This window comes from Brumicola pallidula DSM 14239 = ACAM 615 (genome assembly GCF_000428905.1).
Classification (GTDB): Bacteria; Pseudomonadota; Gammaproteobacteria; order Enterobacterales; family Alteromonadaceae; genus Glaciecola; species Glaciecola pallidula.
The window spans coordinates 1-57,671 of sequence record NZ_KE386817.1; the positions used below are offsets into that span (position 1 = coordinate 1).

Annotated in this window: 46 protein-coding genes and 4 pseudogenes (1 of these 50 running past the window's edge); 18 read left to right on the forward strand and 32 right to left on the reverse strand. The window is 37.8% G+C overall.

Annotated features, from left to right (window positions below):
* Nucleotides 1-225: 225 nt before the first annotated feature.
* The 4 genes from G399_RS0117805 to G399_RS0117820 all read right to left on the reverse strand — a co-directional run bounded on the left by G399_RS0117805 (nt 226) and on the right by G399_RS0117820 (nt 7,095).
* Nucleotides 226-738: a DUF2177 family protein gene (locus G399_RS0117805; protein ID WP_006011528.1), complete on the reverse strand. Its 513-nt coding sequence runs from the start codon at nt 736-738 to the stop codon at nt 226-228.
* A 29-nt stretch (nt 739-767) separates the two neighbouring features.
* Nucleotides 768-4,325, reverse strand: coding sequence for an ABC transporter permease/M1 family aminopeptidase (locus G399_RS0117810; protein WP_006011530.1), 3,558 nt, complete (start codon nt 4,323-4,325; stop codon nt 768-770).
* A gap of 9 nt (nt 4,326-4,334) precedes the next feature.
* Nucleotides 4,335-5,213, reverse strand: a complete 879-nt coding sequence (locus G399_RS0117815) for an ABC transporter ATP-binding protein (protein WP_006011532.1) — start codon at nt 5,211-5,213, stop codon at nt 4,335-4,337.
* Nucleotides 5,214-5,508: 295 nt separating this feature from the next.
* A complete protein-coding gene (locus tag G399_RS0117820; RefSeq protein WP_026843856.1) occupies nt 5,509-7,095 on the reverse strand; it encodes an ABC-F family ATPase in 1,587 nt (528 codons plus the stop codon).
* 212 nt (nt 7,096-7,307) lie between these two features.
* Here G399_RS0117820 and G399_RS0117825 point away from each other — a divergent pair, with 212 nt between their 5' ends.
* On the forward strand, nt 7,308-7,787 hold the full coding sequence (locus G399_RS0117825) for a YehS family protein (RefSeq protein ID WP_006011536.1): 480 nt from the start codon (nt 7,308-7,310) through the stop codon (nt 7,785-7,787).
* Nucleotides 7,788-7,813: 26 nt separating this feature from the next.
* On the opposite strand, the gene G399_RS0117830 is transcribed toward G399_RS0117825, so the two are convergent.
* From G399_RS0117830 to G399_RS0117840, 3 genes are all read right to left on the reverse strand, one after another.
* Complete coding sequence (locus G399_RS0117830; protein ID WP_006011537.1) at nt 7,814-8,947, reverse strand: SMP-30/gluconolactonase/LRE family protein; 1,134 nt, start codon at nt 8,945-8,947, stop codon at nt 7,814-7,816.
* Nucleotides 8,944-12,351: a S41 family peptidase gene (locus G399_RS0117835; protein ID WP_006011538.1), complete on the reverse strand. Its 3,408-nt coding sequence runs from the start codon at nt 12,349-12,351 to the stop codon at nt 8,944-8,946. Before G399_RS0117835 ends, G399_RS0117830 begins: the two co-directional genes overlap by 4 nt.
* 129 nt (nt 12,352-12,480) lie before the next feature.
* Complete coding sequence (locus tag G399_RS0117840; protein WP_034897669.1) at nt 12,481-13,746, reverse strand: multifunctional CCA addition/repair protein; 1,266 nt, start codon at nt 13,744-13,746, stop codon at nt 12,481-12,483.
* Between the two features lie 377 nt (nt 13,747-14,123).
* On the opposite strand from G399_RS0117840, the gene G399_RS0117845 reads away from it, so the two are divergent.
* The 6 genes and pseudogenes from G399_RS0117845 to G399_RS22655 all read left to right on the forward strand — a co-directional run.
* Nucleotides 14,124-15,479 (forward strand): DUF1800 domain-containing protein, encoded by a 1,356-nt coding sequence (locus tag G399_RS0117845; protein ID WP_006011542.1) that lies wholly within the window; start codon nt 14,124-14,126, stop codon nt 15,477-15,479.
* A gap of 4 nt (nt 15,480-15,483) precedes the next feature.
* On the forward strand, nt 15,484-16,722 hold the full coding sequence (locus G399_RS0117850; RefSeq protein WP_006011545.1) for a DUF1501 domain-containing protein: 1,239 nt from the start codon (nt 15,484-15,486) through the stop codon (nt 16,720-16,722).
* A gap of 471 nt (nt 16,723-17,193) precedes the next feature.
* Nucleotides 17,194-18,885, forward strand: coding sequence for a dipeptidyl-peptidase 3 family protein (locus G399_RS0117855; protein ID WP_006011547.1), 1,692 nt, complete (start codon nt 17,194-17,196; stop codon nt 18,883-18,885).
* A 523-nt stretch (nt 18,886-19,408) separates the two neighbouring features.
* On the forward strand, nt 19,409-22,069 hold the full coding sequence (locus G399_RS0117860; protein ID WP_006011550.1) for a TonB-dependent receptor plug domain-containing protein: 2,661 nt from the start codon (nt 19,409-19,411) through the stop codon (nt 22,067-22,069).
* A 127-nt stretch (nt 22,070-22,196) separates the two neighbouring features.
* Nucleotides 22,197-23,804: a tetratricopeptide repeat-containing sulfotransferase family protein gene (locus G399_RS0117865; RefSeq protein WP_006011551.1), complete on the forward strand. Its 1,608-nt coding sequence runs from the start codon at nt 22,197-22,199 to the stop codon at nt 23,802-23,804.
* A 247-nt stretch (nt 23,805-24,051) separates the two neighbouring features.
* A pseudogene (locus tag G399_RS22655) lies at nt 24,052-24,168 on the forward strand (ATP-binding protein); the annotation flags it as partial.
* Between the two features lie 124 nt (nt 24,169-24,292).
* On the opposite strand, the gene G399_RS0117870 reads toward G399_RS22655, so the two are convergent.
* The 5 genes from G399_RS0117870 to G399_RS0117885 form a co-directional block, all read right to left on the reverse strand.
* Nucleotides 24,293-25,303 (reverse strand): MDR family NADP-dependent oxidoreductase, encoded by a 1,011-nt coding sequence (locus tag G399_RS0117870; protein ID WP_006011553.1) that lies wholly within the window; start codon nt 25,301-25,303, stop codon nt 24,293-24,295.
* 249 nt (nt 25,304-25,552) lie between these two features.
* Nucleotides 25,553-25,741, reverse strand: a complete 189-nt coding sequence (locus G399_RS22125; protein ID WP_148277406.1) for a hypothetical protein — start codon at nt 25,739-25,741, stop codon at nt 25,553-25,555.
* A gap of 71 nt (nt 25,742-25,812) precedes the next feature.
* On the reverse strand, nt 25,813-26,364 hold the full coding sequence (locus tag G399_RS0117875; protein ID WP_006011557.1) for a VOC family protein: 552 nt from the start codon (nt 26,362-26,364) through the stop codon (nt 25,813-25,815).
* The gene (locus G399_RS0117880) at nt 26,346-27,101 is read right to left on the reverse strand and encodes a ThuA domain-containing protein (protein WP_006011559.1); all 756 of its coding nucleotides are present in this window, start codon (nt 27,099-27,101) and stop codon (nt 26,346-26,348) included. Before G399_RS0117880 ends, G399_RS0117875 begins: the two co-directional genes overlap by 19 nt.
* A gap of 12 nt (nt 27,102-27,113) precedes the next feature.
* Nucleotides 27,114-27,878 carry an SDR family NAD(P)-dependent oxidoreductase gene (locus tag G399_RS0117885; protein ID WP_006011561.1) on the reverse strand — a complete coding sequence of 255 codons (765 nt, stop codon included), beginning with the start codon at nt 27,876-27,878 and terminating at the stop codon, nt 27,114-27,116.
* A gap of 291 nt (nt 27,879-28,169) precedes the next feature.
* Here G399_RS0117885 and G399_RS21390 point away from each other — a divergent pair, with 291 nt between their 5' ends.
* Complete coding sequence (locus G399_RS21390) at nt 28,170-28,853, forward strand: lipoate--protein ligase family protein (RefSeq protein WP_006011562.1); 684 nt, start codon at nt 28,170-28,172, stop codon at nt 28,851-28,853.
* Between the two features lie 126 nt (nt 28,854-28,979).
* Here G399_RS21390 and G399_RS0117895 read toward each other — a convergent pair whose 3' ends face one another.
* From G399_RS0117895 to G399_RS23035, 7 genes and pseudogenes are all read right to left on the reverse strand, one after another.
* A complete protein-coding gene (locus G399_RS0117895) occupies nt 28,980-29,744 on the reverse strand; it encodes an enoyl-CoA hydratase/isomerase family protein (RefSeq protein WP_026843858.1) in 765 nt (254 codons plus the stop codon).
* Nucleotides 29,745-29,925: 181 nt separating this feature from the next.
* A pseudogene (locus G399_RS23030) lies at nt 29,926-30,087 on the reverse strand (NAD(P)(+) transhydrogenase (Re/Si-specific) subunit alpha); the annotation flags it as partial.
* Nucleotides 30,088-30,513: 426 nt separating this feature from the next.
* The gene (locus G399_RS0117905) at nt 30,514-31,278 is read right to left on the reverse strand and encodes an SDR family NAD(P)-dependent oxidoreductase (RefSeq protein WP_006011565.1); all 765 of its coding nucleotides are present in this window, start codon (nt 31,276-31,278) and stop codon (nt 30,514-30,516) included.
* A gap of 16 nt (nt 31,279-31,294) precedes the next feature.
* Entirely contained in the window at nt 31,295-32,062 is a 768-nt protein-coding gene (locus G399_RS0117910) for an SDR family NAD(P)-dependent oxidoreductase (RefSeq protein ID WP_006011566.1), read from the reverse strand.
* 15 nt (nt 32,063-32,077) lie between these two features.
* Nucleotides 32,078-33,094 carry a phosphotransferase gene (locus G399_RS0117915; RefSeq protein ID WP_006011568.1) on the reverse strand — a complete coding sequence of 339 codons (1,017 nt, stop codon included), beginning with the start codon at nt 33,092-33,094 and terminating at the stop codon, nt 32,078-32,080.
* 4 nt (nt 33,095-33,098) lie between these two features.
* Nucleotides 33,099-34,325 (reverse strand): acyl-CoA dehydrogenase family protein, encoded by a 1,227-nt coding sequence (locus G399_RS0117920; protein ID WP_006011570.1) that lies wholly within the window; start codon nt 34,323-34,325, stop codon nt 33,099-33,101.
* A 139-nt stretch (nt 34,326-34,464) separates the two neighbouring features.
* Nucleotides 34,465-34,686, reverse strand: coding sequence for a histidine phosphatase family protein (locus G399_RS23035; RefSeq protein WP_006011571.1), 222 nt, complete (start codon nt 34,684-34,686; stop codon nt 34,465-34,467).
* A 377-nt stretch (nt 34,687-35,063) separates the two neighbouring features.
* Here G399_RS23035 and G399_RS0117930 point away from each other — a divergent pair, with 377 nt between their 5' ends.
* The 3 genes from G399_RS0117930 (at nt 35,064) to G399_RS21395 (ending at nt 39,313) form a co-directional block, all read left to right on the forward strand.
* A complete protein-coding gene (locus tag G399_RS0117930; protein ID WP_026843859.1) occupies nt 35,064-37,205 on the forward strand; it encodes a 3-hydroxyacyl-CoA dehydrogenase NAD-binding domain-containing protein in 2,142 nt (713 codons plus the stop codon).
* A gap of 5 nt (nt 37,206-37,210) precedes the next feature.
* On the forward strand, nt 37,211-38,374 hold the full coding sequence (gene fadA / locus G399_RS0117935) for an acetyl-CoA C-acyltransferase FadA (protein ID WP_006011573.1): 1,164 nt from the start codon (nt 37,211-37,213) through the stop codon (nt 38,372-38,374).
* 270 nt (nt 38,375-38,644) lie between these two features.
* On the forward strand, nt 38,645-39,313 hold the full coding sequence (locus tag G399_RS21395) for a TetR/AcrR family transcriptional regulator (RefSeq protein WP_006011574.1): 669 nt from the start codon (nt 38,645-38,647) through the stop codon (nt 39,311-39,313).
* Between the two features lie 388 nt (nt 39,314-39,701).
* Here the strand turns inward: G399_RS21395 and G399_RS21815 are convergent.
* Nucleotides 39,702-39,995 (reverse strand): annotated as a pseudogene (locus G399_RS21815) (IS3 family transposase); the annotation flags it as partial.
* A 439-nt stretch (nt 39,996-40,434) separates the two neighbouring features.
* Between G399_RS21815 and G399_RS0117945 the strand changes: the two are divergent.
* The 6 genes from G399_RS0117945 (at nt 40,435) to G399_RS0117970 (ending at nt 47,128) form a co-directional block, all read left to right on the forward strand.
* A complete protein-coding gene (locus G399_RS0117945; protein ID WP_006011576.1) occupies nt 40,435-41,637 on the forward strand; it encodes an acyl-CoA dehydrogenase family protein in 1,203 nt (400 codons plus the stop codon).
* 7 nt (nt 41,638-41,644) lie between these two features.
* A complete protein-coding gene (locus tag G399_RS0117950) occupies nt 41,645-42,763 on the forward strand; it encodes an acyl-CoA dehydrogenase family protein (RefSeq protein ID WP_006011577.1) in 1,119 nt (372 codons plus the stop codon).
* A gap of 47 nt (nt 42,764-42,810) precedes the next feature.
* On the forward strand, nt 42,811-44,205 hold the full coding sequence (locus tag G399_RS0117955; protein ID WP_006011579.1) for an aromatic ring-hydroxylating oxygenase subunit alpha: 1,395 nt from the start codon (nt 42,811-42,813) through the stop codon (nt 44,203-44,205).
* 45 nt (nt 44,206-44,250) lie between these two features.
* Nucleotides 44,251-45,474, forward strand: coding sequence for an NAD(P)/FAD-dependent oxidoreductase (locus G399_RS0117960; protein WP_051288641.1), 1,224 nt, complete (start codon nt 44,251-44,253; stop codon nt 45,472-45,474).
* Nucleotides 45,462-45,773, forward strand: coding sequence for a 2Fe-2S iron-sulfur cluster-binding protein (locus G399_RS0117965; RefSeq protein WP_006011583.1), 312 nt, complete (start codon nt 45,462-45,464; stop codon nt 45,771-45,773). The genes G399_RS0117960 and G399_RS0117965 overlap by 13 nt, the downstream gene beginning before the upstream one ends.
* A gap of 356 nt (nt 45,774-46,129) precedes the next feature.
* Nucleotides 46,130-47,128 carry an MDR family NADP-dependent oxidoreductase gene (locus G399_RS0117970; RefSeq protein WP_006011510.1) on the forward strand — a complete coding sequence of 333 codons (999 nt, stop codon included), beginning with the start codon at nt 46,130-46,132 and terminating at the stop codon, nt 47,126-47,128.
* Nucleotides 47,129-47,492: 364 nt separating this feature from the next.
* On the opposite strand, the gene G399_RS0117975 is transcribed toward G399_RS0117970, so the two are convergent.
* The 12 genes and pseudogenes from G399_RS0117975 to G399_RS0118035 form a co-directional block, all read right to left on the reverse strand.
* Complete coding sequence (locus G399_RS0117975; protein ID WP_006011511.1) at nt 47,493-48,242, reverse strand: SDR family NAD(P)-dependent oxidoreductase; 750 nt, start codon at nt 48,240-48,242, stop codon at nt 47,493-47,495.
* Nucleotides 48,243-48,467: 225 nt separating this feature from the next.
* Nucleotides 48,468-48,722 carry a hypothetical protein gene (locus G399_RS0117985; protein ID WP_026843862.1) on the reverse strand — a complete coding sequence of 85 codons (255 nt, stop codon included), beginning with the start codon at nt 48,720-48,722 and terminating at the stop codon, nt 48,468-48,470.
* Between the two features lie 19 nt (nt 48,723-48,741).
* Nucleotides 48,742-49,431, reverse strand: a complete 690-nt coding sequence (locus tag G399_RS0117990) for a 2-oxo acid dehydrogenase subunit E2 (RefSeq protein WP_006011512.1) — start codon at nt 49,429-49,431, stop codon at nt 48,742-48,744.
* 12 nt (nt 49,432-49,443) lie between these two features.
* On the reverse strand, nt 49,444-49,674 hold the full coding sequence (locus G399_RS0117995) for a lipoyl domain-containing protein (protein WP_148277404.1): 231 nt from the start codon (nt 49,672-49,674) through the stop codon (nt 49,444-49,446).
* A gap of 5 nt (nt 49,675-49,679) precedes the next feature.
* Nucleotides 49,680-50,693 (reverse strand): alpha-ketoacid dehydrogenase subunit beta, encoded by a 1,014-nt coding sequence (locus tag G399_RS0118000; protein ID WP_006011514.1) that lies wholly within the window; start codon nt 50,691-50,693, stop codon nt 49,680-49,682.
* A 21-nt stretch (nt 50,694-50,714) separates the two neighbouring features.
* A complete protein-coding gene (locus G399_RS0118005) occupies nt 50,715-51,695 on the reverse strand; it encodes a thiamine pyrophosphate-dependent dehydrogenase E1 component subunit alpha (protein WP_026843864.1) in 981 nt (326 codons plus the stop codon).
* Between the two features lie 18 nt (nt 51,696-51,713).
* Nucleotides 51,714-53,312 (reverse strand): AMP-binding protein, encoded by a 1,599-nt coding sequence (locus G399_RS21030; RefSeq protein ID WP_006011516.1) that lies wholly within the window; start codon nt 53,310-53,312, stop codon nt 51,714-51,716.
* Nucleotides 53,313-53,328: 16 nt separating this feature from the next.
* Nucleotides 53,329-53,676: a nuclear transport factor 2 family protein gene (locus G399_RS0118015; protein ID WP_006011518.1), complete on the reverse strand. Its 348-nt coding sequence runs from the start codon at nt 53,674-53,676 to the stop codon at nt 53,329-53,331.
* Nucleotides 53,677-53,687: 11 nt separating this feature from the next.
* Nucleotides 53,688-54,575, reverse strand: coding sequence for an SDR family NAD(P)-dependent oxidoreductase (locus tag G399_RS0118020; protein ID WP_006011520.1), 888 nt, complete (start codon nt 54,573-54,575; stop codon nt 53,688-53,690).
* Between the two features lie 261 nt (nt 54,576-54,836).
* Nucleotides 54,837-55,175: pseudogene (locus G399_RS22665) on the reverse strand (DUF4277 domain-containing protein).
* A gap of 104 nt (nt 55,176-55,279) precedes the next feature.
* Nucleotides 55,280-56,434, reverse strand: a complete 1,155-nt coding sequence (locus tag G399_RS0118030) for a thiolase family protein (protein WP_006011524.1) — start codon at nt 56,432-56,434, stop codon at nt 55,280-55,282.
* Between the two features lie 11 nt (nt 56,435-56,445).
* Nucleotides 56,446-56,868 (reverse strand): Zn-ribbon domain-containing OB-fold protein, encoded by a 423-nt coding sequence (locus G399_RS0118035; RefSeq protein WP_006011525.1) that lies wholly within the window; start codon nt 56,866-56,868, stop codon nt 56,446-56,448.
* Between the two features lie 553 nt (nt 56,869-57,421).
* On the opposite strand from G399_RS0118035, the gene G399_RS0118040 reads away from it, so the two are divergent.
* Nucleotides 57,422-57,671: the 5' portion of a TonB-dependent receptor gene (locus G399_RS0118040; protein ID WP_006010923.1), read on the forward strand. 2,066 nt of this gene lie beyond the right edge of the window; only the first 250 of its 2,316 coding nucleotides appear in the window; the start codon lies at nt 57,422-57,424; its stop codon lies off the right edge, out of view.

Genomic DNA, 57,671 nt, shown 5'->3' on the forward strand with positions numbered 1-57,671 from the left:
GCAACAGCAAACGCCACACTAAAACAAATGGACGGCTTCGCCATCCGAGCTATCCATCCCCGCCCTGAACGACGAGGCTTTCCGCTCAATTCCGGTAATATATAAAGCTGTCATATGCAGAATAATAGATAGTCCGGCGGTCTCTACCTGTATGCATAGTCATACCGGTAGCGTTTGCGTTGCTTGTCATTGATAGCCTTGCCAAGTAGCGATTATTTATACCGGTTATTTTTGCTTAGCGAAAGTTGACACAGCTACTGCTGCTGCAGTTGCGCTGCAGGTAGTAATAAAACATCCCCAAGCCCAATCGATCAATGATATTTTTAACGACCAATTGGCTAGTATCGCATAATTCGTTAGGTTGTATGTACCATAGGCCGCCAAACCGAGTACAAAGCCTCTAAAGGCAACAACAGGTACGACCTTAGGTGCGACTTTAGGTATGAATTTAGGTATGAATTTAGGTATGAATTTAGGTATGAATTTAGGTATAACTTTCGAACCTTCAGGTGTTGCCATTACTAAGTGATTAAAACTTGGCTGTACGGCCAAAATAGTGATGCTCAAAGCGTAAATGAGGTAAAAGCTAAGCCATGGCCAAACTGGATACGCCACCCTTAACATACCTTGCATTTCTTGCTGATAAATTTCATCTGCAATCAGCCCCAACCAAATAGCGTCCATTAAGCCAAAACATAGGATAATGGATACCAGTGAGATAAGTATCGCTTTTAACATCCCGTTAATCCTTCTTATAAAGTCGGATATTATAGCTTTCTTACGTTATCACCGCTATCCCTGTCAATAAAGCGAACAAAGGGGTCTATGCCGACATAAGAAAATGACGATTTAGTCTTAATGGTAATGGTATTGGTATTTTCACCTGACGTTAAACGGTGTTTTTGACGATAAACCATCTTATTTTCACTGCTAAAATCATTAGGATCTTGACTGAATAAAATAATGTCAACAAACTCATCAAATGGCTGTTCTGTTTCTTCACCTTTACCATCTGCTTCAAATTGTGTTGCCGACACCGTTAAGGTTACACTGAATTCATCGTCTTTTTGTTTATTTACGACTGTATCGACTATCTTCAAGTCATAAATACTGATTTGATTGAACTGAGTATCGATAAATGCATGGTCCTCTTGCAAAGCAACAGACTTTAGCGCGGCAACTAAATCAAGCGTGGTAGGATGCACCGTATCACTAAACTTATACTCGGCAATAAGTGCTTTTAAGGCTTTATTCATATTCTGCTCGCCTATTCTGTCACGCAAAGCCATCATAACAATCGAGCCTTTGCGATAGTGAATATACTGCTGATTTTCTGCCCGCAGCAGAGGCATTTCCTCTAGATTTTCGTTGGCTCTCCCACGTAAATAACTGTCTAGCTCGAAAGTTAAGAATTTACGTATTTTTTCTTCCCCATATTGCTTCTCCATGACCATTAAAGCGGCATATTGTGAAAGTGATTCAGATAGCACGGCACTACCTTGCACATTTGCTCCATTCAGTTGATGACCAAACCATTGGTGCGCAACCTCATGGGCGGTTATATAGTAGACAGGATCGATTTCTTTCTTGTCACGCAGGTCCGTAATAAAACCGATATTTTCCGAATAAGGCACTGTATTGGCAAAACTTTGTGCAAAGCTTCGATAGCCCGGATACTCAATGATACGCAGTTGCTTATGTTGATAGGGACCAAATGCTTGAGTGAAATAGTCGAGCGAATCTTTGCTTGAATCAATCATACGCTGAACATTCCAAAAATGTTCGCGGTGATAATAAACGGCAATTTCAACACCGTTATGCATTTCTGTCTTAACCTCAAGCTTGGCTGACATTATATTAAAGAAATTCACCATAGGGCTGTCCATTGCATATTCGAAATAACGACGCCCGTCTTGCTCCCATTCCTTCTTCAAGTACCCTGGTACGATCGCAAATTGGTCGGCACTGGTCGACAAGGTGGCTTTAAAGTCTATTAGCGTTGTTTGTGGCCCGAAGAAACTTTCATTGTAACGAGTCGAATCTTCAAGCAGATAAGCTCTTCGAGGAGGCCCCAATTCACGTTTTCTGCGTTCGTGTTGATCGCCAATATAAAAGCCTTGATTTACCCCAAATGAAGGGTATAAGCTGAAGTTAGAAATAAAAGTACCATTGCTAACCACTTCTGTATCCTCGCCCCTGTCTTTAAATCCCTTATGCTCTCGCACAACTTTAATAGTTCCGTTGCGCTTTTCACCCGGTTGCATCGGTTTATCAAAAGTAAACCAAGCAACGTCAACCATCTCTCTTTTACCCAGACTACCGCCTTCAATTTGCACCTCTGAAACAGGACTGAAATTTGGGTGGTTGACTAAAAATTTTTCGATGGATTTATTGGTTCTATTTTCGACTATGATTTTGGTGATGGTTTCGACTCTGCGTGCACTTGGGAAAATAGCGATTTCAGCATCTACTGAAATAATAATCGGCGTGGGATCGTCTTCAAATTTAGCGAATTCTTTTTCATAAAGCTCTCTATCGTCGAGTGCTTCATTTTGAGTAGTAAATTTATTCAGTACTTTTGTGTTGTAATGAATAATTGAACCAGAGCCAAGAAATAAGAGCAAACAAACAGAGATAGCAGTAAAGCCACCTCTACCAATTTGATAGGGCAGCATCTTAAATCTAGCCCGCAATCCGCTATGCGGACCGCGGTGCCATAAGCTGAAACTCACTATACTAAATACCACCGCGAGTGACGACCAATATAATAAGTACCAATTTTGGGTTGTTAACGTCCAACCATAACCATTCATGTCGGAATATTGTAAAATGGGTGCTAGGCTGTATTGGAACATATTATGTTCAATGCCTATTTGACTGAACACGATGGAAACAAAGAAATAGCCAACAAATAACAACATGCCTATGTACTTACTCGGGCTCATTGTTTGTAACAAAAACGAAAGTACGATTAGCAGAATCAAACTACTTGCCGCGTAGTAAAATAAGGATACAACATATTGAATTATATCTAGGTTGCTATAACCTAAAATTAGTTGATTAAAGATTGACGCCAGTATGCCGATCAAAAATATGCTAATAATCACTAAGCAAACCGCAATAAACTTAGAAAGCCAAAAGGTTATGTTAGCCACTGGCATACTATCAGTAATATCGCCCATACCAACTGTACGTTCACGCCAAACAACTTCAGCACTGTAATAAGTAATGACAATAATATTGACCAATCCAAAGGCATTCTGAATAAGCTGCACCATCGTTTGCGTCAAAGGCCAATTGGACGCTCCGTAAAGACCTATTGGGTCAAGAAACTGAGCAATTAAATTGAAAGCACAAAACAACATAAGAATAGGAAATGCAGGACTAAATAAGATTTGTTTTATTTCAAATTTAGTTCTTGTCACAAATTGCTGAATACCTGAGCCTGGTTGATATTTTACTTTGCTTAGCGTTGTAGTTGGTGTTTCAACAAACGTGTTATCTTTATTCTTCTTCTCTTTAGTCGACTTCATTGTTAACGGCGAAAATATTTTGCCAAAGCCCAACAAGCTAGCGACACCAAGCGTAATCCAAAGCGCTCTATTAGTAATCACTTCTGCGGTCAACTGCACCGTCATTGTGTTTTTATCAAATGGGGTCCAATAACTCGTCACTTCGCTGAACGTATTGATGCCGAACGGATCTATAATTGCGAGGATCTGACGTTGATTTGGTTCATCGAAAATTGCCGATGATACAACGTAAATGATCAACAATCCTAACGCAGTAAGATACACCGCCATAATACTTCGAAAACGTAATGCTACAGCGTAAAACAAAGTGGATAGAACAAAAATACTGGTGACTGAATAAATAAAAAAAGGAGCAAGGTAAGACACTAAGTTGAATTCTCCCAACCTCTCTTGATCCAACCATGGCATTAGAGAACCGATAAGCAGGGCAAGTGGCACCATCGAAGACACGCTCACGCACACAAGAAACGCACCAAAAAAGCGCCCAAGTTGATAAGACATTGGCGGGATCGGTTTTGTACAAATAATTTCTGACATCATGGAGGTGTCATTTCGACTGGCTGTATTGGCAACGAAATTGACCACCACAAACATGGCAAAGAGGCCAAAGGTGAGCATTGTATTGGCAATTACATAAGGGCTATTTAAATTAGTATTACCGCCGGCCCCAGCAGTAACTTCTTCGATAGTCATGATTAAAAAAGGCAGTAAGAAAAACACCAAACAGGTGACAATAAAAGAAGGTTGTTTGATGTAATAACGCCATTCAAACGCGAGCATCTTTAAAAACATGATAGTCCCTTAGATCGCGTTAGTGCGTTGTTGATGTAAGGTAGAAAAGTAAACATCTTCTAAATTTGTTGGCGCAGACTCAAAGCCTTCAGGTGGTATGTCGGCCATGACATGAACGACAGTTCTGCCGGCAAACAAGCGTTTAGATATTAATGCCATATTTGCTTCAATTTCTTTTGCTTCATCCATGCTGACAATTTTTCGCCAAATTTTTCCTTCGAGGTTATTGGTTACTTCAATCGGATTCCCTTGCAATAGTATTTCGCCGGCACCTAATACCGCCATATCAGCACACAATTCAGATACGTCATCCACTATATGGGTGGACAAGATAATGACTTTGTCCTCCCCCAGTGTCACCAATAAGTTATGAAAACGATTGCGCTCTTCTGGATCTAGCCCCGCAGTTGGCTCATCCACAATAAGCAGGTCCGGATTTCCCAGCAAGGCTTGAGCAATCCCAAAGCGTTGCCGCATTCCGCCTGAAAAACCACTCACTGCATTTCTACGATGTTGAAAAAGATTAACATGAGCTAGCAAACCGTTAACTGCCTCTTGGCGTTCGGCCTTATTCGCAATACCTTTTAAAATAGCCAGATGATCAAGTAAATCATAAGCACTAATACGCGGATAAACGCCAAAATCCTGAGGCAAATAACCTAAACGTTGACGCAGCTCATTAGGTTGCAACAACACATCAATACCATCAAAGGTAATAGTGCCTGCATCAGCCGGTTGCAGTGTTGCTATGGTTCTCATTAACGACGACTTACCTGCACCATTGGGGCCTAACAAACCAAACAGACCATTAGGAATAGTAATGTTCACATCATTTAATGCGTTCACCCCATTGTCGTAGGTTTTTGTAATACCGGAGATACTTAACATAGCGTCCTCTTCAACCGTTTATTATTATTTTATAGCGCACTTTATAGAGCACTTGACACATCACTTTATGATCGCTTTTATGGCAAAATCAGACAAATAACCACAAGCTAATCCGTAACATGACTGTTTTCAACTTATCTAAACTAACAGCGTCAGAATGAAAATTGAACAACTGATGGATAAATTAGCGGTTTAATTAGTATCTAAATGTTACCAACAATAAAAACGGTCATTTCGATGTCGAAATGACCGTTTTTAAATACAACATAAATAGTCTGTGGGGAGCTAGTCGGAACTAGCGAGAAAGACTCGTATACTCATCGTAAGTCCCTTTGAAGTAGTTAAGTTTTTCGTCTTTAACTTCAATGATGCTGGTTGCCAATGTTGAAACAAACTCTCTGTCGTGGCTAACAAAAATGAGTGTACCGTCGAAGTTTTTCAACGCTTTATTGAGTGCTTCAATCGCTTCCATGTCCATGTGGTTAGTAGGTTCATCCATAATAAGCACATTAATATCTAACATCATCAACTTACCAAACATGAGTCTGTTTTTTTCACCACCTGAACATACATTCACTTTTTTGTTAACGTCATCAGAAGTAAATAGTAAGCGACCTAATATTGCTCTTACGGCCAAGTCATCATGTTTTGGCGTTCGCCATTTAGACATCCAATCAAACAAAGTAATGTCAGCCGAAAAGTCCTCAGTGGTGTCTTGCGGGCAGTAACCGATAGTCGCATTTTCCGACCATTTCACAATGCCGCCATTGACTTTTAATTCTTCCATTAAACAACGCAAAAACGTCGTTTTACCCGCTCCATTTTCACCGATGACGGCTAATTTTGAACCCGCTTCTAGGAGAATTTCATTACTTTTAAATAACGTTTCGCCATCAAAACCATGCGTTATATTAGTTAGTTCAAGTGCTAAACGATGCAGTTTTCTATGCTGTTTGTAATTAATAAACGGTGTTTGACGGCTTGAGGAAATAACTTCAGTTAATTCTATTTTTTCTAATTTTTTGGCGCGAGATGAAGCCTGCTTGGCTTTTGAGGCATTTGCAGAGAAACGTGCAACGAACCCTTGAAGCTCCTCAATTTCAATAGATTTTTTATCATTTTCACGATGTATTTGTTCTTGCGCTAATGCAGCTGCTGCCATATACGACTCATAGTTTCCTGGGTAAATGCGCAATTCACCAAAGTCGATATCGGCCATGTGTGTGCAAACTGAGTTTAAGAAGTGGCGATCGTGGGACACGATAACCATGGTACATTTACGTTGGTTCAAAACGTCTTCTAACCACTTAATGGTGTAAATATCCAAGTTGTTAGTTGGTTCGTCTAAAAGTAAAATATCTGGGTTTGAAAATAACGCTTGGGCGATAAGTACTCTTAACTTCAAACCTGGCGCAACTTCAGACATTAGGCCAAAGTGGTACTTTTGATGAATACCAGCTTCGACTAACAGTTCAATTGCTCTTGCTTCGGCAGTATAACCATCCATTTCAGCAAATTCTGACTCTAAGTCTGCTACCTTCATACCGTCATCTTCAGACATTTCTGGTAGAGAGTAAATTCGGTCTCTTTCTTGTTTCACTTCCCAAAGATTAGCATCACCCATGATAACTGCGTCAACCACTGAGAACTTCTCAAAGGCATATTGGTCTTGACTTAAGGTTCCTAATCTTTCACCTGGGGTGATAGATATGTTGCCTGAAGTCGGTTGCAGCTCGCCTGTCATAATTTTCATGAAGGTAGATTTACCACAGCCATTTGCACCGATTAGTCCGTAACGATTGCCGTTACCGAATTTAGCTGATATGTTTTCAAAAAGTGGCTTCGCGCCAAACTGCATGGTAATATTTGCTGTAGTAATCAAAGAAACGTCCGAATATAAAAAATTATTAACGTGGCAAAAAGCGTTGCGCACGATTGTTGAAAATCGCGCGCACTATACATGATTATTGCTGTTTATTAAACCAAGAATAGCGCATGAATGGCTTTCATTTGGGCCGCTTGCAATTGATAAGCGGTATAAAGTTGCTAACCCTTAGTATATACTCGCCTTTTTTATTCCGTGACAAGTAAATTATGATCCACAATGACGTTCTACGCCGCTTACGTTTCGCCCTGAAACTTAACGATGGTTCTGCTATCGACCTATTTAAGTTGGCCAATTACGACATGGAAACCGAATACTTACAGCGAATAATGAAAAAAGAAGAGGAACCTGGCTTTATTCTTTGTCGTGACAAAATCATTTCTCTGTTTTTAGACGGCTTGATTATTAAAAGACGCGGCAAGCAAGAAGGGATTGAGCCTCAATTGCTAAAAGGCGAAGAGCGTTTAAGTAACAACGAAATACTACGTAAAATTAGAATTGCGATGTCTTATCGTGATGACGATATGATTGAAGTCCTTAAATACGCCAACTTTCGATTTAGTAAAGGTGAGCTATCGGCGCTGTTTCGCAAACCTGATCACCGCAGCTACAAGGCTTGTGGCGATCAGCTTCTAAGAAACTTTCTACAAGGCATGGTTAAAAAATACCGTCCCGACGCCAAAAAATAAGACGCCAAGCTTAATCTACAAAGGTGTCAGTCTATTTTGATAACCGCTATACTGCTGTTGTCTAGAGAACCTAAAAACAAATGACCTTGAAATTCTATTGCCGTAGTGATGCTTTGATAACCTTTTGCAGATTGCAGGTTTTGGATGACGTCGCCTTCAGGTGTAACACCAATCACAAAGCCATAATGAGAACTGGCTTTTAATAGGCTCTTGGGTACACCGCCGATAAGCCTGCGTAGAAACGGGTTTTGCGCTAAGCCTTCAACCAAAGGGTCGCGCAAGGTAACGAGTGAAACCCAAAAGATACCATCTTTAAAGTATAAATTGTCCGGCATTGCTGGAAGTTGCTCAATGAAAATATCACGGCTGCCGGCTTTATCCCCTTGCAACCATAAACGATGAATTTTGGCTTTACCCGTTTCATTTATTAGCACAAATTCATCATTGGGGCCAACGGCAACGCCATTGGCAAAAAACAGATTGTCCATTCTTAAGCGTGTTTCGCCCGTTGTAGGATTGTAGCTCAGTAATCTGCCTGTTGAGCTTGCTTCCAAAAAATCATAAACAAAATTAAGCATATCGAACCTAGTCGATGCATCACTAAACCAAATAGTCCCGTCGTTAGCAATGTCGAGATGGTCAACAAAAAGTAGTTTTTTACCCTCATATTCATCTACTAAAACACGTATATTACGCTGTTTATCAATGGATAAAATACCCTTGACTGCATCGGCAACAATTAAGTTGCCTGCAGCATCAAAGCGCAAACCTAAAGGTCGCCCTTGTGTATTAGCAAACTCCTCAAAAGCGATACCACCAGAGAGTGAATTTTGCGCGTTAGAAGTTATGCTCGAGTTGCTATATGCTGCTAGTAAGTCCGCCACCAGCGCCCTTACAATTCGGCCATCATCATAGCCCGTATACAAATAGCCATCTTCACCAATAACAATATCTTCAGGGCCTTTGCCGACATCGACCAAGAACTGCTGTTGTATGCCAACACTATCTCGCTCGAAGAGTCCATCGTTTGGCGTATAGACACCAGTTAAGCCGTTATCCGGATCGGGTGACCACGCCACCGGCCTAACGGGTGAGATTAGCCACATAATCAGTATTACTGAGCCTAAAACGAGAAATATAGCTAACAAGGTTTTTTTCATTTAATGTCGTCCGCTGTCGCATCTATTGGAGGAAATGGTTTCGCTTTGTATTCAGGAATAGGTTGTTCTTTAATTTTTTCTTGTAAATAAGCAATGCCTTTATTTAACTGCGCATCAATGCCTTTATATGTAGCGTGTGGCATATTGTTGACTTCAATGTCTGGCGAAATACCACGCCCTTCTGTGATCCAGCGCCCGTCCATCGCAAATACTGGGAATTCAGCTACCCTTGCCATACCGCCATCAACAACCGAGTTACCGCCACTGAGCCAAACACCAGCACCTGCGGTTTGTTTTCCAATTACAGTGCCTAAATCTAAGGCTTTAATTCCGGCAGTAAATGTTTCACCATCTGAATAAGTGAACTCATCCGCTAACACCACCAAATGGCCTCTAAAGGCTTGCTGCATATTGGTCGAACGTTGGCCATTGGTGCTTTGCCAAAATGACCATGCGCGTCTTAATAGTTTTTCAATAATAATACTATCGATATTACCTCCTCTATTGCGGCGTACATCAATAATCAAACCCTGTTTTTTATATTGAGCGTAAAATTCCTTTGCGAAGGTGGACAGATCGCTTCCTGTCATTGCATACAGATGCAAATAACCGATATCTTGGTCTTGCTCAGCAACTTTACTTGCATTCGAATAGACCCAATTGCGGTATCTATAGCGCCCTTCATTTCCACTCGATTCAGGTTTAACAATGGTATTAATTTGTTCACCATTACGTTCCAAAGTTAATAAAACCTGCTTGCCTGACTGAAACTTCAGTTGTTTAACTAAATCAGCAACGGTTGTGATGGCCGTATTGTTGATTGCTTTCACAATGTCGCCGTTCATCGCATTGACGCCGGGACTGGCCAAGGGCGAGGCTTCATCTGGTAATTCAGGATCGTGCAGGTAAATATGCGAAACCAAGACGCCATCGACAGAGTCGAGAAATGCAGCACCTAACGAAGACGAGGAAGCGGTCTCATCATTGTCGATAATGTCACCACCTCTTACTTGCGAGTGCAAGGCATTCAATTCACCCATCATTTGCTTAAAAATATCGTTTAGCTCGCGCCTGTCTGTCAATCTTTTTAATAAAGGTTCATACTTCGCTTTAGTAGCCAACCAATCGACACCACGCATATCCGTTTCGAACAACGAATCTCTGTGCATAAGCCAAGCATCTTTAAATATTTGACGCCATTCATTACGAGGCTCAATTCTGATTTTCCAGCCTTGAGTCTGCACCATATTGTCTCGCGCATTACTAGGGAAGATCGAGCCCGCAGACACTACATACATTGAAGTAGCAGCGCGACGACCTTTCTGTATGAGGATTGATTCACCGTCTTTAGACAGTTCGTAAGCACTAATTGCTGATGTATAGGTTTTTAAAGAGGGGTCATATTTAATCCCAATTGACTTTAAATCAGGTCTTGAATTAGGTTCATTCACTTGGTCAATAACGTATAAGAAACGAGAATTCGCGGACAGCTGTGAATAATTACCCGCACTTACCGGTACTTTCCAAAGCCGTTTCTGAATACCTTGCCACGTAATCTCGATTGATGTTTTTTGATCTGCGTCAGCGTTTTTCTTAGATGACATTTGGTCTTGTAACTTATCGCTTTCATCTTGCTCGTCACTTGGGAACGCATCATCCTCATTTTCTTCAATTTTATCAACGTCTTCATCGTCAGTTTTAGATAATAATCCGATGCGTTCCTGAGGTTGTGCAAATGGAAACTTTGAGGCTGCGTTTAATGCAATAGCATAGATTTCTGCCTTACGATCAAACGCAGGCCCCATATTTCTATCACCCCATGGACTGTTCGGGTTTGCATTAAAGTTTCGGTCTGATAAAAAATACAACCACTTACCGTCGGCACTAAATGTAGGTGAGTATGATTCATACTTCTGACTGGTTAGCGTTTCTGACTTTTCTTGTGATAATGAATGCAGTATCACTGACGTACGCTCGTTACCCGCCTTAACGTAAGCAAGCGCAATGGTATCGTTATCTTTGAACCAGTTAAAACTGCTAACGCCAGAAGCAATGTTATTCAATAATAGGGTATTTTCACCCGATGCAATATCTAACAGGAACAACTCCCCCTGTTTTGTATCATGCGCGAGTTTTGAGCCATCGGGCGACAACCACATATTTAAGCGTGATGTCTTGCCATCATTAGTCAATTTTTTTGGCGGTGTTTGACCATCTAACCAAAACTGCCAAACTTCACTTTCACCACTGTCGTCATTGAATGTAAAAACCGATTTATTATCGATATTGAGGATTGCATTTCTGCTGCGAGACGTCGGCTTTGTATTGATTTCTACCAGTCTTTTAGTGTCTGTCCCGGCGACGGCAATTCTGCCCCTGGCGGTTACAACGACTTTATTGCCTTTTGGCGATAATGAGACGTGCGATAGGCGCTCGAGTGGCTTTTCAATCCAGCGTTCACGCAAATGCGGAAAATCTGACGTGAGTGCAATACTTACTTTTTCACTGCTATTTTGCACTAGATCTAAGATAATAATATCTGCACCAAGTTGATAGGCAATTGTGCCATTGTGCATAGAGGCACTGCGAACTCCCCATTCAATATATTTGGTGACGGGTTCAGCGTTTTCGCCATTTAATGACATACGCCATAAATTGTCGATACCGCTTTGGTTGCTAATGAAGTAGAGGTGTTGATTAAATAGCATCGGATTTTTTACCGACCCAGTGTGCGCCTCGGTTAATTTTGTCGCTTCCTCTACATTATCCAAGTTATACTGCCACAGCTCACCCGTTGCTCCACCTTTATATTGGTTAGCATTATCCGTTGATATTTGCAGGCCATGCTGCACAAAATAAAGCGTATTGGTTTTATCATCAATAACGCCTTCTACCGCATCTGAGACTTGAATATTATTAACAACTAAGGTCTTAGGATCGACTGTTTTAAGCACCCAACTGTTCGCGGGGCCCGTAATCGTTGTCGATGTTGCATATACAATGTCTCCGCTTTGGGTCCACCCTTTAACCATTGCTCGGCTATTTTCAAACGTAATACGTTTTGGTGCACCGCCTGTTACAGAGGTTAAATACACCTCAATAGTACCTTCATAATTTGCAGAAAAAGCCACCTGTTGACCACTTGGTGAAATGAAGGGCGTTATTTCTTCAGCAGAATGCGTGGTTAGTCTCACCGCTTCATTTTTTACCAATCCACTTTGATGATTGACTCTCCATAAGTCGCCTTCAGCAGCAAATACAATTGTATTATCGTGAATACTAGGGGTTCTAAAATAACCCGCATTAGATACGTCTATTGATGCAATTGCTTGACTTGATAAAATACTAAGTCCGATTGAAAAAAGAGCTAGCTTCGAAAGTGAATATCGACATATTGGTATCATGACTTACCTTGCATTTATTTATAACAGCGGAGGTGACGTCAACCTCAAGCTATGTTTACTTTTAATGGGGTCGTTAGATTTGTATTAACGACAAAGGTTACTGTGAGACGAAATCATCTATTTCGCTCATTACTGCCCCATGCTCATTTGATGGACACGAATATTCTCTATTTCAGCAATGCGCAGCTGATCGCTAATTTGCTCGCCTACGCAGCCATTCAGTATGGCCTGTTTAACTATCTTTTTTGTATCAAGCTTTTTTAAAGATAACAAATACGACTTTGCAATGTCAGACTGCGGATAAGGTTTATTAACCAATGTAGGCCCTCTTCCTTGAGCGTCACACCGACAAGCATCTAAGAATTGAAAGAATCGAAGCTCATTTTTCAGTACGTTCATATTATCAATTAAAAAGACATGTAGTTTTTTAGGTGTTAACTCTCTAATTCTGTGACATTGAGTGTGGTTATCACTCGTCAGCTTGGCTATTTCTGTGAGTTTCTTAGGTATTTTTAAGCGCTGACAAAAGCGCTCAATGACCTCAATTCCGAGCTGTTCATGTTGGTACAATTTTGCATATCTTGCAAACGCTACGGGCTTACCAAAATCATGAGTTAACGCCGCAAATCTGGTCGGTAAGTCAAAGTGTAAATCCGCTGCACGCTGCAAAACTAGCATCGTATGCACAAACACGTCACCCTCAGGATGATGTTTAAAGGGTTGAGGAACCCCTCGCATATTTGCCAGCTCTGGGAAAAGGCCAAAATCTATCAGTGTTTCGAAAAACAAATACGGGTAAGGCTCCATCAATGCCCGCTCCGTTTCTTTGTATACCCGCTCTGCTACCAAGTGTGTTAGTTCACCATTATTAAACATATCAGACATGAGCTGTTTTGTTGACTTATGGATTTGCCATTGTGGTCCTAAACGCGCATAAAAACGAGCCACTCTCAATACTCTAACAGGATCCTCAGCAAACGATTCAGTAGTATGTTTTAACACTTTATTGATAAGATCTTCTTGACCATTGTAAGGGTCAAAAATGCGTCCATATTTATCCATCGCCATTGAGTTAATGGTTAGATCACGGCGCGCTAAGTCATATTCCAACGTGATATTTTTATTCGCATCTGCAGCAAACCCCCGATATCCATTACCTGTTTTACGTTCAGTTCGTGCCAGCGCATATTCTTCTTTTGTTTTGGGGTGAAGATAAACTGGAAAATCATCACCTACTGATTGAAAGCCGAGACCTTCCATATTTTCTGTGCTTTCACCTACCACCACAAAATCTCTATCGTTGCACGCAACGCCTAACAGTTTATCGCGCACAGCCCCACCTACAAGATAAACGTGTTGGAGTTCTTTTGGTGCATCAAATTCAATAGTAGGCATAGTAATTAGCGGTTTCCTAGCAGTAACGATAACTGTGTTGTAATAGCTGTGTTGTAATAGCTGTGTTGTAATAGCTGTTTGCGATAACTGTTTGGTATAATAACCCAAATTTGAATCAGGTTGTTAACGTGACACGCTATAGCGACTTAATTATCCCCTTAATTACTGTAAAGGTCACTACAACCGCCAAATGTTAGGCGAAAACCTGCGATAAAAGTAAAGTGTAAAGATAGTGTAATGTAGATTGTCGTTTACAGCAGCTAGCAGTATGCTGAATCGGTAACTATTTTGAGTCTAGTGGGCTGGTCTATAAGCAGTCCGTAGTGGGCTGGTCTATAAGCAGTCCGTATAAGAACATTAAATTTTTTGAGTAGAATATGCAAAAAAGTTCCCTGTACATCGCGTTTAACCGCTTTGGTTATGGTGCGACACCTGCCTTAGCGAAGTTGAATATTCAAGATCCAAAAAAATGGTTATTAGATCAGCTCCGCGATTATTCTATTCAAAACCCTAAATGGACAAGTGAACAGGCCCTCAAACAAATATTCGCCTACCGACATGATAGAAAAATGATACAGCAATCTGCGGAAAATAATAAAGCGATAACGTCGCTCAAAGACAAACGTCGAGAAATGATCAACAGCAGCAAAAAGCTCAGTGCACAAATCATACTACAAGCGATCCAAACCGAACAACCATTGCAAGCACGGCTACAAGACTTTTTTGCTAACCACTTTAGCCTTAGTAATACCAATGCGAACATGCGAACAATCGCCCCCACATTAGAATCTGAAGCGATAGCGCCGCATCTAAATGGTTATTTTGCCGACATGTTAGTATCAGTTACTCGGCATCCAGCGATGTTATATTACTTGAATAATGAGAGTTCAATTGGGCCTAACTCAGCACTCGGCCTGAAGCGCCAAAAACGTGGATTGAATGAAAACTTAGGTCGCGAAATTTTAGAGTTGCATACATTGGGGGTTAATGGGGGTTATACACAAAGCGACGTGCAGGCCCTTTCAAAATCCTTAACCGGTTGGAGTATTGGGGGTAAGAAAAAGCGCGAAGCACTGGGTTTTGTGTTTAAAGCATATGCACACGAACCTGGAGAAAAAATATTATTAGGCAAACGTTACGCTGCTGCAACGCGTAATAGTGATCAACAAGCTGTTGATATGCTTAACAGTCTTGCAACTCATGATCAAACTGCACAGCATCTATCGTATAAGATCGCGAAACACTTTATAGCTGATTCACCACCGCAAACGCTGGTTCAGCAAATGGCAAAACGTTGGGTAGATACCAGAGGTCATATCCCAAGTGTCGTGACAATCATGATTGGACATCCATTGAGTTGGTTGCCAAAGTCAAGCAAGTTCAAAACACCCAGAGAATACGTCATTTCACTGCAGCGAGCTTGCCAACTTAGAAACACCAAACCAGATATTCTTAAAACCTTAGAAATATTGGGACAAGCACCCTACTCATCCGGCTCGCCCGCTGGCTTTTCTGATAACGCACAAGATTGGGCAAGTGCATCTGCGCTTATGGATCGCATTGAATGGGCTGAGCATATCGCGGGGCAAGTTAAAATGTCGCCAATTGAGGTTGCAATGGTAGCGTTGGGCGATTTATTGAGTCCCTCAACAGCCCAACATATAATGCGTGCAGAGAGTAAACAACAGGGCTTAGCGATATTATTTATGAGTCCAGAATTTTTGAGGAGATAACGCGATGACCAATATAAAGAATCCACGCAGAGAATTCATACGCTCAACAATTGCTGGGTGTGTGTTTTTATCCACTCCGACAATAGGTGCAGCGATCGCACATGCTACTGACAAGCAAGCGACTGACACTAAAAATAAAAAAGTGGTTTGGATAATGTTACGCGGTGCGATGGATTCACTGCATGCGGTTATTCCGGCTTTTGATCCTGACTACTTCGCTTATCGTGCGAATATTCTCAATGACATTAAAGGGTCTCTGCTGCCTCTAGACAATGGTTTTGCTTTGCACCCCGCATTTAAGCATTTGCACCAATTATACAAAAACAAACAATTTTCCCCAGTAATTGCAGTCGCTAGTGGCTACAGGGAACGATCACATTTTGACGCGCAAGACCAGATGGAAAGTGGCCTAAACGACATTGATCACGAAAATGGTTGGATGGCAAGAGCCCTACAACAATACCATGGCCAAGGTCTGGCTATTTCTCGCACCGTCCCTATCGCGTTGCGCACGAGTAAAGAGCCCTCAGCGAGTAAAGAGCCCTCAGCGAATAAAGAGCCCTCAGCAAATAAAGAGCCCTCAGCGAATAAGAATAAAGAGCCCTTAACAATTACATGGTATCCATCCAGTTTTAAAGCCGCCGACGATGATCTGCTCGACCAACTAGAACTGCTGTATGAGAACGACGAGGAATTAGCAACGTTATTGCAGCAAGCAAAGGAACAACGCGATAAGCCAAATATGATGTCGACAGGTAAAACACGACCAAAGTTTACGCTGCTAGCGAATAGATGCGGTGAAATACTACAAAATGACGACAACATTAATTGCGCTATGCTTGAGGTCGGTGGCTGGGATACTCACAATAACCAAGCTGGCCGCCTACATCGGCAATTTACTATGCTTGATGAAGGCATACAGTCTTTACAAGAAGGACTCGGAGAATCGTTTAAGGATACATTAGTGATAGTAACAACGGAATTTGGCAGAACCGTTGCATTAAATGGCACGGCCGGAACAGATCATGGCACGGCAAGCTGTTTATTCATGCTTGGCGGTAATATTCCGCAAGGGGGTCAAGTCTTAGGTAAGTGGCCCGGACTTTCCCAGAATCACTTATTTGAAGCTAGAGATTTAATGCCTACATCCGATGTGAGACAGTGGATTGCCAGAGGGTTACAACATCACTGGGGACTAAAACAGGTGCAAATTAATACAATATTTCCAGATCTCTCGGCTTAACAGAAACCAAAACAGCATTTTGGAAGGCGTTTTCACTATAAGTATTAAAAGTAACGGAATATACAAATAAGGCTTAATATGCTCATTATAAAAGCATGACGACATCTATCGACAATGTAGATTACCCACAAATACTGACCGTGGACAACTCAATAATTGACCCACACATCTGACTGGAAATACATTGCTGCAATTATCAAACAATCGCAACAACTTCTGCGGCAGATGCTTTTAAGGCTCCTCGCCGCGAGTATCCATCTAAACTCATTTTAATGCTTGTGAGTTTGCCATATATGGACGGATATGGCGCCTACCATCGCTCTTAATATTTGCGTAAATAACAAAAGTTACATTTGCAATCAGATGACGTTGTGTCTTAAAATTTAGTTAAGGCAGTGTTCATACATGCATGCTACAAACCTGCCTAAAATAGTACAAATCAGTTAAAATAATAATAAAATAGGGTAAATCATGCATAAATATAAAATTACTGTCCTCAGCGCAATCGCCGTTGTTGTTATTGCTTCATTGGCAGGATGTTCAAAACCAGCAACTGAAACGCAAGAAAACACATCTGAACAAACACCCGTTGCTGCGCAATCAACGCTACTTGTCGATGAGTCAAGACTCGACATCTATTATCCGGTTGAATTAACCGCCGATTTATCAAGCTATTCCCCGAATCAAAAGAAGATGTTGAGTGTGCTTATTGATGCATCTAAAATTATGGATGACTTGTTTTGGAAACAAGCGTTTGGTCAAGACAAATCTGGCTTTTTAGCAAGCATTGAGGATCCGAAAATTAGAGCCTTTGCTGATATTAACTATGGTCCATGGGATAGATTAAACGGTGACACTGCGTTTTTATCCGGAATGGAAGAGAAATCAAAAGGCGCACAATTTTATCCGGCGGATATGAGTAAAGAAGAATTCGAAGCCGCTAATTTTGAAGATAAACAAGGCCTTTACTCTATTGTCGTTCGTGACAAAAACGGAAATTTGAGCACACAAAAATATTCACAAGTGTACAAGTCCGAACTAACCGCCGCTGCTGAGCTGTTAGAGCAAGCAGCCACATTAGCTGAAAACAAGTCCTTTGCCAGCTATTTGAATATGCGAGCAAAAGCCTTATTAACTGATAACTATCAAGCATCCGACTTCGCTTGGATGGACATGAAAACCAATCCTATTGATGTGGTTATTGGGCCAATTGAAGTTTATGAAGACCAGTTATACGGCTACAGAGCAGCCTTTGAATCATACGTGTTATTAAAAGACCTATCTTGGAGTGAAAAACTAGCGAAGTACGCCGCTTACCTTCCTGAATTACAAAAAGGCTTACCCGTTGATGAAGCTTACAAAGCCCAAATGCCTGGCACAGATGCGGATTTAAATGCCTATGACGTTATCTATTATGCGGGGCATTCAAATGCCGGTAGCAAAACGATTGCAATAAATTTGCCAAACGACGAAGAAGTACAATTGCAAAAAGGCACACGCAGATTACAACTGAAAAATGCCATGCGTGCCAAATTCGACTTCATCATGTTACCCATTGCACAGCAATTAATTGTTGAACAGCAACGCAAACACGTCACGTTTGACGCGTTTTTTGGCAACACCATGTTTCATGAAGTCGCTCATGGATTAGGTATCAAAAACCTGTTAAGTGGTGAAGGCACTGTTAGACAAGCATTAAAAGAGCACTCTTCGGCCTTAGAGGAAGGTAAAGCAGATATATTAGGCCTTTATATGGTGCGTCAGTTACTTGAAAAGGGCGCAATAACTGAAGGGGTTTTGGAAGACTACTATGTGACATTCATGGCTGGGATCTTCCGTTCAATTCGTTTCGGAGCCTCAAGTGCGCATGGCAAAGCAAACATGGTTAGGTTTAACTTTTTCAAACAAGAAGGTGCGTTCAAACGCAATGAAGAAGGCTTGTATTTAGTTGACATCGAAAAAATGGGTAATGCAATAGACGCACTCTCAAACAAAATTCTTGTGCTACAGGGAGATGGAAACTATGCAGGCGTATCTGACATGGTTGCAACGATGGGTGTCATTAAACCTGATTTAGCCGCCGATTTGCAGAAACTGTCAGATGCACAAATTCCAGTTGATATTACCTTTAAACAAGGTAAAAAAATATTGGGCTTAAACTAAGAACTACATTTCGCTTTACCGTAAAGATACCTGATAGTTTTGGATTTGTAGCCAACTGAGGCGTAAAATTCAGTTTGAAAGTACTAACGAAATTCGACTTGAATATTACATAGATAGGAAACGCCATGGACTTTGGTGTTTCCTAAGCTGGTTAATGTCATTTATTACTTTTAGCCTTATTTAGTTCAATTTAATATTAGTTAACCTTATGTTAAAAATTAGTTCGCTATGTTTAACAAGTGTCCTTCCGAAAACCCCAGCTACACTGGTATCCACTCGACACAACGAATACTAAAACACAAAAAAAAAGCGTATTCCGTTTGCAAAAAATCAATATATTATAGACTTTGAGCTAATTGTAATTTAAATTTAGGCAAGGTAATTTGCGCGCTTCAACGTTTAAATCTTAAGCACGTTGAAACGTCGGATTAAAGGGAACTATATCTTGAAGATTGCGAATAATAAAAACAGAAAACGCAACTTATTAAAAATTTATAATTAACATTTATAAACGGAATAACACATGAAAAACAACCTCACATTATTAACCAGAAGTGTGCGTATTGGTTTAGCCGTTAGTGCTGCCGCATCCCTCACTTTTGCAATACCTGCACTAGCACAACAAGAAGACGACAAGAAAGCATCCATGGTTGAAAAAATCGCGGTTGTAGGTAGTCGTGCAGCACCCCGCTCAATCGCTGATTCACCCGTCGCAATCGATATTATCGGTGGTGATGAACTTGGCAAAGGCGGCAACACAGACATGCTTGAATTATTGAAAGGTACAATCCCTTCATTAAACGTACATGCAAACCCGATCAGTGATGCAGCAACACTAGTGCGTCCAGCTAACTTGCGCGGTTTATCTTCAGATAGCACACTAATTTTGGTCAACGGCAAACGCCGTCACCGTTCCTCTGTTATCGCCTTCTTAGGTGGTGGTATTAACGATGGTGCTCAAGGCCCAGATATCAGTGTTATTCCTAGCGTTGCATTGAAGCAAGTTGAAGTACTTCGTGACGGCGCTGCAGCGCAATACGGTTCTGACGCAATCGCTGGTGTAATTAACTTCGTCCTAAAGGACAGTGCTGAAGGCGGTTCATTGTCGCTTCGTCAAGGTTCGTATTACGAAGGCGATGGCGATACAAGTCAACTATCAGGAAACGTGGGTTTACCGTTTACAGCGGATGGTTTCGCTAACCTGAGTTTCCAGTATAAAAATTCTGATGCCACCAGTCGAAGTGTTCAGCGTGCCGATGCTACTGCATTCGAACAAGCCGGTTTAAATGTTGCAAACCCAGCGCAAATCTGGGGTTCACCTGAAGTAAAAGACGACATAACCATTTTTGGTAACATTGGTCTTGATTTAGGCGATGATAAAGAGTTCTACATGTTCGGAAACTATTCTGAACGCGATGTACGCGGTGGTTTTTACTACCGCAACCCGACTACACGCCCTGGTGTGTATGGCGGTATCGTGCGTAATGTTGGTGGCACTGCTGGTTACCGTCCGGGTGATGACGATGAAGCAGGTCAGACAGCATGGGATGCTGCTCCAGCAACTATCTTAGTGGGTTCGTTAGATGGTTTGTCACAACAATTAAACTGCCCAGTTGTTGAAATTGCAGCAAATGGTTTGCCTGATCCAACCGCATTAGGTCAGCTATCTGGCGCAAACTGTTTTGCCCATAACCAAGACATTGCTGAAGGTTTCACACCAAACTTTGGTGGTAACATTACCGATACATCCTTAGTTATTGGTACCAAGGGTGAAATCAAAAGCGGTGTTGCTGAAGGTTGGTTCTATGATGTCAGCGGTTCAGTGGGTCGCAGTGAATCAGCGTTTCTCATCTTTAATACCTTGAACTCTTCGTTAGGTCCAGATACTCCTCGCGATTTCGCTCCAGGTAAATATATTCAACTTGAAAAGAGCTTCAACCTAGACCTGGTGAAGCAATTTGATTTCGATTTATATAGCGAAGTGAACATTGCTGGTGGTTTAGAATGGCGTGAAGAAAGCTTTGAAGTTATTGCCGGTGACGTTGCTTCGTTTGAAAACGGACCTTTGTTTGACCAAGGTTTCAGCGTTGGTTCAAACGGTTTCCCTGGTTTCAAACCGTCTGATCAAGGTGTGTCAACTCGTCGTAACTATGCGGTTTATCTAGATACAGAAATTCCATTCACCGAAGCGTTTTTACTAGGTGTTGCTGTTCGCTACGAAGACTATGACACTTTTGGTTCTACTGCTAACTTCAAGTTAGCTGGCCAGTACCATGTAAACGATGATTTTTCTTTGAGAAGTTCATATAGCACAGGCTTTAGAGCACCTACCGTTGGCCAAGCTAACGTAAGTAACGTGCAAACCAACTTAAGCAGTGGTGTATTGGTTGATTCTGCGTTACTTCCTCCAACTAATCCAATTTCGGTTGAATTAGGTGGTACTGAGCTAACGCCGGAAGACTCAAAGAGTTACACATTAGGCGCTGTATATAGCTTAGGTGATGTTTTTGTTACGCTTGATTATTACAACATCGAAGTTGAAGACCGTATCAGTCAATCTGAGAAAATCAACTTAAGCGACGCAAACAAAGCAACACTTATCGCGGCAGGGGTGCCGAATGTTGCAGGGTTGGCACAGGTAAGTTTCTTCACTAACGATTTTGATACCACAACACAGGGTATCGATTTAGTTGCTAACTACGCTACTGAGTTTATGGGTGGAAACTCTACCTTCAGCATGGCGTATAACTGGAACGAAACTAAAGTTGATAGATTTAGTGCTATCACTGGTGCTTTTAAAGTTAAGCGTTTAGAAGAAGACCTTCCTAACCATCGTGCCACGGCAACATGGGCACAAAGCATGGATGAGTTCTCATTTTTTACACGTGTTAATTACTATGGCGAATACCAAGGTGTCCACGTAGATTATGATGCGACTGCTATTACAGCCGATGCCGCGGTTACTGTTGACTTTGAATTTAGTTATTTCCTAACCGAAGAATTCACTCTCACTGCAGGTGCACAAAACATCTTTGACCAAGATGCTCAACGCATAGACATACCGGCAAGCCTTCAGGCTTCTGAAGGCATCAGCAATAACACATGGGGTGGTGTTTTCTATGAAACCTCTCCATTTGGTATCAATGGTGGTTTCTACTACTTACAAGCAACTTATAGCTTCTAAGCAGTAAACACGCTAAAAAAGCCTTGGTCTAAACGACAAGGCTTTTTTCTAGCATTAATTTTTCTTTATTTACACTCTCTTATATGGCATTTTTACTTGCACTCGTTAATTGTGGATACGTATTATTTTGACTTTGCAGGACTCACATGCTTCTTTTGAAAAACGCCTCAACGTAGCGCAAGGTGCGGTTGCAAATGGTGATTTCAAACGTGCCTTTAGGCTATTCTCAGAGTTACAAAAATCGGCACCGAAGCGCGGTGATGTCTGTTATTATTTTGGATCTGCACTACTCAGCGTGGAAGAGTTTGACTCAGCAATTGCACAACTCTCTAACGCTTGCCAATTATTGCCAACACAATATGAGCCTCTTTTTAAATTAGCTGACGCGTTTGAAATGGTTAATTCCGTCAGTGATGTTGAAACCGTAATCAACTTTGCCCTAACTCAATTTCCTAAAAACGCTGTGGTTATCTATCGAGCGGCTAATTTTTACAGAGAAGTAGGTCAACTGATTAAAGCGGACAAGTTGGCCTCTGACTGTATAAGCTATTCAAATGACAACTTACTCAGTAGTTATGCATGGTTACTCAAACTCAACCTGGGTCAAACGCAAGATATAGACCAAGCGCATACTGCTCTCAGCGCAATAAATAATACATTACCTAACATTGACGACTTATCTGACAACATCTCTCCTAATGCGCCTAACAGCGACAAGGTCGACAATAACTCGGCCAGCGATAACAAATTGCAAATGATTGTTAGCTACGCGCTTGGTCGCTACTTCGAATTAGGAAAACAAAGTACACAAGCATTTGCACACTGGAAAGTTGCTAACCAGCTTCAATTATCTATGTGCGATTATCGAGTGAACGATTTGCGCGATCTTTTTGCAGCGATCCAAACAAATTCAAATGCACAAAAATATCACCGAGCTAAAACCACGAGTTTTACGCCTATTTTTATCCTTGGTTTGCCGCGCACTGGTTCTACCTTACTCGAACAGATGCTATGTCTGCATTCAGATGTGTCGAGTTTAGGCGAACAAGCTATTATTGCCAGTCAAGTAGCCAACTTCGTGGCCCATCGTACGCAACAGCCCTACCCTTTATTTATGCCCGAATTGGACACTAGCAAAGGGCAAGAAATTTGTCAGCAAGCAGCTAATATTTATGCAAATGCGATTAAGAAAAGACAATTAAGCACGCCATTTGTGATTGATAAACTGCCTGCTAACTTTCAATCTATCGGCTTAATTAAGACCATATTTCCACATGCAAAAATCATTCATTTAACGCGACAGTTTGCTGATACTGGGCTTTCGATTTTTAAAAATTATTTTGACGCAAACGAACCTTACTTGTGTGACCTCGCGGAATTATCAGCTTACAAGCAACTTTACAGCAAGCTAATGCAGCACTGGCGGCAAATCTATCAAGATGAGATTTTTGAAATAGAGTATGAAACTTTAGTTAGTCAGCCGCAATCTACTATTCAACAAGTACTTACATCTTGTGGCTTGAGTTATCAACAGGAATGTTGGTATGAGCAATATAAGAGAGAGGATAAGAGAGAGGATAAGAGAGAGGATAAGCGAGAACACAAGCAAAAATTCGTCAGCCTGGTTAAAACCTTGAGTTCAGCCCAAGTTACTGAACCGATCCATCAAAGAGCAATAGGCCAGCATAATAAATATGCCGCCTATTTAAAACAAAATGGTCTTGTTAGTGATTAATACAACACACATTATCCGAAAAAGAAGAGCCCAATTTCTGTCGCAATCAAAATAATAACTATCGATCCCAAAAACGATAAATGCTTGTGGTTTTGCTCGGCCGCCAACATGTCATATAGATCATGCATAGTCTGCAGTTTTAGATTTAACAATTCAATTCTTGGTTTAAGTTCTAAGTATCTTGATAAGCTCAAATACAAGTGTTCCACCACAGGGAATATAGCCTTATTGAGGCTGGTATGCGTTATTTACTGACACCAACATGACCGTCACGGCAATCGACAGAATGGTTCATCACGCACATATTGTTCAATTATTAAGAGACTGTTACAGAAGGACAATAGCAATGAAAGAAGAGAAATAAAACAGTAGCACCCGGTCAAGACAATTGCCGTTAACCGATCAAATTGCTTGACGCGCTATACTTTTTCGGCGTCTCCTTTTCGTAACTTACTTCTCCCAGAGATTAATATAGCCGTGACTTTCTTTTAAAGTTTAATTATTGTTTTGCCAAAATTATTACCAGTAAACATGCCACAAAATGCGGCTGGTGCATGCTCTATACCTTCAAAACAACTCTCTGCGTTTTTAAGTGTCCCTTGCTGCATCCACTTAAATAGTTGCCCTCTCATTTCGTCGTATCTATCAGATTCGTAGTGAGTCATAAGCCCTTTCATCGAAGCTTGACGTACAACCAAATTAAATAAATTTTTAGGGCCTAGCTGAGGCTCTAATGAGCTGTAACTGGCGATAGCACCGCACAATGCAATACGCCCATTTTGTGCAATATTAGCTATAGCGTCTTCTAACATTTGCCCACCAACACTATCAAAATAGTAATCGACGCCGTTTGGGCATTCATCAGCTATCAATTCGCTCAAAGGCGTAGATGATTTGTAGTTTAAACATCTGTCAAAACCAAATTCGTTAATTAATTTTTGCGATTTTTGGTCACTACTGGTAATTCCGATTACTTTAGCTCCATTAATTTTAGCGATTTGACCGGCAACAATACCAGCAGCACCAGCTGCCGCCGATATCAGGGCTGTATCACCTTGTTTAAGTTGCCCCATATCCACAGTGCCTATGTAAGCAGACATACCTGTTTCACCTAGTACACCTAAATACAAAGAATCATCACATTCCCACGCTGTAGGTAAAGGGTATACAGTATCGTTTTCTGCTGTTATCACGCTGTATTCTTGCCAAGCGCTGCGGGTCATTAATTTATCACCTTGCTTGTAACTTGGATTTTTACTTTCGATAACAGTCCCTAATACAATCCCCTGAACTGGTTGACCTAATGCCATTGCTGGTAATATATTGTTACCAGACCCTTCGTTCATCCAAAACCTGAAACCAGCATCTATCGACAAATAAGAATTTTTAAGTAAAACTTCTCCGTCTTTTAATTTCGGTATATCAACAATTTCTAATTTAAAATCATCCGAGGTCATAATTTTTTGAGGTCGTTTATTTAATAAAATTTGTTTATTCATGAATATACTCCTTAAATATTTCAAAAAAGCTTAAGTAACCTGTTTTTATTTATTAAGATGCTGAAATTACTGTCTATTTTCAGTACCTTTTTTGTAGTTGCAAAATATTAAACTGCCTTTTTTCGAAACTATAAGCTGATATAGTTTTTTGATATATATCGTTATACACACCAAATAAATTATATTCACGACCATTATAATTCATAAATTCTTCAACATAACATCGCCCGGTTATGACACATTCTTATTTCATATTTCATGGGATACCAGTCTATGTTGAACATCTGTATATAATGTCATGGCTTGTTTCCAAGCTGGTACTATTATATCAATACCGGTGATATCGAATAAATCTTCTGGTTCTTCTAATGTTCCAATTAACCATGTCGCGTCCTTTGTCCGACTATGAGACCAAGTATGACTGTGTAATCTATGCATAGGGTCAGCATAATTAGCGAACAATGTCTGTATAGCAGAACGTATTTCATAATTTGAATTATGAATTGACTCTACGCCCCCTCAAAATTTAAGTTGTCGTCACCTATTTGCCAACTTTTTGCGCATTTTTTTAGATCATCAAACAATAATGCCATAGGCTTAGTATTTTCGATTATTTCTATCATGCCACCGGGGTGGAAATCTGATGCAATATAACAAGCATTACTGCCATCAATTGTTTTTACCGATTGAACAATGTCTATATCATTATCTTTTAATGCGGAAAGCAATTTACCATATTGGTCACTTACTATTGCGCTGTGTTGCATACCGCCTTCTGGATAAAATTTCAAAAAATCACTATAGATAGAATCTGCTGAATTATGTTGTTGTATGAGTTCTATTTGCATATTACCTTGATAAGCAATAGCTAAACTAATGTCAGGATTTGTTTTATGGCCTTGATATATAACTTGCTCTAGTTCTAAATGCGGTAACAATAAGAACGGGCCAACACCTATAGAATTCCAATGCAAAATCGCTTTGCGTACATCAGGTACTACAAAAGCGATTTGCATTAAATCAGCATTATTTTGAAATAAATTTATGTTTTTGCTGAGCACCAATTAATTCCTCTTCTTAGTAACTCATAGAAGACATCTAACTCCCAACTACATCGTTCTACATCAGGATACTCTTCCATTAAAGGCTGCATATCGTAAGTTCCTCTACAATGGCCTAACGTAAGATAGAGTACCTGCCCTTTTTCATGATTATTTATATACATTACAGGGCGTTTTTCGTCATCGTTCCAAATATTACCCTCTTCAAAGTCAGGCACATCACCATTAAAATGTGTATGTAATAAACATTCGTGTTTGCCATAAAACTCAGAAAGATAAAGTTCATCAAATGTTTCAAAAGGTTTGAGGCCTTTTGTTAGTTCATGGCTTGGATCTGTTATTTCTACTTTAAAATCACATAATGGAGGATGTGCTAAAAACTGACTACCTAACATCTCCATAAATTCGGGGGCTTCTCTTGGTGTGCCTACACACACAGGATCAAATCCTAAAAACCGACATATAGAATTTGTTCCATGCAAAGCTAGCCATCTATTTCCTGCATTTAACCAAGCTTTAAGTCTTTTTGATTGTTCACTACTCGGTACAACATTACATGTATAAGTAATCAAAAAATCACTGTCACATATTGCGTCAATATCATTAAATGAATCACTGACTTTTACACGTATATGCATATGCTCACCTAAAAGTTTAAGCAACTCTAAGCGAGCGAAATCCATATCATGATAGTCACCGCCACATACAAGATAAGCATCAACTCTTTTTTTATTCATAAGCAATAACCTCTATACGCCTTTACACATGCCACCGTCAATGACATAGTTCCCACCTGTCATAAAGCTTGCAACAGGGCTTGCTAAAAAGGTAATCAGGCTTGCAACTTCATTGGCATCTCCCATTCTTCCAAGCGGGATCTGAGTAAGTGTATTTGTGTAAAGATCCGGCATTTCATTTTCTACGAATTCCCAAGCACCACCTTTAATATATATTGGACCTGGGCATACGGTATTTACTCTAATACCGTCTTTACCATGATAATGAGAGAGCGTTTTAGAATGGGTAATTAAGGCTGCTTTTAAGGCCATAAAACCAGGAGGTGCAGGTGCAAAATGTTCAATTGCTGCCGTAGATGAAACAAATATTGCTGAAGCATCATTAGATTTTTGTAGGTAAGGAAGCAGTGTTTCGAATCCCCTCACAGCACTCATTAGATCTACATCATAAAATTCTTTCCAAGCTGTCCATGCATCCATACCTAATGCAGTGCCACCTGTAACGTTAGAAATAAAAATATCAACACCCGACATTTTCTCAGCACTGTCTTTCAACCATTCTATAAAAGCATCTTGATCATAAAGGTTAACCGATTTGCCGTAACCCTTTCCACCGAGTAAATCTATTTCTTTAACAATGCTATCGATATCATCTTGGTTACGAGCGCACAAAGAAATGGTTGCACCTTCTCGAGCAAGCGCCAGAACAGTTTCTCTACCTATACCTTTTGTACCACCACTTATGATTACTTTTTTGTTTTTAAGATTGAGTTCCATCTTTTGCCTCCAGTTCGCATCTGTTTTTTTTACATGAGTTAATTTTTTGTTACTATATGTTAAATAAAAGTATTAAACAACATAAAAGTATCATATAAAAAACAGGTTTGCATGTTTTATTTTGGCTGTTTTTCCTCTGTCTTTTTCTGGATTTTACTGCTATAAATTATAATTTTAAGGTATGGTTTGTAGGGAAAAGAAAAAATATGAATTGTTTGTCCTTTATATCAACCGTTATTGAGTGATTTTAGTTAAATAATTCACCATTATTTTGTAATCATTGAGATGCCTATGACTTTATTAAACACATTAAACCTTGATAGTGACTTAGCACAACAACTTGAATTAGAACAACAGCTGATGTTGGGATATAAGCAGTGTATTAATACAACGAATTCATTATGGTTATGGCAGGCTACACCCAGTTTAGTTGTGTCTAAAATAGATAGTAATTTAAAAAATTTTGAAGAAGCAAAACTATACACAGAATCTCAAGGTCTGCCTGTTAATATAAGGCAATCGGGTGGCTCAGCGGTGATACAAAACGACCAAGTAATTAACATCAGCAGAATTTACATTCAAGATGATCCTATTACTATTCAACAAAGTTATTTAAATATGTGTCGACCTGTTTTAGATGTACTCAAGGATTTAGGGATTGAAGCTTATTTAGGCTCAGTTGAAGGGGCATTTTGTGATGGTGCGTATAATATCGTATATCAAGGTAAAAAATTAGCTGGGACATCTCAACGTTGGCTATCCGTACCTAAATCGAAATCTAAAATTATTCTAGAACACATGGTCATAGTATTAAAAAAAGATTATAAACTATGGACAAAAAAACTGAATGATTTCTACCGTATGGCAGGGTCTACTCAATCTTTTAAAGACTCAGCTATTATTTCATTAGAAGAGATTAAAGGTGACATAACTACCGAAGATTTTTGTAAAAAGTTACTAACTGAATATGCATGATTCAGTCGTAATTTAAGGGCATTTCAAATACAAATTCACAGGTGATAGAGACCCTGTAACAAAATCTGTTACAGGCTCATAATAGGTCCTAATAAGTCACTTAACGCTATATTGATTTTTTAAAAGCTATTTTTTCTTTTTATTTAGGAAATTATCAATACCATTAGCCATATCTTCCCCCATAACCCCAAGCAAAAAAGCTTCTTTTTCATAGTTTAATTGTTCTACTAATCGAGTTTCCGAATAACATAGTAATTTCTTTATTCTTTGATTAGTTTTGCTATACGTTTTTGTAAATTTTTGTAACCAATTAGCGACAGATTCTTCAAAGGTTTCGTCTTCAAATACATAATTCAACAGTTGAAAGTATAACGCATCTTGAGGCGAAAAATTTTCACTGAGCATTAATAATTCAGCTGCTTTTTTATGGCCACATTTTTGCGGAAGAGTATAACTAGCACCCCCATCAGGGCTTGCTCCTATTGCACTATAAGCAAGATTAAATACGCTTGATTTTTTTGCAATACCAAAATCACAGTGACTTAGTAAGCTAACTCCATAACCAGCACATGCGCCTTCCACTACCGCGATGATTGGAATCGGTATGCGTTTTACTTCGAGAATTAGCTCATGCGCTGAGTCAATTAATTGTGCTGCTAATTCTGGTTTTTTATCTTTTACAGCACGCGATAAAAGTTGAACATCACCTCCAGCCATAAAATGCTTATTACCCCTAAAAACTATGCCCGATAAGGATTCATCCTTCCTACAAACATCTAAACATTTTTTAATTTCAGCTGCTAGTTGTAAAGTTAAAGCGTTTCTGTTTTCAACTGAATTCCATATAATATATGCGATCCGATTTTCTATTTTTAATGTTACAAATTGCATGTTATCGCCTTTATTTTTTGATCTTAAATATGCAGAAATAGGTGGTATTTTTGCATTAAACTATTTGTATTAAACAGTTTTTCTGAAGTTTATCAGTAAATTTCATTTAAACTTTTCGTTAATTCCACAACGGCTTTTTTACCGTCACCAAATAACATAAGCGTTTAACTTGCACCTAAAATTACGCTTTTATTGGCATAGATGATAAAAAATCCATACTCTGAGCTCTTGTAATACGAGGCGTTAACTCTAATGCAAGTGTTGTTAATGCAGAGTCTTGTATATATGAAAAGTATTCAGCGCGCATCAAAGGATCCATCATACCAATGAGTATTTTACCTTTTGCTGTATTTTTATATGGTTAGATAGAATCAAGTTCAGCGTTAACCATCAATAAAATATTACTTGTGCCTATAATGGATCCGTTGTGTTCAGAAATTATGACACCTGTTTGAATATATTCTTCGTCGGGATAAGCTAATCACGCTCCAGCATTAGCAACAACCTGAATCTGAACGCCTTTTTTTATTAATTTTGAGACATTTGAGGGGACTAAGTCCACTCTTTATTTTATGTTAGATTGATTGAAGACACCCATTTTCAAAATACACATTAAAACGCGCTGGTAATCCTGTTCATATAGGATTATTACGAGAACTTCAGGCTATTTAAAGTTCATAGCATGATCGTTCTGAATCACCTTTATTGCTCTAAATGGATAATATTGAGAGTTTTCATTATTATTTATGTGTTAATTAAGTTTTAAAGTTCACACTGCTGTCAGACCCCCATCTACTGGAATTTCAGCACCATTCATATACGTGTTATATTCACTACAAAGCATAATCATCACATTGACCACTTCTTCTGGTTCCGCTAACCTTTGCATTGGGATGTTTGCATATAATTGTTCTTTGAATTTTTCATCTTTTCCTTTTGCAATATCATGTAACATCGGTGTGTTCGCAAATGTTGGACAAATAGCATTCACTCGCAAACCTTTACGGCCATATTCCGCTGCGGCTGTTTTCGTTAAACCAATAACGCCATGTTTTGACGCACTATAAGCACCTAAAAATGGGGAGCCAATAAGACCTGACACTGATGCAACATTTAAAATCACCCCTTTCTTTTTAGGGAGCATATGTTTTATTTGTTGTTTAAGACATAAGAAACAGCCTGATAAATTAACCTCTATGACCTTTTTGAAATCATCAAAGGGACAGTCTGCAATTCTATTCATAGAATTAATAATTCCAGCATTATTTATGGCTATATCAATACGTCCAAATTTTTCCATAAATTGATCAAATGTATTACTAACATCATGTTCATTACTTACATCGCAAGATAAAGCCATTACTTTTGTGCCATTATCTTCAAGTTGCTTACAAACTTTTTGAAGGGAATCAGATTGCTTATCAACTAATAGGAGGGTCGCCCCTAACTCAGCCATTTTTTTTGTGATTAGTAAACCAAAACCCGAGCTTGCACCACTAATAAAGACCGTTTTATTTTTAAAATTTATATTCATAATGACTCCAAAGTAATTACATATTCGAGATACTATGGCCAGCATCAACGACTAAAACAGATCCATTCATATAAGATCCTGCTTGTTCACATGCTAATAGTAGAAAAGGCACATCTAACTCATTTAATTGACCTAACCTTTGAGAAGGCATTGATTGTATGTATTTTTTGCCTTTATCTGTCTGAAAATAGTCTTCATTCAGTTCCGTTAAGAAGTAACCTGGACATAGTGCATTTGCACGAATTTTTTTTCTACTTAGTTCTAATGCTAATGAACGAGTAAGCTGAATAAGTGCCGCTTTTGATGTTGCGTAGCTACTTTGTCCCATAGATACTCGTAAACCCAAAATTGATGCGGTATTGACTATTGAACCAGAGACATTATTTTCTACACATTGTTTGGCCATACTAATAGCCATTCTCCATCCACCCGTTAAATTGGTCTCTAATACCGAATTCCAACTTTCTTCAGTTGTAGAAAGTGCTAATGTAGAGTCGGAGATCCCTGCGTTATTAGATAAAACTTGAACAACACCATAGTGAGAATATATATTGTCAAAAGCTGCACTAATACTTTGAGGATCTGTAACATCGAGAACAACTGACATTGCGGTACCACCAGCGTCTATAATTTCTGATACCACTGTATCTAACTTTTCTTTTCGCCTTGCTCCAAGCACTACTTTTGCCCCTTGCTTTGCAAGTAATTTAGCAAAATGTTTTCCTATACCGCTTGATGCACCTGTTACTAAAGCAACTTTATTTTCCAAGTTAAAATAAGTCATCGTTTCATCCTTTGGTTACTTTATAAGTTTCAATGCCATATCTACTAATACAGGAGACAATTTTCCGTACTCTAACGCCTTTTCGCTTACGGCATTTCCATCCAGCGATCTTTTATAAACACCTTGTAAAATTGCTGAAAAACGAAAAAAACTGAATGCTAGATAAAACGACCAATTTTGTATTTCATCAATTCCAGCTTCTTTGCAGTACATTTTCAAATAAGCGTCTTCACTCGGAATTCCAAGAGACTCTCGGTCAACTTCAGCCAAGCCCTTCAACACAGATGATTGTGACATACGTAATTGCATACATTGATACGCGATATCTGAATAAGGATGCCCTAATGTAGACAATTCCCAATCTAAAATAGCTTTTATAGTTAAATTGTTAGGCTCAATAATGAGATTGTCCAATCGATAATCTCCATGAATTAAAGTAACCTTTCCATCGTCTTCAGGGATGTTTTTTTCTAGCCAATGAATCAATGTTTCCATTGCTTCATTTTCATTCGTTTGAGAGGCTCTGTATTGTCTTGACCAACGACTTAACTGCCTTTCAAAGTAATTACCTGGACGACCATAATCACCTAAACCTGCAGCATGAATATCAACAGAATGTAATTTAGCCAGTGTTTTTGCCATTTGTTGATAGATAAACGATCTTTCTTTTTTTTCTAATCCCGGTAATTTGGGATCCCAAAAAATGTTACCTTCCTCAAAACTCATGACATAAAACATTGTGCCTAATGGAGAGTCATCACCAGATAAATGAAACGCTTTCGGTACTTCAAAACCATAATCACCTAAGGCTGAAATAACCTTGTATTCTCTATCAACAGCATGTGCAGACTTCAGCAATTCTCCGTGAGGCTTTTTCCTTAATACATATTTACCTGAGTCGGCCTCAATTAAATAAGTCGGATTAGATTGACCTCCAGCAAATTTCTCTAAATATTTTAGAGCGTTAAAACCCTCAACATGCCGTTCTAAATACTCATTAAGTAATACTAAATCAAACTTTTCTGCATTCATTTATTTAACTCTTGTTAGTAAAGCGTCTAATAAGTTGCTTAGATAGAGCCATCATATGAACTTCATCAGGACCATCAGCCAATCGGCAATAACGTGCGTAATTGAATCCTTCAGCCATACACCAATCATCACTTAAGCCTCCAGCGCCGTGAATTTGCATTGCTTGGTCAATAACTTCTTGAGTCATTTTAGGCACGGTGATTTTAGCTGCGGCAATATAGTCTCTTGCATCTTTAGCACCGAGCTTATCTATTTGATCTGCTGTTTTGTACGTTAACAATCTAGCTTGTTCAATTTGTGCAAATGCAGTGGCAATAAATTCTTTAACCGATTGATGTTGGCTTAATTTACGGCCAAATGTAGACCTATTTTCACTACGATGACAAACGAACTCTAAAGCCCTTTGAGCATTACCAATTAATCTCATGCAGTGATGAATACGACCTGGGCCTAAACGCCCTTGAGCTATTTCAAAACCACGACCTTCACCTAACAATATATTCTCTAAAGGTACTTCAACATTATCAAACAACAGTTCAGCATGGCCTAACGGCGCATCATCGTAGCCTAACGTAGATAATGGACGGACGATCTTTAAACCTGGAGTATTTCTAGGGACTAATATCTGCGATTGTTGCAGATGTCTATTTTCATTATTAGGGTCTGACTTTCCCATCACAATAAATATTTCACAATCTTTATGCATAGCACCGGTAATGAACCATTTACGGCCATTAATAATGTATTTATCATTTTTTTTAGTTATCGAACATTCTATATTGGTAGCGTCTGAGGAAGCGACTTGAGGCTCTGTCATGGCGTATGCTGAATGAATTTCTCCAGCCAACAACCGTGTTAACCACTTATCTTGCTGTGCCTTAGTTGCATACTTCATAAACACTTCCATGTTACCTGTGTCTGGAGCATTACAATTAAATATCTCAGGAGCCCAATGTATCTTTCCCATAATTTCTGCTAGTGGTGCATACTCCAAGTTACTTAAGCTATAACCACCGAACTTAGATAGTGAAGGCGGTATGTATAAATTCCATAAGCCTTGTAAACGCGCTTTGTTTCTCAACTCCGTCATTATCGGAGGAGTTGACCAACGGTCTTCAGCATTTTTTAACTGATTATTATAAATCTCTTCATTTGGATATACGTTCTGTTCCATAAACTTATTTAATAAGTTTATGTATTTTTGTGCTTTATCTGAGTGTTCAAAATTCATAATTATTCCTATTCTGAATCCAAGTATTAATAGCTGATAAGGTCTCTAGATTTGCTACCTTCAATGTGCGATAAGCTATTAAACGTAGTTAATTTTATCGTGCTTTCACCCAATATTAATGAGCTTATTGATGTATTATTTATTTGCAGACTAGGTTCGAAAGCCATCTGTTATCTAATCGCAGAGCATCTGCAACCATATGCCTTAGTATGCCACCAGAATTAATCACTAAAATATTATTACCTTTTGCGCTACGCAAATCATCAACAACGCTAGTTACACGCTGCCTAAATTTCAGGTAACTTTCTTCATGTTTAGGCAATCGTTCTTTAGACCAAACGGTAAAAGCTTTTTTAAACATCTAAAATATTTTGTTTTGTTTTTAGGCTCTGATTGGTGCTCAATAACATTGAATTATTTACTATTCAAGCTACAAAATTCTGCTATCAAAAATTCAAAATCGAACTCATTTAAACGTGATTCTCTTACTGCATTTGTTCCCAGTATTGACCTACCAAACTAGCTTTTTTTTAACCTTAACTGTCAACTGATCATAGTCACTTTGACTAAAGTCTACCGAGGCAAAAATCTTTTTTTCATTGGATTTAAGTTTACTTTTGAACAATTACAACCTAAGATACACGAACAAATAAAAACAATCAATACTGTTTTTTTATATTGCATATAATGATGTGTGAAAATCTATAAAAAGATATTGTATTCATAGTGGGGACAAACATGTTTTACAGTGGAAATCACATAATTTGTGAGCAAATAAGCTCACCTAATTCTTTTCTTAAAGTGATATTAGACTCAGATAATCCGGTCAATATTATTAATTTTTCTTGGTTTGAGGAGTTCAATTTACTTCTTGATAAAATTGAATCTTGTAATAATATTAATGGTCTAATTATCACTTCAAATAAAAAAGATTTTTGTCTTGGCGCAGATATAAAGAAATTGGCTAAGTTAATTAATTCCCCTGAAGAGCATGTAAAGTCTAGCATTGCTTCAGACTGTGAGGTATATAGTCGCTTGGAAAGCCTTCCGTTTCCAACCGTTGCCCTCATCAATGGTTTTTGCTTGGGGGGTGGCTTAGAGTTAGCGCTTTGCTGCGATTTAAGGTTAGTTCAGGAAAAGTCAAAATTAGGATTTCCTGAAACGAATTTAGGTATATTCCCTGGCTATGGAGGTACAGTGAGATTGCCCCGTATAATTGGAATGGATAATGCTTTATCTTTGATCCTTTCTGCTAAACATGTATCCGCGCATACTGCTTTGGAACTAGGTCTTGCAAATAGTATTATTGATTCACTCGACGGTGCTTTAAATACGCTAAATAATGCGTATTTAAAAAAAATAAATTGGCAGGAGATAAGAACAAAAAAAGTAACTGGCATTAGCTATACAGTACAAGAAATGAAAATATTTTTACAATATGCTGAACAAGAAGCAAACTTACATCCGCATCATCCAGAAAAAGCATCTATTGTCGACGTTATCCATAGAACGATTAATTTACCAATAACTCAAGCGCTACAATATGAAAATGCACAATTTGCAAAAGTAGCTAAATTACCAAGTGCTAGCGCTTTAATTCATCATTTCATTAATGATAGTAATGTAAATAGCCAATATAAAAAAATGGCTATAAAAGCAGGTAAAGACATCACAAACCTTTCTGTTTTAGGCGCTGGTATTATGGGAGGCGGAATAGCCTATCAATTAGCAATTAACAGCTTAAGCGTCATTGTAAAAGACATTAATAATGACGCACTTAACTTAGCCCAAAATACGTTCAACAACTATTTAATCAAAGCTAATAAAAAGGAACCTCTATCAGATAAACAACTCAAGATTGCCAATAATATTAGTTATACAACACTATATGAAGATCTTGAGAATACTGATTTTGTTATTGAGGCAGTGACTGAAAATCCTAAAGTCAAAAAACTTGTATTATCTGAATTAGAAGACCATATTTCGGATAGCGCGATCATCACATCAAACACATCGACAATTTCAATTAACGAACTATCTAAATCGCTAAAAAATCCGGAAAGGTTTTGTGGTATGCATTTTTTTAACCCGGTACCAAAAATGCAGCTAGTAGAAATAATTCGTTCTGCAGACTCTTCTGATTACACTATTTCTTGCGCGGTACAGGTTGCTTTAAAAATGGGCAAAACACCTATTGTTGTTAACGATTGCCCTGGCTTCTTCATAAACCGAGTTTTATTCCCATATTTTGCTGGGTTTAGTTTACTAGTTAATGAAGGTGTTGATTTTGTTTCTATTGATAACATTATGACTCAGTATTTCGGGTGGCCTATGGGACCAGCTTTTTTAGCTGATGTTATCGGGCTGGATACACTGGATCATTGTATTGATGTCATGGCCGAAGGCTTCCCTCAAAGAATGGCTAAAATAGAAAGTGATCCAATCTTTGTAATGTATAACAATAAAAGGTTTGGACAAAAGAACAATGCTGGGTTCTACAGTTTTAGTCAAGATAAAAGAGGTCGTCCTACTAAAAAAGCTGATGAAAGTTATGCATTGTTACCGAGTGTGAAATTTAAAGACCCTGAGGCTGATTATGTCATCGAGCGACTTATGATTCCTATGCTATTAGAGGTACTTCGTTGTATCGACGAAGGAATAATAAATACAGCCAGTGAGGCTGATTTAGGTCTGGTCATGGCACTTGGATTTCCAGCTTTCAGAGGCGGTCCGTTACAATTAATCCAAAACTGGGGATGGGACAAATTAATCCAAAAAGCCAAAAAATATGAACATCTATCGCCCTTATACGAGATACCACAGTGTGTACATAAAATGGCCAAGTACGATTTAAAATTTTACCCACAGAATCAGGAGTAATGACAATGATTAATGCTGTTATTGTAGATACGGTTAGAACCCCAATGGGACGGTCAAAAAATGGTGTGTTTCGCTATACTCGTGCCGAAAAGCTTATGGCACATTTACTAGAACAAATTCTAGTGCGTGCACCGCAGTTAGACCCGCATGATATAGATGACGTAATTATCGGCTGTGTTAAACAAACTAAAGAGCAAGGCTTTAATATAGCAAGAAGTGCTGCGATTATTGCTGGGATACCATTTAACGTTCCTGCACAAACGGTTAATCGCCTTTGTGGTTCTTCTATGCAGGCCATTCATGATGCAAGTATGGCGATTAAAGCGGGCTTAGGAGATGTTTATATAATTGGTGGCGTTGAACATATGGGTCACGTACCTATGAATTACGAACTAGATTTTGCACCTGAACTCAATATCAAAGTTGCTAATAATTCAGCTAATATGGGTTTGACTGCGGAACAGTTAGCTGAAGAGTATAATATTTCACGTGAATTGCAGGACGAATTCGCTTTTCAATCACATACTAAAGCCCACGCAGCAACGGTAAATGGTGGTTGGGATAATGAGATTGTGCCAACTTTAGGACACCTCGGTGACGGTACTATTGATCTTATTACAGAGGATGAAGTTATAAGAAGTGGTTGTACACTAGAATCTTTAAGTAAGCTATCTCCTGTGTTTGATCTACAAGCGGGCTCGGTCACGGCCGGGAATGCATCAGCAATGTCTGATGGTGCATCTGCCATGCTAATTATGTCAGAGTCAAAGGCAAAAGAATTAGGTTTAAAACCAAGAGCCAGGATTGTTTCACAAGCAGTTTCAGGTTGTGCGCCTGCCAGAATGGGATTAGGTCCTGTAGAAGCGACTAAAAAAGCTTTATTTAAAGCTGGAATTAACGTTCATGATATTGATTTAGCTGAATTTAATGAGGCTTTCTCTGCTCAAGCATTATCATGTATAAAGGAGCTAGGAATGATAGATGATCTAAATAAAATTAATATTAAAGGTGGAGCAATCGCTTTAGGTCATCCCCTTGGATGTTCTGGTTCTAGAATTACAGGCACATTACTAAATAATTTAGAACAACAAAATAAAAAAATAGGGTTAGCTACGATGTGTATAGGCTTTGGGCAAGGTATTGCAACTATTATTGAGATAGTTAAATAACTATCCTTGCTATTCAAAGCTATTAAGAGCTATTAAGAGCTATTAAGAGCTATTAATACCTATTTTATAATGACGTGGTGTAAATGTACTAATATAATTCTGCACGGGTTTATTTTTATTGGAATGTGGGGTTAATGATCGCTTACACTTCTAATAACCTGTTAAGATGACTCGTTCGCCAAAATTGATTTTAATTGAATGTTTGTTTTGTTAAAGTCCAGTCCATATTGTTTCATTAAATGATATTGCGTAAATTAAAGGTTTAGTCTGATGAAGAATAATAATAAACAAGCTCTAAAAAGTTCTAATACGAAAGAAGTTTTCTTCAAGGCAGCCATGGAATGTTATGTCAAGCTTGGATATGCACTTACAACGACAACAACTGTCGCTGAAAAAGCAAAATTGTCTAGAGGCGCTATGGTTCATCATTTTCCTTCAAAGAAAGTCTTGGTGAAAGAAAGTATAGATTTTATTAATAAAAAACGAATAGAACAATTTAAAAGCGATATAAATAAGTTTACAAAACAAGCTGAAAAATCCGAACAAGGTAATCAGGTTAGCGATGGCCTAGACGTCTATTTTAATTTATTACATTCAAAATATTCTGTAGCTTATTTTGAACTAAGAATGGCAGCAAGAACAGATCGTTATTTAGCCGACATTTTATTAGACGCAGATACCGAATTTGAATCTGTTTGGATGGATTTGATAAAACTGGCTTTTCCTGAATGGAATGATAAAAATATTACTTCATTACAATTTATAACTGATGTTGTGCAAGTTATGTTAGAGGGATTAACGTTAGTTAATTTTACTACTGATTCAGAACGTCGTACAAAACTAGTTCTTCTTTATGCTAAAGCTTGTGTTAGAGAAATGTTTGTTAAGGACGACATAGATGAAGTAATCAAAAAATACCAATTAACCAAGAACAAGTAAGGTATGCTTATGTATAAGAACTAGTCAACTAAACTCAATTAACAATTAAATTACCTTTGGCAAAGCCGAATCCTTTTTAGACGGCGCACCAAAATCAGAGTTTTAGCTGATCTCGGTCTGCATCATTTTTTTGATTATGGATAGCCTACAAAGAAGGTACAAATGAAAATCCCAACTCTGGTCGCTCTAACGAGGTTATAAATTACGTATTTGAAGAAAAGCGCTAAGCCTCTTCTAAGTGCGACTCGGTAAAATATTTTTAGATGCGTGTGCGATGTAAGAGACAAAATCCAGGGTGATTTTTCTGCACAAGCACCCGGCTCTAGTAACCCTGCGCTCGTTTCATTGTAATGAACCTCTCCCCCCCCCACCCCGCTTTACGGCTTTAGATATCTTCTATTATGAACAGATAATATTGTTGACCAATAACCCCTTGTCGGCAAGCAGTTGATATCCCAACTCCACACCTCATTCGCTTTTTTAGCCGGGTAACTCGTTGGCTTTTAATGGTTATTTATCAGCTTAGCTTTGCCTCGGTGGTGCGACATATTTTCAGCTTTTAATAGCCGGTAAAAATCGATTCTGAACTGATATACTCACCTCTGTCGGCTAATATCACTACAATTTAGCTTAGCAGTAATGAGGCAAAACATTCCTCATTACAAACGTTAATCACTGCTTTTTTACTCTCCAAACTTTCTTACTGACAAACTACTTTATTTAACTGGGCTTATTTAATATCGCTTTTTTAAATTGGCTTGAATGCCTTTAATAATCCATTAACGTTAACTCACCAATCCCTATTTATTTGTAAAATTAATTCAGGCGAAAACAATCCTGATACAGCGGGATAAAGTATTTCTACATTTTATATATAAGTAAAAATTTTAAACATAGTTCATATTGCTATAAATGGGAATTAACGGTTGATAGGCTATTATTTGAAATTTAAATATCAAATCCAACATAAATACAGTTCACGGAATCTTTTATATTGACCCGCCAAGTTTTTTTTGATATAAAAAACAGTACTGATTGTTTATTTTTATACAAAAATTCAGCTCTAATTAATATATTAAAATAGCTATCAAGCATAAACAAATTATAAGTGGGATATTTGAGTGATTTTAAATTTAACTGATGAAGAAAAGTGTTTCCATAAAGAATTGAAAGATTTTTTATCTCATGAACTTACACAAGACATTGTTGAAGAGAGTTTAAAAACAACAAGTGTATTTGCAGATAAAGATCTTGCTTTAAAATGGCAAAGTAAACTCGCGAAACAAGGTTGGGCAGCTCAGTTATGGCCAGAAAAATATGGCGGTATAAAATGGACGCCAATACAAAAATACCTTTTCGAAGTTGAATGCGCTAAAGCTGGAGCTCCAATGCTAATACCATTAGGTCTAAAAATGGTTGGTCCAGTAATTATAAAATTTGGAACTGAAGAACAAAAAGAACGTTTTTTACCTAACATACTTTCAGGTGATGATTATTGGTGCCAAGGATATTCTGAGCCGGGTTCAGGTTCTGACTTAGCATCGCTTAGATGCAAAGCTGAATTGAAAGATGGGAAATTTATCGTCAACGGTAGCAAAATTTGGACCACTCATGCTCATTATTCAAACTGGATATTCTGTTTAGTTAGAACTAAAAATACTCCTAAACCTCAGGCTGGTATTAGCTTTTTACTTATTCCTATGAATAGTAAAGGGATTACAGTTAGGCCTATTATTTCTATCAGTGGCGAGCATGATTTAAATGAAGTCTTTTTTGAAGATGTGCAAGTTGATACTAACAACTTGATTGGTGAACAAGGTCAGGGCTGGGAATGTGCCAAATACCTACTGACTTTAGAACGTGGCGCTAGTGTAGCTTCTGCTCGATTACGAAGTACATTAATAAGAATTAACAAATTAACCGAAACAGAGCAATTAGATTCAAAAAATAAAGTGAATACTAGTTTTTATGTAAAACAAAAACTTAATTCTTTAGACGCGAGGCTGTGTGCTTTCGAAAACACTGAATTTAGATTACAAAAACAAATAAATTCTGGGTTTGATTATGGATTTGAACCTTCATTATTAAAAACAGAGGCAACTGAATTAGAACAAGCACTAGCTGAACTAGCTGTGGAAGTGATAGGACCAAGAGCGCAAATTCTGGTTAGAGATAGCCTATCGCAAGCCTGGCCAAGTGCAACATCTGACGATGTCGATTGGGCATTACCTCGCTATCTTAACAGCCGTTCCGCGACGATTTACGCTGGCACTAACGAAATTCAACGAAATTTAATAGCACGATCAATTTTTGCTAATACGTGAGGTTTATATGTTTACTGATTTTAATTACGACAGTGAAATATCCAAAGAATTGGCGCAAACAGTATCGAAATATTTAATAGATAATAGTAATTTTCATTCGCATTATCAGTCAATAAAAAATAACACGGTTGATGCTTTAACTCACTGGGAAACTTATGCTGAACTTGGTTGGCTTTTAGCGCCCGCAAGAGATGAAAATAATGGGATTGGATGTACTAGTTATGACTTAGCTTGTATGCAAGTAGAAATGGGGAAACATTTAGCATTAGAACCATTCACTACTCATTGCCTTGCTGTTCAACTAATTGAATCATCTGACAATTCCACTTTAAAAGAAACAGTATTGCCATTAATGCTTGCTGGTAAAAATTTATGTGCTTTTGCAATTTTTGAACGAGCTAGTAGGTATTCATTAGATAATATTGAAACTGAATTTAAACAAAACAAAAATGGTAGCTTTAATATATGTGGTGTAAAACATTATGTAAGTGATATACAAAATGTGACACATATATTGGTATTAGCGCATGACAATCAAACTTCCGAAAAATGTTGGTTTTGTATACCGGTAAATCACTTAGGAATTAGTTTTAATTTCTATCTGGGAACTGACGATAAACCTATGGCTGACCTGACTTTCGATGTTAGAGAGTTAGATTCAAAATTCAAAATAAGTCTAAACACGACTGACCTTCAAGTAACACAATTATTAAATCAAGCTAACATTTTAAACAACGCAGATAGTCTTGGTTGCTGCATTCAATTATTAAATTTAACTGCACAATATTTACTTGATAGAAAGCAATTCAACTCATCTTTGTCGAGCTTTCAAAGCTTACAGCATATTGTTGCTGATATGTTTATTGCGCTACAACGAGTGTTATCCCTAACGTTTTATCAAGCACAAAGTGTAGACACACTTTTGACGGAGCATGCACAAGAAAGGATTTATATTACTAATGTTGAGCTATTCGAAAACACACAATTTATATTTGAGAAAGCAATTCAATTGCATGGCGGTATCGGTGTAACTGAAGAATTAAGCGTTGGTCATTTGGCAAAGCGTATCATCACTAATAATTGTAGATATGGTGATAAATTGTTCTTTCTGTCTCAGATAGAGTGATTTTTAAACCAACTGATATTAACCAATAAATTATATGAGGCAAAATTATGCAAGATAAAAAACCATCGCCGGGCCAAGCTCGCTGTCAAACAGAAAAATCAGTTAAGGAGTTATTAGATCAAGAGTCTAGAACTGCACCTGATATATTAGCTGATACATATAAATACCTTGGTAGTGAACCAATAAATAGTGAAGTTTTTACTTCACACAAGTTCTTACAAAAAGAGTATGAACTTATGTGGAGTAAAGTCTGGCAAATGGTCTGCCGAGAAGAAGATATCCCAGAAATTGGTAGTCATTTTGTATATTCAATCGGTACAAATTCTTTTTTAATTGTGCGTGGCGAAGATAATCAATTTCGTGCTTTTTATAATTCTTGTTTACATAGGGGGCGTAAATTAAAAACACAAAATGGCTGTTCTAAACAAATAAAATGTCCATTCCATGGATTTACGTGGCGACTTGATGGGGAGCTTAATAATATTCCCTTTGATTGGGACTTTTGCCACTTAGAAAATAAAAACATGTCGTTACCACAAGTAAAGGTCGAAACTTGGCAGGGTTTTTTGTTTATTAATATGGACGATAACTCGCCTTCTTTAAGAGAGTACCTTGGTGAAACAGATAATCACTTTGAGCGCTGGAATTTACAAAACTGCTCAAAAGTAGTTCATGTGAAAAAACGAATTAATTGTAATTGGAAAGTTGCAATGGAGGCGTTTATGGAAGCGTATCATAGTATAGCCACTCACCCCCAAATAATGACGTTCAGTTCTGATGCAAATAGCCAGTATGATATTGTATCTGAAAATGTAAGTAGAGCAATTCACAGCATGGGCGTACAAAGTGGATATTTACCCCCTGGCTCTGTTTCAGAACAACAAATTTTAGATACTTTGGTGTCAGGCTCTGGCCGTATAATAAATGACCAAAAAATTCTTGTGCCTGAAGGAGGCAATGCACGAGAAATATTGGCTGAAATTAGCCGTGAAAACTATGCCATTGAAGATGGTCATGATTATTCTCACGCCACAGATTTAGAGATGCTTGATGCATTAGTCTATAACGTCTTTCCAAACTTTTCGCCTTGGGGTGGTTATGTTCCAAATGTTATATATCGTTGGTTACCAGATGGCGATAATCCAGATTCATGTTTTATGGATGTAATGATTCTAAAACGTGTCAAAAAAGATACACCTAAACCTGCAGGTTGTCCTACCCATTTACTAAATGAAAATGAAAAGTGGTCCGATGCTGCAGAACTTGGTGCTTTAGGCCCGATTTTTGATCAAGATATGGGAAACATGCCTGTTGTTCAAGAAGGTATGCATGCGGCCAAACAAAAGCAAATTAATCTAGCTAATTATCAGGAAGTAAGAATAAGACACACTCACACTGTTTTGAATAAATATATGAAAGGCTGGAATGATAATAGCCAATAAATATTCTCATTCAATACGGTATTTGGCAGATTAGTGGAGTAAATTTTGAAAAAAATTATTATTATTGGTGGAAGTCACGCTGGTGTTCATGCAGCCTTCACCTTGCGAAATCAAATACCTGACGCCAAAATAGATATATTTAGCGATGAATCTCACTATCCATATCATCGCCCTCCACTATCTAAAAAGTCTCTACAAGAAGAATCTTGTTTGGATGATATCTTATTAAAACCAAAAGCTTTATATATAAAAAACAATATCACCTTTCATACTGATTCACCTGTAACAAATATTGATAGTCACAACTCTGTTATACACGCTCAGAATAAAAATTTTGAATATGACAAATTAATAATTGCAACTGGTGGAACTCCTCGAACTCTTGAAATAGATGGCGTAGCCAGTCAAGATATTTTATATATTCGTAATTTCGATGATGCACAAAAATTGAAAAATAAGTTATTAAATGCCCATTCAGTATTAATTATTGGTGGCGGGTATATTGGTTTAGAAACTGCCGCAAGTTTAAGAGTAAAAGGAAAAGATGTCACAGTAATAGAAGCGGCTAATCGAATATTAAATAGAGTTTTATGCCCAATTATGAGTGATTACTATCAGTCATATCACGAAAGTAAAGGTGTCAATTTTATAATTAATGACCAAATAGTGAATGCTAAAAAGCAAACGTCAGGATACCAGTTAAAGACAAAAAAGGGCGAAATGATATCTGCTAATATAATTATTGTTGGAATTGGAATAGTTCCTACAATAAAGTTAGCAGAAGAAATAGGCATTAATTGTAGTAATGGCATTGAAGTAAATCAATATTGTCAAACCAATATAGACAATATTTACGCGATTGGAGACTGTTCAAACTATTACCATGAGAGATATGGGCAAGCTTTAAGAATTGAATCTGTTCAAAATGCAACGGAACAAGCTAGAGTATGTTCATCTCATATATCTGGCAATCCATTTAAAGAGCCGGTTGTACCATGGTTTTGGTCTGATCAATATGACTTGAATTTAAAAATGGTTGGCTTAAACATTGGATATGAAGAAATAATAATACGTGGCGATATTAATAATCATAAGTTCACCTGTTTTTATATAGCCGAAAATAAAGTTGTAGCTGCAGATGCAGTCAACTCTCCTGGAGAATTTATGGCCGCAAAAATAATAATCACTAAAAATAAAAAAGTTGATCTTAATATTCTAAGAGATCAAAGTCTTTCAATATCAGAGGTAATGAAGCTATGGGAATTATAACATTTATTGACATTAATGGTCAGAGCAAAGAAACAATCCCCACTAATGAAGTTAATTTGATGCAATTAGCTGTTAATAACAATATTTTAGGTATTGATGCAGAATGTGGTGGTTGTTGCTCGTGCGCTACATGTCATGTGGTAATAAATAATAAACTTGATATTATTCCTAAAGCCCAAGGGGATGAATTAGAGCTATTAAATTTCGTGCCTAATAAAGAAGATAATAGTCGGCTTTCATGTCAAGTTTTAATAGATGAAACTTTGAACGATCTGATCGTAGAAGTGAAATCTGCTTAAAAAAATGTTGATTGTGAATTAAATTCTCATGCATTCTCAAAACATAATTCATAACGTATCCACTATATACGTTATGAATTAGATACTAAGATTGACTCTTCTTTTTGACGGAGCAATCGTCCTTTTACTGTTAGACCACTTAAATTAATTAGTAGGTCAACTTCATTTCAACATAAGTAATAATAATAAATTTTCAAGAATAAAGCGCTTAATTGGGTAATAATTGGCTGTTGGGACTGAAAAATAATTTTGTTGTCTAATTAAAGGAGTACCTAGTTAATTTACTTGGTATTAACTACCAAATCATTGAATATCATCTATATAAATCTGAGATTAATAAACAAGGAAAATATTGTATGAAGAGAACTAAATTATTACTCGCCAAGCAAAACACTTATGCAGATAAAGATACTTTTACCCTTATAGAGGAAAACATCGACAATTTAAAAAATGGTTATATTAGAGTAAGTGTCTCTTTAATATCTATAGAGCCAGCAATGAGTGGTTGGATTGTCAATAGAACAAATTATATGCCCACGCTTAATATCGGAGATATTATGCATGCTTTTGCAATTGGCAGTGTCATTGAATCTAACCATCGTAATTTTAAAATTGGAGACCGAGTAACAGGTAATTTAGGTTGTCAGACATTAGCTGACATTAATCCTGAAGAGACTGAATTAGACAAAACTATACCCTTAAATATAAGTGATGAACTCGCGGTAAGTGCCTGCGGTTTAACTGGTTTAACTGCATACTTTGGCTTACAAAAGATAGGTAATTTAAAAAAATCTGATACTGTAGTGGTCTCTGCCGCTGCGGGAGCCGTTGGTTCTATAGCAGGACAGCTTGCTAAAATAGTTGGCTGTCATGTAATCGGTATTGTTGGAAGCCAAGAGAAAAAAGACTTAATTATCGATGAGTTTAATTATGATAACGCTGTAAACTATAAAGCAGAAGACTTTAAAGAGCAATTAAACAAAGCAACACCTAATGGCATTGATGTCTACTTTGATAATGTCGGCGGACCCATTTTAAATTATTGTTTAGCGCGTTTAAATAAACAAGCAAGAATTGTTTTATGTGGTGCTATATCAAATTACAACAGCGATAAACCAATGACTGGACCAAGTAATTACTTTAATTTAGTATATCAAAGTGCTTCTATGCAAGGTTTTATCGTTCTCGATTATAAAGCTGAGTTCAATGACGCTAGAAAAATAATTTCATCCTATATAGATCAAAATAAAATTATATATAGAACCGAGGTTTTTGAAGGTTTAACGGCTATCCCGGATGCTTTACAGCACATGTTTGAAGGAAAGAATAAAGGAAAAGTGCTTGTAAAAGTCTAAATAAGCAGTCTGTAACTTATTCTGTGTAACTGCCACTAGTTAATGTGCTTCCCGAGACGTTCCTCGAGCTTAATGATAAAACGACTCATTCCCTGAGGCCAGTTATGAATTGGCATCGTCCACCTTTTCGATATCTCTTTGATAGCCAAGTACACCATCTACAAGTGCCGTCATTATTATCTCCATTGGTTAAAAATGAGGCGACAACAATCCTGACACAGCGGGGGTAAAAGGGTGTTCACAATCGCCGGAATATGCAACCTTCCCACCTTTTTGTACTTTCAAATCGTTTTAGTCGAGAGATCTAATCGCAAGGTAGGAAAATAGTTTCATTCTTATCCAGAGTTCAGGCTACATAAACAATTTATGTGCTGTAACCACCGTCAACGTTATAGCATCCCCCAGTACACAATTGACTTTCATCTGATAATAAAAACACCATCATTTGAGCGACATCTTTAGGTTTTGCTAGACGTTTAATTGATTGTCGACTAACTGCACCTATTTTTATTTCTTCGCCTAACTGTGCTGCTATGTCATTTATCATCCGACCTTCAATTCCCGTGGGGCAAACACAATTAACTCTCACGTTATTATCGCCCATTTCAAGACTCAAACTGCGCATAAGCCCAACAACACCATGTTTACTGGCAACATAGTTGGAAACAAACGGCGCACCTGTAATACCTCCCACTGAAGATGTTATTACAATACTGCCACCTTGCTTTTTAATTTCTTTAGCAACAGATTTTATGCCTAACCAAACACCAACTAAATTAACATTCAAAACAGAGGTAAAATCCTCAAGGTTCATATCTTCAATTGCGCTCATTTTCCCTGGTATAGCAGCATTGGCAACAAAACCATCGATTTTACCAAAATGCTTGATTGCGCAGTCAACCATTGCAATGTTTTCGGATTCTTGTGAAACATCAACCTTGATAACTTGTACTCGTGAACTGTCGTACTTTTGTTCAGCAAAATCTAATGCGGTTTGATTAATATCAGCAAGAACTAGATTAGCGCCATGGGAATAACACAAAGCGGTCAACGCTTGGCCAACATCTCCACAAGCACCTGTAATTATTATTGTTTTATTTTTTAATCTTGACATAATTCTACCTTATTGATAAATGGTAAACATATGATTAAAAGTCAAAAGAAGTAAATGGAGATTCATCATTACAACTATCATCATATAAACAAGAACTAACTAATTCTGAATCAAAAAATTCCCACAATATTTGAATTTTTACAATGCAAGATATGGCAATACCTTTGATTATATTTCGTACCATTTTTACTTAGGTCTCCATAATTGCAGCCACAAAATTATTTTCTATTCACATAAATTTAAATCGAGTACAGAATTTAAATTTAGATTATAAAATAATCTCGGAAATACAATTCTTGTTAATTCGGCTCGACTTACACAACCTGAGATTGGGGTTGAACCACTGATATTCACAACAACATCTTCCGCAAGAAGATTTAATAATTTATCTGAATAAAGTTCTGATAATGCCTTATAGAACTTATTTACAATAACAAGGCTTTGTTCTTTAACTGAGCTTTCATAGCATGTTGATTCCATACTTTTGCCCTTTCAAACCTTAGGTAAAAGAACCTTCGGTTAATTGTTCTATTGTTTCTGCTAAATGTGTCAAAAAATCACCTGCTGGTTGACCATCAATGGCACGATGATCGCAAGTAAGTGATAGTCCCATTGTATTATATTCTATACACACACCGTTTTTATCCAATTTTACCTGACTTTTTATTCTTCCAATCCCCAGAATTGCTATTTGAGGGGAGTTTATAATAGGTGTGAAATATGTGACTCGAGTTTGACCTAAATTACTAATAGTAAAAGTACCACCACTCATTTCTGAAGGTTTTAGTTGGTTATTATGAGCCCGGCTGATCAAATCTCTTCTTTGACTAGATATTTCTTCTAAACTTAAAAGATTAATATTATCTATCTTTGGTGCAGCTAAACCGCCTGCTATTGGCGTAGCTATTGAGATTGCATGATCATTTTTTAGTCTAATCTCGCCTTGCTCAATTGTGCCATTAAATATAGGGTAATGAGCTAAAGATTGACTAACGCACTTCAACAAAACGTCTTCAACTCCAATAGCAATTCCCCTATCTTTAAATATTTTACGAAAATTAAGCAGAGGATCAATCATCACATCAGTCATAAAACTTAATTGCGCTGACTGCTGTAAAGAGCTCATCATATTGTTTGCAATCATCCCTCTTAAACCTTTGAGAGGGATCACCTTATCAGGCTGACTCATAATCCGTATTCCTTAACTAATAGTAGCTATCTGTTGTCCTAATTGTACAACGTCTTCAGCTTCACTAATGATTGACAACTTACCAGATGTAGGCGCAATAATGTCTGATTGAATTTTTTCAACAATGACTTCGCAAATAGGATCTCCTTCAACCACCTCCGCACCATCTTTATAAATCCAACTTACTATTACACCTTCTTTATTTTCTTCCCACATATGTTCTGGAATAATTACTTTCATCATTTCACCTACTTCATTACGTCTAAAATTGCTTGTTTGATACGAGCCGATGTAGGCAGTACTTGCTGCTCCATTGGACGCGAATATGGAATTGTTGTATCAGGATTTGCTACTCTAATAGGCGCTGACTTGAACACATTAGGCTCTGATTCTATAACACTGGCAATGACTTCAGATGTAAACCCATAACTTTGATAGTCTTCATCAGCAACAACTAATCTGCCTGTCTTTCTAACTGAGTTAATAATGCTTTCTCTATCAAGAGGGACTAATGTTCGAGGGTCTATAACTTCAACACTGATGCCCTCTTTTTCTAATTCTTTTGCTGCATCCATAGCTTGGTGAACTGCCCAGCTTATTGCAACTACCGTAACATCGGTGCCTTCTTTTACTGTTCTAGCTACACCAAATTCAATTGTATATGGCTCATCAGGGATCTCACTCATTGAATCAGGGATAGGAGCGCCGAAAAAGCCAACACCTGACGTTCGTTTTTGGCCCATATAGACAACAAAATCATCACTTCTTATAGCTGCATGCATAAACCCTTTTGCGTCATACGCATTGGATGGGGCAATCACTTTCATTCCTGGCATATGTGCTAAACAAGCATGCAATGCTTGTGAGTGTTGTCCACCGTTGTTGTATCCACCGCCACTTCCCAACATCAACACCATCGGAACTTTAAATTCACCATTTGATAAATAATGATGTTTTGCAGCTAAGTTCACGATGGCGCTATAACAAACGCCAATAAAGTCGGCGAAAGCTAACTCAACAATTGGTCTCATACCTGCTATTGCGGCACCTGTTGCTAGGCCAATAAAGCCAGTTTCAGAAATCGGTGTATCTAGGATTCTGTCAGCACCAAAAATTTCGCCTAACCCGTCAGCAGTTCCAAAAACACCGCCAAACTTATAAACATCTTCTCCAAGCATAAAAACATTTTTATCGTTTTCCATTTCCCATTTTACGGCTTCTCGTCCAGCGCGTGCCATGGTTAAAACTCGATTATTAGACATGTTCATTTACCCCTATTATCTTTATACAAAATTACCAGTCAGTGCATTTTGTGCATCTGGCAATGGGCTCTTTATGGCAAATTCAACCGCTTCATCGACTTCATTTTTAATATCGGCAATGATAGAGTCAGCTTCGCTTTCCGTTATTACACCTTCATTAACTAACTTATTTTTATAATCAATAGTGCAATCTCTAAATGCTAATTTCTCTTCTTCTGGTACATAATGTTGGGGATCACCAAGCATATGACCTTGTAATCTATATGTTTTTAGTTCAAGAATAACTGGCCCTTTACCGCTTCTGGCGTATTCAGTAGCTTCTGTCATCTTATTATATATATCGTCAGGGTCATTAGAATCTACGTATAATCCAAGCGCATTGTAAGATGTTGCTCGATCACTATTTCTTGCAATAGCTGTAGATGCAGCTTTACTTACACTCACTCCCCAGTTGTTATCTTCAATAACACATATAAAAGGAAGTTTATAAACACCGGCCATATTCATTACTTCATGCCATGCTCCTTGGTTTACTGCTGCTTCTCCTAAGTAGCAAACGCCTATACCACCTTTACCTTGCATTCTGCTTGCTAACGCCATACCAGCTGCAGGACCCATGCCTTCTGCAATGATCCCACTAGAGCAAAATTTATGCTCTTTAGAATACAAATGCATATGACCACCACGTCCAGCTGATAATCCATTAGCCTTGCCCATAATTTCGCATAATATCTTTTTAACACAGATACCTCTTGCAATAGCCGTGTGATGGGGTCGATGTGCTGCAGTGATCCAGTCTTCTTGACCAAGTACAAAAACAGTACCCACGGCACAAGCTTCCTGACCATGTGAACTATGAATTTCGCCTGGGATCAAACCCGCAGCAATATCAAATACAGGTGTTTTATCTTTGTAGTAAAGCTCCATAATCCGATCATCCATATGCCTACTAGTGAGCATAGTCCGATACATTTTAACGCGTGTTTCGTTATCAGGTAACATAGTTTATTCCTAGATTGGTTATTGAATTATAATATTTTGTTTTTTTATCATATCCCTGAGAATATGTTTTTGAACTTTGCCAGACGGTGTTTTGGGTAATTCACTAACACATTCAATATGTTGTGGATGCTTTTGTTTCGCTAGTTCAGCACGTGTACACAACGTGCTAACATATTTTAAATCTATTGGTTCATCCGCTACGATATAAGCACAGACGGTTTCCACTAATCGCTGATGTGGTATTGAAATGACAGCGATTTCTTTGATTTTAGGATCTATTATCAGTACATCTTCAATCTCTTTAGCACTAATATTTTCTCCACCTCGAATAATTAAATCTTTTTTTCTTCCTGTTATTACAATAGCGTTATCAGGTGTTACAAATCCTAAGTCTCCAGTTTTAAAGTATCCTTCATTATCTATTGACGCATCAGTGTCTTCTTTAGAACTATAACCTAGCATCATAGATTTTCCCTTTACGAGTATTTCTCCCTCTTCGTTGAACGATAATTGATTGTTGTCTTCATCAACTATCTTTACGCCATAACGAAATATATTGCCATCAGTTGTTGCTGCTAAGCTTTTATCCTGAGGTTCAGTAAAGCCTAAGGTAACTATGGGTGTTTCACTACTGCCGTATACTCTTACCGCTTTGCATTTTCCTAAATATAAATTTGCATCATATATAATGTTAGGTGCAACTGCCGCGCCACCGCAAGCAAACAAACGTAATGCAATTTTTTGTTCAGGATCCGCTTTACAGATCTCGGTTAACTCTTGTAAAAAGGGTGTTGCTCCAACACAAATACTCGCACCTATTTTATTTATCCATTCCACTGCTTTATCAGCTTTCCATATCGCCATCATGGCTGAGGGTATTTTATGAGAAAATGGGAGCTCTAATCCAAATGTATAACCGGTTATATGGGTTATTGGTGAGGGCATAAACATCAAATCATGTTCATTCATAGACCAAAAATCAACACAGTTCTGCATCGCCCAGAACAAGGAGTAATGGCTGTGATATACGCCCTTTGGTCTTCCTGTAGTGCCAGATGTGAATAATAATAATTTTTTATCATTTATGTTTGCGGTATAACAATAATCGCACTTATCAATTACACGGTTGATAATTTTGCTAAAAATATCCTCATGAGAATTTGGCCTAATTATCATGACATCTTTTAAGTCAGTGAGCTCTTCTCTAGAGGATTCAATTAATTGTTCATAATTGTAGCTTCTAAAGGTTTCAGGAATAAAAATGCATTTTGATTTAGCCTCTTTCAACATGCAGATCAGCTCTTTACCTCGATATATTGGAACGATAGGATTGACAATCAACCCTAAAATTGAGGCTCCAATATTTATAATGGCCGCTTCGTGCCAATTGGGTAATTGGAAACTAATTACGTCACCTTGCTTCAAGCCAAGGCTATGTAAATAATCTGCACAAGCTAGGCTCTGGTTCCAAATTTTTCGATAGTTAAGTGAACCATGTTCTTCCGTATATATCGCGACATCGAACGGTGTTTTATCAGCTCTTAACTTAGCTGCTTGTGCTATAGTGTTAAACGGCCAAGGCACTGATAAATCATGTTCAAAAATACAATCTTTCATCAAAAATCATCACTCATTATTTAGGTATTATTTCGCCAGCCGATGTTTGAATAACAATTTTTCCGTTATCAACTATAAATGTATCGGTAGCATGCTTAATATCAAATCCATCAGACTCTGTACTCCAAGTGATATAAATTACATTGTTATGTACTGTTATATTTTCAATTTCCCATTGAGTTTTATTAGGAGGAATTATGTTAGTTGTGAATTCTTTGAGCATCTCTTCGATAGCATCTTTGCCTTCTAAAATACCTGCCCCAAAAATTAAAACGGCATCATCAGCATAATCTTCCATTAACTGGTTTATATCAGCCATTTTTAAAGCGTCTAAATGGGTTTCTATTAATTTATGGTTATCCATGATTTTCCTCATTAAGAGATTGACTGAGCGCCGTCTACTGGTAGTAAAGCTCCAGTAATAAACTTCGCATCGTCACTGGCTAAAAATAATGCTGCATTGGCTATATCATCAGGTTGACCACAATGTCCGATAGGGTGATTCGCATCAAACATAGCCTGTGCCTCATCTCTACTGCAATCTTGAGACATCATATCTAGATATTTTTCTAGCATCGGTGTGTGGATCGCGCCAGGATGAACAGAATTACACCTGATATTTAATTTGCTTTCTCCACAATGCAATGCGACGCATTTAGTTAATGCATCAACACCTGCTTTACTCGAACAATAAGCCGTTGTGAAAGAAAAAGATTTTAAGCTCATGGCGGAAGATATATTTACAATGGCATTGTTCTCATCATTTAATTTCATAAGTTTAATTGCGTAATGATCAGCTAAATATGTCCCGTTAAGATTAATATCATGGATTTTTTTCCATAATGTAAAGTCTGTCGTTTCTATATTTCCGGGTAAACTGATGCCTGCACAATGCAGTAATATATTAAGCTTCCCCGTTGTGTTTATCACAAAATCATGTAGTTTTATCCATTGACTCTCATTACATATATCTAAATCAAAGTAATAACCTTTATTAGGTAAACTAGCCAAAACCTCCTCTGCGGCTTGTTTTTTTAAATCTGCTATAATAACTGTCGCCCCTCTTTCAGAAGATTTTAATGCACAAGTTGCTCCTATACCTGAGGAACCACCTGTTATTAAGACAACTTTTCCATTTAATGAAGACATAGTTTTTCTCACTGTGATTTTAGTTTTATTAAGAATTAAAATAAAAAACATTCTTGACTGTTTTATATTGTCAAGATAAAAATTATTTTGCAAGTCTTTTTGACTAAAAATCACTATTTATAAATTATAATCTCTTATTTTTTGGGATAATTTTAATTACTTTTTACATTTAAACTGTTTTCCCTTATATCAGACTACTTTTAGTCTAGAAAATATTTAAAATAAACATGGATCGGTGAGTTAACGTTAGTGGATTATCAAAGGCATTCAAGTCAATTCAAAAAAGCAATATTAAATAAGCCCCGTTAAATAAAGTAGTTTGTCAGTTAGAAAGTTTGCAGAGCAAAAAGGCATTGGCCTCTCCACCCTGCATCGTTAGCAAAGGCAATTTAATACTTCAGGTTTAAAAGTGATTTCGTCAGATAAGCGGTCAAGTGTTCGCCCTAACCTGTTACGGTTAAAGTGAAACGCATTAACGCCTTCACGAAATAAGTGTTCTATCGGAAGATTGGCAAAAACTGAGGGCTAAGCGACAAGGGTCGATTTGAAAAAACCGAGGCCATTCATTATAGTGCCCTTAATCGCCTCACCGGGGTGGATTTCTTGCTTGTCATCCTGCAGCAAGTGTTTATCTGGCAAGGACACTATGTTTAAGTCGTCAAGAACGCCGGCAACTATGCCATAGTGGTCTAACCGCTTAATTCTTATTGTCATATCGCCCTCGAAAGTTGAGGTGATATTGTGCTCAAAACCATGAAAAGCTGTAGTTTGTATATATTATTTGATAAGACTCTATTAATAGAGTCTTATCTTATGATTTATTGCACTTTTTCTAAAATACTGACACAACTGATCCCTGGAGCACCATAAACTTGACTTAACGCCAGACGAGGATTTTTTGTCTGTCTCTTGCCTGCTTGGCCACGTAACTGAATTACATTTTCTATAATCTGACGAAGTCCAGATGCACCAACGGGCTCTCCATTTGCCAAACAACCACCGTCAGTATTTATAGGTAGTTTGCCGTTGATATGTGTTTCATTATTTGCAAGAAGTTGTTCTTGCTCCCCATCCTCACATAAACCAAGTTCAGCCATATGCATAATTTCGGCGCCGCTTTCTGTATCCTGAATTTGGGCAATATCAATTTCTTCAGGAGAAATGTTTGCTTTATTAAATGCATCTAATGCTGCATCTTTGGTGACAGTATTAACCATGTGAGGTTGATAGCTAGGCTGAAAAACTTCGAATGTACCTTCTCTTCTTGATTTAAAGCTACAAGCCTTTATTTTGATTTTTTGATTTGAAGGATATCTATTTGCTACTTCTTCGTTACAAATAATCAACGCTGCGGCACCTTCAGAAGGAGAACAAAACATATACTTTGTTAACGGGTGATTTATCATAATTGAGCTTTTAATATCATCGTAACTTAAAATTTTTGTTCTCCACGCATTTTCATTAAGATTGCCATTTTTAAATGCTTTCATAGCGACCCTCACAAGGGAAGATTCACTAATATTATGATCATGCATATAGCGATTTATCTTAGTAGCAAAAAATTGTGTAGTGAGGGCAAAGCCCATATCTCCATACCATTGCGGTAAATCCCATTTATCAAGATCGACACGAAAAGCACCAGGGTCATGTTTATCAAATCCAACAATAAGCCCTAAGCTTCCTTGACCAGCTAATATGGAGTTCATGCCTGTTATCATTGCACTGCCACCAGTTGCACATCCATTAAAAACATTGATAAATGGTAAACCCGTCGCTCCCATTTTATTTATGAGAGAATCTGCATTGCCGGCATCTTGACTGCCTCCAACAGCAAAATCTAAATCTTGCCATTTAAGTTTAGAATCTTTTAATGCCTTATTAACGGCTGATTTTGCTTGTTCTAATCCTGTTTTATCAGGCGTTCTACCAAATTTATGTAAACCAACTCCTATTATATATATATCGTTTTTCATGATTTTCTCCTTTATTTTTTAATCGGCTGAAAGGCAAACGTTGTTACATCATTTCCATTTCTAAAACTTTTAAACGGTAATTGAACTAATTCAACAGGCATATTGATATATATATCCTCTGTTGTGACGTCAATGAGTTTTGCCGTTATTCTTAATTCGTTATTTAAATCGATGATACCTAGGCAAAAGGGTTGGAAACTTTCTATTCCTTGCTTATCGTCATAAGGTGGGTTTTTGGGTTGAAAATGCTGGGTGGTCCAGCTCCAAATAGTACCTTTTTTTGGTAGTTTATATTCTTTCAGATCTGTTTCGCATACGGAACAGTTTAGTAATGTAGGAAAGTATAATCTACTGCATATTTGACAGTGGCCAGCGAGCAATGTGAATTGATTTTTGTCTCCGCTTAGTATTTTATTATCAATAAATTTATTCATCTTAGCCCTTTTTTATTTAGAGATTTATAGTAACGTTTTTATTTTTATCTTTAATATTGAAATAAAGGATAATTTAATAGACAAATACTTTTTGTATAACCTATTGTATTTAATATTAATAGTTATTTATTAATGGAGTTATGTTATTCGCATAACTCCATTAATAAGTAGATTAACTGAAAATATAATATCAATAACTATAATATTTTTAACTCTGCAAAACAAATTATATTCAGGCAGTACTGTTTTTTATTTTGTTGCGTATTGTCTTTAAATGATTTAACTTGATTAACAGTAAGTTAATAAGTTGTAAAATTTTGGGTTTTTATATTAAAAACTTACTTAATTAAATTAAGAATAAATTTTAACTGATATTTATAATAAATAGATATTTTAAGAAGTAGAGGTGCATTAAACAATAGAGCTAATTAGGAAATATATCGGGTTATATTTGCTGTTGGTTGTATAAGAATATTGTTTGTACTTATAACCGACATGCTATTTTTATATTCTACTGATATATCAATAGCAACTTAATAACAAGGCGTTGATAATGAAAACTAAAAAAAACACGTTAAGCTTGCTGATACAAGGACTACTACTTAGTGCAAGTACAGTAGCAGTGGCGCAAGAAACTGACCAGGCAGAAACTAAAGTCGAAGTTGAAGTTATAACAGTAGAAGCACGTAGACGGGTTGAACCACTTCAAGACGTTCCAGTCGCTGTAACGGTTATGACTGCTAAGCAAATAGAGCGTTCTCATAACATCAAAATTGAATCACTAGATAAATTTGCACCAAATG

Coding starts and splice junctions, on each gene's coding strand:
- G399_RS0117970 (WP_006011510.1), top strand. CDS start 46,130: ATGAAGAGAACTAAATTATTACTCGCCAAGCAAAACACTTATGCAGAT.
- G399_RS0118005 (WP_026843864.1), bottom strand. CDS start 51,695: ATGTTACCTGATAACGAAACACGCGTTAAAATGTATCGGACTATGCTC.
- G399_RS21395 (WP_006011574.1), top strand. CDS start 38,645: ATGAAGAATAATAATAAACAAGCTCTAAAAAGTTCTAATACGAAAGAA.
- G399_RS0117920 (WP_006011570.1), bottom strand. CDS start 34,325: ATGAATTTTGAACACTCAGATAAAGCACAAAAATACATAAACTTATTA.
- G399_RS0117835 (WP_006011538.1), bottom strand. CDS start 12,351: ATGATACCAATATGTCGATATTCACTTTCGAAGCTAGCTCTTTTTTCA.
- G399_RS0117895 (WP_026843858.1), bottom strand. CDS start 29,744: ATGCAATTTGTAACATTAAAAATAGAAAATCGGATCGCATATATTATA.
- G399_RS0118000 (WP_006011514.1), bottom strand. CDS start 50,693: ATGTCTAATAATCGAGTTTTAACCATGGCACGCGCTGGACGAGAAGCC.
- G399_RS0117975 (WP_006011511.1), bottom strand. CDS start 48,242: ATGTCAAGATTAAAAAATAAAACAATAATAATTACAGGTGCTTGTGGA.
- G399_RS0117910 (WP_006011566.1), bottom strand. CDS start 32,062: ATGACTTATTTTAACTTGGAAAATAAAGTTGCTTTAGTAACAGGTGCA.
- G399_RS0117915 (WP_006011568.1), bottom strand. CDS start 33,094: ATGAATGCAGAAAAGTTTGATTTAGTATTACTTAATGAGTATTTAGAA.
- G399_RS0118035 (WP_006011525.1), bottom strand. CDS start 56,868: ATGAATAAATTTATTGATAATAAAATACTAAGCGGAGACAAAAATCAA.
- G399_RS0117985 (WP_026843862.1), bottom strand. CDS start 48,722: ATGGAATCAACATGCTATGAAAGCTCAGTTAAAGAACAAAGCCTTGTT.
- G399_RS21030 (WP_006011516.1), bottom strand. CDS start 53,312: ATGAAAGATTGTATTTTTGAACATGATTTATCAGTGCCTTGGCCGTTT.
- G399_RS0117930 (WP_026843859.1), top strand. CDS start 35,064: ATGTTTTACAGTGGAAATCACATAATTTGTGAGCAAATAAGCTCACCT.
- G399_RS21390 (WP_006011562.1), top strand. CDS start 28,170: ATGACTTTATTAAACACATTAAACCTTGATAGTGACTTAGCACAACAA.
- G399_RS0117855 (WP_006011547.1), top strand. CDS start 17,194: ATGCATAAATATAAAATTACTGTCCTCAGCGCAATCGCCGTTGTTGTT.
- G399_RS0117965 (WP_006011583.1), top strand. CDS start 45,462: ATGGGAATTATAACATTTATTGACATTAATGGTCAGAGCAAAGAAACA.
- G399_RS0117805 (WP_006011528.1), bottom strand. CDS start 738: ATGTTAAAAGCGATACTTATCTCACTGGTATCCATTATCCTATGTTTT.
- G399_RS0117850 (WP_006011545.1), top strand. CDS start 15,484: ATGACCAATATAAAGAATCCACGCAGAGAATTCATACGCTCAACAATT.
- G399_RS0117995 (WP_148277404.1), bottom strand. CDS start 49,674: ATGATGAAAGTAATTATTCCAGAACATATGTGGGAAGAAAATAAAGAA.
- G399_RS0117955 (WP_006011579.1), top strand. CDS start 42,811: ATGCAAGATAAAAAACCATCGCCGGGCCAAGCTCGCTGTCAAACAGAA.
- G399_RS0117990 (WP_006011512.1), bottom strand. CDS start 49,431: ATGAGTCAGCCTGATAAGGTGATCCCTCTCAAAGGTTTAAGAGGGATG.
- G399_RS0117825 (WP_006011536.1), top strand. CDS start 7,308: ATGATCCACAATGACGTTCTACGCCGCTTACGTTTCGCCCTGAAACTT.
- G399_RS22125 (WP_148277406.1), bottom strand. CDS start 25,741: ATGCATAGATTACACAGTCATACTTGGTCTCATAGTCGGACAAAGGAC.
- G399_RS0117845 (WP_006011542.1), top strand. CDS start 14,124: ATGCAAAAAAGTTCCCTGTACATCGCGTTTAACCGCTTTGGTTATGGT.
- G399_RS0117860 (WP_006011550.1), top strand. CDS start 19,409: ATGAAAAACAACCTCACATTATTAACCAGAAGTGTGCGTATTGGTTTA.
- G399_RS0117905 (WP_006011565.1), bottom strand. CDS start 31,278: ATGAATATAAATTTTAAAAATAAAACGGTCTTTATTAGTGGTGCAAGC.
- G399_RS0117810 (WP_006011530.1), bottom strand. CDS start 4,325: ATGTTTTTAAAGATGCTCGCGTTTGAATGGCGTTATTACATCAAACAA.
- G399_RS0117815 (WP_006011532.1), bottom strand. CDS start 5,213: ATGTTAAGTATCTCCGGTATTACAAAAACCTACGACAATGGGGTGAAC.
- G399_RS23035 (WP_006011571.1), bottom strand. CDS start 34,686: ATGTTTAAAAAAGCTTTTACCGTTTGGTCTAAAGAACGATTGCCTAAA.
- G399_RS0117830 (WP_006011537.1), bottom strand. CDS start 8,947: ATGAAAAAAACCTTGTTAGCTATATTTCTCGTTTTAGGCTCAGTAATA.
- G399_RS0117840 (WP_034897669.1), bottom strand. CDS start 13,746: ATGCCTACTATTGAATTTGATGCACCAAAAGAACTCCAACACGTTTAT.
- G399_RS0117885 (WP_006011561.1), bottom strand. CDS start 27,878: ATGGAACTCAATCTTAAAAACAAAAAAGTAATCATAAGTGGTGGTACA.
- G399_RS0118030 (WP_006011524.1), bottom strand. CDS start 56,434: ATGAAAAACGATATATATATAATAGGAGTTGGTTTACATAAATTTGGT.
- fadA (WP_006011573.1), top strand. CDS start 37,211: ATGATTAATGCTGTTATTGTAGATACGGTTAGAACCCCAATGGGACGG.
- G399_RS0117880 (WP_006011559.1), bottom strand. CDS start 27,101: ATGAATAAAAAAAGAGTTGATGCTTATCTTGTATGTGGCGGTGACTAT.
- G399_RS0117870 (WP_006011553.1), bottom strand. CDS start 25,303: ATGAATAAACAAATTTTATTAAATAAACGACCTCAAAAAATTATGACC.
- G399_RS0117950 (WP_006011577.1), top strand. CDS start 41,645: ATGTTTACTGATTTTAATTACGACAGTGAAATATCCAAAGAATTGGCG.
- G399_RS0118015 (WP_006011518.1), bottom strand. CDS start 53,676: ATGGATAACCATAAATTAATAGAAACCCATTTAGACGCTTTAAAAATG.